Annotated in this window: 65 protein-coding genes, 1 tRNA gene, 1 pseudogene, 2 riboswitches and 2 other annotated features (2 of these 71 only partly in view); of the genes and pseudogenes, 31 read left to right on the forward strand and 36 right to left on the reverse strand. The window is 37.4% G+C overall.

Annotated features, from left to right (window positions below; all coding sequences use genetic code 11):
- The 3 genes from BV906_RS14820 to BV906_RS14830 form a co-directional block, all read left to right on the forward strand.
- A protein-coding gene (locus tag BV906_RS14820) for a squalene/phytoene synthase family protein (protein ID WP_087974413.1) crosses the window boundary here: on the forward strand, window positions 1–374 show its 3' portion. Its footprint begins 445 nt before the window's first position; the window shows 374 of its 819 coding nt (coding positions 446–819); its start codon lies beyond the left edge, outside the window; the stop codon is at window positions 372–374.
- Window positions 375–408: 34 nt separating this feature from the next.
- Entirely contained in the window at window positions 409–1209 is an 801-nt protein-coding gene (locus BV906_RS14825; RefSeq protein ID WP_087974414.1) for an STAS domain-containing protein, read from the forward strand.
- A gap of 237 nt (window positions 1210–1446) precedes the next feature.
- Window positions 1447–3003, forward strand: a complete 1557-nt coding sequence (locus BV906_RS14830; protein WP_087974415.1) for a BCCT family transporter — start codon at window positions 1447–1449, stop codon at window positions 3001–3003.
- Window positions 3004–3060: 57 nt separating this feature from the next.
- On the opposite strand, the gene BV906_RS14835 is transcribed toward BV906_RS14830, so the two are convergent.
- The 4 genes from BV906_RS14835 to BV906_RS19565 all read right to left on the reverse strand — a co-directional run bounded on the left by BV906_RS14835 (window position 3061) and on the right by BV906_RS19565 (window position 5464).
- Window positions 3061–3729 (reverse strand): DUF4956 domain-containing protein, encoded by a 669-nt coding sequence (locus tag BV906_RS14835; protein ID WP_087974416.1) that lies wholly within the window; start codon window positions 3727–3729, stop codon window positions 3061–3063.
- Window position 3730: 1 nt separating this feature from the next.
- Window positions 3731–4489, reverse strand: coding sequence for a polyphosphate polymerase domain-containing protein (locus BV906_RS14840; RefSeq protein WP_087974417.1), 759 nt, complete (start codon window positions 4487–4489; stop codon window positions 3731–3733).
- 209 nt (window positions 4490–4698) lie between these two features.
- The gene (locus tag BV906_RS14845; protein WP_087974418.1) at window positions 4699–4887 is read right to left on the reverse strand and encodes a hypothetical protein; all 189 of its coding nucleotides are present in this window, start codon (window positions 4885–4887) and stop codon (window positions 4699–4701) included.
- A 64-nt stretch (window positions 4888–4951) separates the two neighbouring features.
- Window positions 4952–5464, reverse strand: coding sequence for a hypothetical protein (locus BV906_RS19565; protein WP_087974419.1), 513 nt, complete (start codon window positions 5462–5464; stop codon window positions 4952–4954).
- Between the two features lie 519 nt (window positions 5465–5983).
- Between BV906_RS19565 and BV906_RS14855 the strand changes: the two genes are divergently transcribed.
- Window positions 5984–7465, forward strand: a complete 1482-nt coding sequence (locus tag BV906_RS14855) for an MDR family MFS transporter (RefSeq protein WP_087974420.1) — start codon at window positions 5984–5986, stop codon at window positions 7463–7465.
- Window positions 7466–7595: 130 nt separating this feature from the next.
- Here BV906_RS14855 and BV906_RS14860 read toward each other — a convergent pair whose 3' ends face one another.
- From BV906_RS14860 to BV906_RS14880, 5 genes are all read right to left on the reverse strand, one after another.
- Complete coding sequence (locus tag BV906_RS14860) at window positions 7596–8357, reverse strand: MerR family transcriptional regulator (protein ID WP_087974421.1); 762 nt, start codon at window positions 8355–8357, stop codon at window positions 7596–7598.
- A 206-nt stretch (window positions 8358–8563) separates the two neighbouring features.
- Window positions 8564–9187, reverse strand: coding sequence for a thiamine phosphate synthase (gene thiE, locus BV906_RS14865; protein ID WP_087974422.1), 624 nt, complete (start codon window positions 9185–9187; stop codon window positions 8564–8566).
- Between the two features lie 20 nt (window positions 9188–9207).
- Window positions 9208–10029 carry a bifunctional hydroxymethylpyrimidine kinase/phosphomethylpyrimidine kinase gene (gene thiD / locus BV906_RS14870; protein ID WP_087974550.1) on the reverse strand — a complete coding sequence of 274 codons (822 nt, stop codon included), beginning with the start codon at window positions 10027–10029 and terminating at the stop codon, window positions 9208–9210.
- A gap of 61 nt (window positions 10030–10090) precedes the next feature.
- The gene (thiW, locus tag BV906_RS14875; protein WP_087974423.1) at window positions 10091–10579 is read right to left on the reverse strand and encodes an energy coupling factor transporter S component ThiW; all 489 of its coding nucleotides are present in this window, start codon (window positions 10577–10579) and stop codon (window positions 10091–10093) included.
- Between the two features lie 94 nt (window positions 10580–10673).
- Window positions 10674–10789, reverse strand: a riboswitch (TPP riboswitch).
- 309 nt (window positions 10790–11098) lie between these two features.
- Window positions 11099–11171 (reverse strand) — tRNA-Ala (locus BV906_RS14880).
- Window positions 11172–11312: 141 nt separating this feature from the next.
- Here BV906_RS14880 and BV906_RS14885 point away from each other — a divergent pair.
- From BV906_RS14885 to panF, 3 genes are all read left to right on the forward strand, one after another.
- A complete protein-coding gene (locus tag BV906_RS14885) occupies window positions 11313–11645 on the forward strand; it encodes a DUF4870 domain-containing protein (protein WP_245844191.1) in 333 nt (110 codons plus the stop codon).
- A gap of 197 nt (window positions 11646–11842) precedes the next feature.
- Window positions 11843–12124: a YhdT family protein gene (locus BV906_RS14890; RefSeq protein WP_087974424.1), complete on the forward strand. Its 282-nt coding sequence runs from the start codon at window positions 11843–11845 to the stop codon at window positions 12122–12124.
- 5 nt (window positions 12125–12129) lie between these two features.
- Entirely contained in the window at window positions 12130–13569 is a 1440-nt protein-coding gene (gene panF, locus BV906_RS14895) for a sodium/pantothenate symporter (protein WP_087974552.1), read from the forward strand.
- A gap of 114 nt (window positions 13570–13683) precedes the next feature.
- On the opposite strand, the gene BV906_RS14900 is transcribed toward panF, so the two are convergent.
- The 6 genes from BV906_RS14900 to BV906_RS14925 all read right to left on the reverse strand — a co-directional run bounded on the left by BV906_RS14900 (window position 13684) and on the right by BV906_RS14925 (window position 17879).
- Complete coding sequence (locus BV906_RS14900) at window positions 13684–14829, reverse strand: conserved virulence factor C family protein (RefSeq protein WP_087974425.1); 1146 nt, start codon at window positions 14827–14829, stop codon at window positions 13684–13686.
- A 26-nt stretch (window positions 14830–14855) separates the two neighbouring features.
- Complete coding sequence (locus tag BV906_RS14905) at window positions 14856–15380, reverse strand: type 1 glutamine amidotransferase domain-containing protein (protein ID WP_087974426.1); 525 nt, start codon at window positions 15378–15380, stop codon at window positions 14856–14858.
- 79 nt (window positions 15381–15459) lie between these two features.
- Window positions 15460–15915: a YueI family protein gene (locus tag BV906_RS14910; protein ID WP_087974427.1), complete on the reverse strand. Its 456-nt coding sequence runs from the start codon at window positions 15913–15915 to the stop codon at window positions 15460–15462.
- Between the two features lie 194 nt (window positions 15916–16109).
- Entirely contained in the window at window positions 16110–16280 is a 171-nt protein-coding gene (locus BV906_RS14915; RefSeq protein WP_087974428.1) for a YfhD family protein, read from the reverse strand.
- 76 nt (window positions 16281–16356) lie between these two features.
- Window positions 16357–17151, reverse strand: a complete 795-nt coding sequence (locus tag BV906_RS14920; RefSeq protein WP_087974429.1) for a TIGR00266 family protein — start codon at window positions 17149–17151, stop codon at window positions 16357–16359.
- Window positions 17152–17264: 113 nt separating this feature from the next.
- The gene (locus tag BV906_RS14925; RefSeq protein WP_087974430.1) at window positions 17265–17879 is read right to left on the reverse strand and encodes a spore coat protein; all 615 of its coding nucleotides are present in this window, start codon (window positions 17877–17879) and stop codon (window positions 17265–17267) included.
- Window positions 17880–18048: 169 nt separating this feature from the next.
- Here BV906_RS14925 and BV906_RS14930 point away from each other — a divergent pair, with 169 nt between their 5' ends.
- The 3 genes from BV906_RS14930 (at window position 18049) to BV906_RS14940 (ending at window position 20749) form a co-directional block, all read left to right on the forward strand.
- A complete protein-coding gene (locus BV906_RS14930) occupies window positions 18049–18312 on the forward strand; it encodes a hypothetical protein (RefSeq protein WP_245844193.1) in 264 nt (87 codons plus the stop codon).
- 3 nt (window positions 18313–18315) lie between these two features.
- Complete coding sequence (locus BV906_RS14935; RefSeq protein WP_087974431.1) at window positions 18316–19671, forward strand: tripartite tricarboxylate transporter permease; 1356 nt, start codon at window positions 18316–18318, stop codon at window positions 19669–19671.
- Between the two features lie 130 nt (window positions 19672–19801).
- The gene (locus tag BV906_RS14940) at window positions 19802–20749 is read left to right on the forward strand and encodes an MBL fold metallo-hydrolase (RefSeq protein WP_087974432.1); all 948 of its coding nucleotides are present in this window, start codon (window positions 19802–19804) and stop codon (window positions 20747–20749) included.
- 85 nt (window positions 20750–20834) lie between these two features.
- Here the strand turns inward: BV906_RS14940 and BV906_RS14945 are convergent, their stop codons facing one another.
- Both BV906_RS14945 and BV906_RS14950 read right to left on the reverse strand, forming a co-directional pair.
- Complete coding sequence (locus BV906_RS14945) at window positions 20835–21230, reverse strand: VOC family protein (protein WP_087974433.1); 396 nt, start codon at window positions 21228–21230, stop codon at window positions 20835–20837.
- A 54-nt stretch (window positions 21231–21284) separates the two neighbouring features.
- Window positions 21285–22046 (reverse strand): exodeoxyribonuclease III, encoded by a 762-nt coding sequence (locus tag BV906_RS14950; RefSeq protein WP_087974434.1) that lies wholly within the window; start codon window positions 22044–22046, stop codon window positions 21285–21287.
- 666 nt (window positions 22047–22712) lie between these two features.
- Between BV906_RS14950 and BV906_RS14955 the strand changes: the two genes are divergently transcribed.
- Genes BV906_RS14955 through BV906_RS14970 form a run of 4 tightly spaced genes read left to right on the forward strand, consistent with a single transcriptional unit; the run spans window position 22713 to window position 25848 of the window.
- Entirely contained in the window at window positions 22713–23087 is a 375-nt protein-coding gene (locus tag BV906_RS14955; protein WP_087974435.1) for a GntR family transcriptional regulator, read from the forward strand.
- 12 nt (window positions 23088–23099) lie between these two features.
- Entirely contained in the window at window positions 23100–23789 is a 690-nt protein-coding gene (locus BV906_RS14960; RefSeq protein WP_087974436.1) for an ABC transporter ATP-binding protein, read from the forward strand.
- Window positions 23786–24619, forward strand: a complete 834-nt coding sequence (locus BV906_RS14965) for a hypothetical protein (protein WP_087974437.1) — start codon at window positions 23786–23788, stop codon at window positions 24617–24619. The genes BV906_RS14960 and BV906_RS14965 overlap by 4 nt, the downstream gene beginning before the upstream one ends.
- Before the next feature lie 14 nt (window positions 24620–24633).
- Complete coding sequence (locus BV906_RS14970) at window positions 24634–25848, forward strand: hypothetical protein (RefSeq protein WP_087974438.1); 1215 nt, start codon at window positions 24634–24636, stop codon at window positions 25846–25848.
- Between the two features lie 21 nt (window positions 25849–25869).
- Here the strand turns inward: BV906_RS14970 and BV906_RS14975 are convergent, their stop codons facing one another.
- Window positions 25870–26205: a thioredoxin family protein gene (locus BV906_RS14975; protein ID WP_087974439.1), complete on the reverse strand. Its 336-nt coding sequence runs from the start codon at window positions 26203–26205 to the stop codon at window positions 25870–25872.
- Window positions 26206–26333: 128 nt separating this feature from the next.
- Between BV906_RS14975 and BV906_RS14980 the strand changes: the two genes are divergently transcribed.
- Entirely contained in the window at window positions 26334–26552 is a 219-nt protein-coding gene (locus BV906_RS14980) for a hypothetical protein (RefSeq protein ID WP_087974440.1), read from the forward strand.
- 295 nt (window positions 26553–26847) lie between these two features.
- Here BV906_RS14980 and lipA read toward each other — a convergent pair whose 3' ends face one another.
- From lipA to trpE, 9 genes are all read right to left on the reverse strand, one after another.
- Window positions 26848–27792 (reverse strand): lipoyl synthase, encoded by a 945-nt coding sequence (gene lipA, locus BV906_RS14985; RefSeq protein WP_087974441.1) that lies wholly within the window; start codon window positions 27790–27792, stop codon window positions 26848–26850.
- Window positions 27764–28624 (reverse strand): lipoate--protein ligase family protein, encoded by an 861-nt coding sequence (locus BV906_RS14990; RefSeq protein ID WP_087974442.1) that lies wholly within the window; start codon window positions 28622–28624, stop codon window positions 27764–27766. Before BV906_RS14990 ends, lipA begins: the two co-directional genes overlap by 29 nt.
- 81 nt (window positions 28625–28705) lie before the next feature.
- A riboswitch (TPP riboswitch) is annotated at window positions 28706–28813 on the reverse strand.
- A gap of 113 nt (window positions 28814–28926) precedes the next feature.
- Window positions 28927–29718 carry a tryptophan synthase subunit alpha gene (trpA, locus tag BV906_RS14995; RefSeq protein ID WP_087974443.1) on the reverse strand — a complete coding sequence of 264 codons (792 nt, stop codon included), beginning with the start codon at window positions 29716–29718 and terminating at the stop codon, window positions 28927–28929.
- Window positions 29718–30917: a tryptophan synthase subunit beta gene (gene trpB / locus BV906_RS15000; protein ID WP_087974444.1), complete on the reverse strand. Its 1200-nt coding sequence runs from the start codon at window positions 30915–30917 to the stop codon at window positions 29718–29720. The genes trpA and trpB overlap by 1 nt, the downstream gene beginning before the upstream one ends.
- Entirely contained in the window at window positions 30914–31534 is a 621-nt protein-coding gene (locus BV906_RS15005; RefSeq protein WP_087974445.1) for a phosphoribosylanthranilate isomerase, read from the reverse strand. Before BV906_RS15005 ends, trpB begins: the two co-directional genes overlap by 4 nt.
- On the reverse strand, window positions 31524–32321 hold the full coding sequence (gene trpC / locus BV906_RS15010) for an indole-3-glycerol phosphate synthase TrpC (protein WP_087974446.1): 798 nt from the start codon (window positions 32319–32321) through the stop codon (window positions 31524–31526). Before trpC ends, BV906_RS15005 begins: the two co-directional genes overlap by 11 nt.
- Window positions 32322–33347, reverse strand: a complete 1026-nt coding sequence (gene trpD, locus BV906_RS15015; RefSeq protein WP_087974447.1) for an anthranilate phosphoribosyltransferase — start codon at window positions 33345–33347, stop codon at window positions 32322–32324.
- Window positions 33331–33933, reverse strand: a complete 603-nt coding sequence (locus tag BV906_RS15020; RefSeq protein WP_087974448.1) for an anthranilate synthase component II — start codon at window positions 33931–33933, stop codon at window positions 33331–33333. The genes trpD and BV906_RS15020 overlap by 17 nt, the downstream gene beginning before the upstream one ends.
- On the reverse strand, window positions 33917–35326 hold the full coding sequence (gene trpE, locus BV906_RS15025; RefSeq protein WP_087974449.1) for an anthranilate synthase component I: 1410 nt from the start codon (window positions 35324–35326) through the stop codon (window positions 33917–33919). Before trpE ends, BV906_RS15020 begins: the two co-directional genes overlap by 17 nt.
- Before the next feature lie 70 nt (window positions 35327–35396).
- Window positions 35397–35675: a binding site (T-box leader), on the reverse strand.
- Between the two features lie 52 nt (window positions 35676–35727).
- Window positions 35728–35980, reverse strand: a binding site (T-box leader).
- A 153-nt stretch (window positions 35981–36133) separates the two neighbouring features.
- Between trpE and BV906_RS15030 the strand changes: the two genes are divergently transcribed.
- Window positions 36134–36331: an SHOCT domain-containing protein gene (locus BV906_RS15030; protein WP_087974450.1), complete on the forward strand. Its 198-nt coding sequence runs from the start codon at window positions 36134–36136 to the stop codon at window positions 36329–36331.
- A gap of 50 nt (window positions 36332–36381) precedes the next feature.
- On the opposite strand, the gene BV906_RS15035 is transcribed toward BV906_RS15030, so the two are convergent.
- Entirely contained in the window at window positions 36382–36930 is a 549-nt protein-coding gene (locus tag BV906_RS15035) for a nitroreductase family protein (protein ID WP_087974451.1), read from the reverse strand.
- A gap of 196 nt (window positions 36931–37126) precedes the next feature.
- Here BV906_RS15035 and BV906_RS15040 point away from each other — a divergent pair, with 196 nt between their 5' ends.
- From BV906_RS15040 to BV906_RS15050, 3 genes and pseudogenes are all read left to right on the forward strand, one after another.
- Window positions 37127–37831, forward strand: coding sequence for a metallophosphoesterase (locus tag BV906_RS15040; protein WP_176330370.1), 705 nt, complete (start codon window positions 37127–37129; stop codon window positions 37829–37831).
- 124 nt (window positions 37832–37955) lie between these two features.
- A pseudogene (locus BV906_RS20285) lies at window positions 37956–38334 on the forward strand (DUF2269 family protein).
- 163 nt (window positions 38335–38497) lie between these two features.
- Window positions 38498–39037 carry an HD domain-containing protein gene (locus BV906_RS15050; RefSeq protein WP_087974453.1) on the forward strand — a complete coding sequence of 180 codons (540 nt, stop codon included), beginning with the start codon at window positions 38498–38500 and terminating at the stop codon, window positions 39035–39037.
- 47 nt (window positions 39038–39084) lie between these two features.
- Here BV906_RS15050 and BV906_RS15055 read toward each other — a convergent pair whose 3' ends face one another.
- From BV906_RS15055 to pepT, 3 genes are all read right to left on the reverse strand, one after another.
- Entirely contained in the window at window positions 39085–39612 is a 528-nt protein-coding gene (locus BV906_RS15055) for a hypothetical protein (RefSeq protein ID WP_176330371.1), read from the reverse strand.
- A 219-nt stretch (window positions 39613–39831) separates the two neighbouring features.
- A complete protein-coding gene (locus BV906_RS15060; RefSeq protein ID WP_087974454.1) occupies window positions 39832–40878 on the reverse strand; it encodes a D-alanyl-D-alanine carboxypeptidase family protein in 1047 nt (348 codons plus the stop codon).
- A 283-nt stretch (window positions 40879–41161) separates the two neighbouring features.
- The gene (gene pepT, locus BV906_RS15065) at window positions 41162–42391 is read right to left on the reverse strand and encodes a peptidase T (protein ID WP_087974455.1); all 1230 of its coding nucleotides are present in this window, start codon (window positions 42389–42391) and stop codon (window positions 41162–41164) included.
- Window positions 42392–42800: 409 nt separating this feature from the next.
- On the opposite strand from pepT, the gene BV906_RS20155 reads away from it, so the two are divergent.
- From BV906_RS20155 to BV906_RS15080, 4 genes are read left to right on the forward strand one after another with little or no spacing between them, the layout of a single operon-like run.
- On the forward strand, window positions 42801–42929 hold the full coding sequence (locus tag BV906_RS20155; protein WP_342744401.1) for a hypothetical protein: 129 nt from the start codon (window positions 42801–42803) through the stop codon (window positions 42927–42929).
- Window positions 42913–43251, forward strand: coding sequence for a GNAT family N-acetyltransferase (locus tag BV906_RS15070; protein ID WP_342744402.1), 339 nt, complete (start codon window positions 42913–42915; stop codon window positions 43249–43251). The genes BV906_RS20155 and BV906_RS15070 overlap by 17 nt, the downstream gene beginning before the upstream one ends.
- Before the next feature lie 51 nt (window positions 43252–43302).
- On the forward strand, window positions 43303–44145 hold the full coding sequence (locus tag BV906_RS15075; RefSeq protein ID WP_087974456.1) for a sulfurtransferase: 843 nt from the start codon (window positions 43303–43305) through the stop codon (window positions 44143–44145).
- Window position 44146: 1 nt separating this feature from the next.
- Entirely contained in the window at window positions 44147–44716 is a 570-nt protein-coding gene (locus BV906_RS15080; RefSeq protein ID WP_087974457.1) for a DNA-3-methyladenine glycosylase I, read from the forward strand.
- Between the two features lie 113 nt (window positions 44717–44829).
- Here BV906_RS15080 and BV906_RS15085 read toward each other — a convergent pair whose 3' ends face one another.
- On the reverse strand, window positions 44830–45375 hold the full coding sequence (locus BV906_RS15085; protein ID WP_245844196.1) for an HD domain-containing protein: 546 nt from the start codon (window positions 45373–45375) through the stop codon (window positions 44830–44832).
- A gap of 136 nt (window positions 45376–45511) precedes the next feature.
- On the opposite strand from BV906_RS15085, the gene fni reads away from it, so the two are divergent.
- The 8 genes from fni (at window position 45512) to BV906_RS15125 (ending at window position 53989) form a co-directional block, all read left to right on the forward strand.
- Window positions 45512–46567 carry a type 2 isopentenyl-diphosphate Delta-isomerase gene (fni, locus tag BV906_RS15090; RefSeq protein WP_087974459.1) on the forward strand — a complete coding sequence of 352 codons (1056 nt, stop codon included), beginning with the start codon at window positions 45512–45514 and terminating at the stop codon, window positions 46565–46567.
- A gap of 608 nt (window positions 46568–47175) precedes the next feature.
- Window positions 47176–47637, forward strand: a complete 462-nt coding sequence (locus tag BV906_RS15095) for a DUF2188 domain-containing protein (protein WP_087974460.1) — start codon at window positions 47176–47178, stop codon at window positions 47635–47637.
- A 372-nt stretch (window positions 47638–48009) separates the two neighbouring features.
- Window positions 48010–48735, forward strand: coding sequence for a DsbA family oxidoreductase (locus BV906_RS15100; RefSeq protein WP_087974461.1), 726 nt, complete (start codon window positions 48010–48012; stop codon window positions 48733–48735).
- A gap of 333 nt (window positions 48736–49068) precedes the next feature.
- A complete protein-coding gene (locus BV906_RS15105) occupies window positions 49069–50022 on the forward strand; it encodes an ABC transporter permease (protein WP_087974462.1) in 954 nt (317 codons plus the stop codon).
- On the forward strand, window positions 50012–50962 hold the full coding sequence (locus BV906_RS15110) for an iron chelate uptake ABC transporter family permease subunit (protein ID WP_087974463.1): 951 nt from the start codon (window positions 50012–50014) through the stop codon (window positions 50960–50962). Before BV906_RS15105 ends, BV906_RS15110 begins: the two co-directional genes overlap by 11 nt.
- On the forward strand, window positions 50956–51711 hold the full coding sequence (locus BV906_RS15115) for an iron ABC transporter ATP-binding protein (RefSeq protein ID WP_087974464.1): 756 nt from the start codon (window positions 50956–50958) through the stop codon (window positions 51709–51711). Before BV906_RS15110 ends, BV906_RS15115 begins: the two co-directional genes overlap by 7 nt.
- A 354-nt stretch (window positions 51712–52065) precedes the next feature.
- Window positions 52066–53022, forward strand: coding sequence for a siderophore ABC transporter substrate-binding protein (locus BV906_RS15120; protein ID WP_087974465.1), 957 nt, complete (start codon window positions 52066–52068; stop codon window positions 53020–53022).
- A gap of 253 nt (window positions 53023–53275) precedes the next feature.
- On the forward strand, window positions 53276–53989 hold the full coding sequence (locus BV906_RS15125; RefSeq protein ID WP_087974466.1) for a SurA N-terminal domain-containing protein: 714 nt from the start codon (window positions 53276–53278) through the stop codon (window positions 53987–53989).
- A gap of 336 nt (window positions 53990–54325) precedes the next feature.
- On the opposite strand, the gene hisC is transcribed toward BV906_RS15125, so the two are convergent.
- The 4 genes in view from hisC to hisA are tightly spaced (each overlapping or abutting the next) and all read right to left on the reverse strand, a layout consistent with a single transcriptional unit that may run on beyond the window.
- Window positions 54326–55381 (reverse strand): histidinol-phosphate transaminase, encoded by a 1056-nt coding sequence (gene hisC, locus BV906_RS15130; RefSeq protein WP_087974467.1) that lies wholly within the window; start codon window positions 55379–55381, stop codon window positions 54326–54328.
- Window positions 55374–56015, reverse strand: a complete 642-nt coding sequence (hisIE, locus tag BV906_RS15135; RefSeq protein WP_087974468.1) for a bifunctional phosphoribosyl-AMP cyclohydrolase/phosphoribosyl-ATP diphosphatase HisIE — start codon at window positions 56013–56015, stop codon at window positions 55374–55376. The genes hisC and hisIE overlap by 8 nt, the downstream gene beginning before the upstream one ends.
- On the reverse strand, window positions 56015–56776 hold the full coding sequence (gene hisF / locus BV906_RS15140) for an imidazole glycerol phosphate synthase subunit HisF (protein ID WP_087974554.1): 762 nt from the start codon (window positions 56774–56776) through the stop codon (window positions 56015–56017). Before hisF ends, hisIE begins: the two co-directional genes overlap by 1 nt.
- Window positions 56766–56877 carry the 3' end of a 1-(5-phosphoribosyl)-5-[(5-phosphoribosylamino)methylideneamino]imidazole-4-carboxamide isomerase gene (hisA, locus tag BV906_RS15145; RefSeq protein WP_087974469.1) on the reverse strand. The gene runs 611 nt beyond the window's last position, so the window shows 112 of its 723 coding nt (coding positions 612–723); its start codon lies off the right edge, out of view; it ends in the stop codon at window positions 56766–56768. The genes hisF and hisA overlap by 11 nt, the downstream gene beginning before the upstream one ends.

Raw genomic sequence — 56877 nt, forward strand, 5'->3', positions numbered from 1 at the left:
CTGGTCTGGTTGGCGTCATGCTGTCGGATATTTGGAATTGGTATGATGGAACAGAAACAGATCGTGAACTGGCAATTGGTTACGGAAGAGGTTTACAAGCAGTCAATATCCTCAGGAACAAGGAGGAAGATGCAGAACGTGGAGTACGCTTTTTTCCGGATGGCTGGACACGTACAGATATGTTTGCATATGCAGAAGACAATCTTAATAAAGCAGATCGATATATGAAACAGATTAATACGAAGAACATTGTCATATTTTGTAAAATACCGTTAGCATTAGCAAATAGAACGCTAAAAGCTCTAAAAAGTGGGAAAGAAAAGATGTCTCGAGCAGAAGTTGAGACAACAGTTGATCAGATCATAAATGAGTAAGAAACACGTCTAAGAATAGGCGTGTTTCTTTTTTTTGTCAATATTTTTTAAGTTAAATAAATGTAATCGTAGAAAAATTAAAAGAAGAAAAGGGATATTTGTAAGGAAAGTTGCTACAGAATACCGAAACTCCGAGAATGTTAATGATTATATAAATGAATATTTGGAATTAACGATTGAAGCGTTAGAAGAGAAGAAGTATACGGGAGATCATGCTGCGAGTTTTGGGGAAAAGATTGGGCAAATTTGGATAGAAGCTAAAGGCCTGGATAGTGGTATTAGTCAAATTTACGAAGTAAGAAGGATATTTTGGAATGGATTAAAAGCCATCATGCTCGAGCAGGCTGTTCTACTTGAAACCTCGCTTACGGTTGTAGATATATTTGACTCCATCAATAACAAAATTATTCAGTCATACAGCACTGCTTCGATTGCTTCTATCCAAGAAAGCTTGAATAGGAAAGAAGAGGAATTCCTATCACATTCTGCACCGATTGTCCCTATAATGGGTGGAATCGCTATTCTCCCCATTATAGGAGGGATAGACGAAAAACGTGCAGAGCGTCTCATGCGAAAATCTCTTTATGAAGTAAGTAAGAGGGAATTGGATTACCTTCTAATTGATTTGTCTGGAATTTTAATTATTGATACGCTGATTGCGTATCACATATTTAAGATCGTTGATTCATTGGAACTTATTGGTGTTAAAACCGTCTTAGTAGGTATCCGCCCTGAAGTCTCTCATACAATGGTCAGCTTAGGGATTGATTTTTCTAAAGTCAAAACATATAGCAACCTCCAACAAGCTTTCTCAACTTACATAATAAAAAAATAGGCTTGTGATATATGTGCTCTGTATTAAATTTTATAAGATGGGGATATTATTTGTAAGATTAATAAAATATACCTATAATAGAAACTTGTGTTACAAAACTAGAGCAAGTTGGTGGAACACCGTCATTAAATAATTGATTTCAACTACTCAATTATCTAAGTTTCATCCAACGGTCTTTAATGACTAAGGAAAACTATGTTATGGGCACTTGTTCCTAGAAAAATTAGGAGGTAAAGCGTGGATTCAAAAAAGAGGAAGAAGGGTCTTGATTGGCCTGTATTCATCGTAAGTGGAGGGTTTTTACTTGCGTTTATAATATTTTCATTAGTGAATAATGAGATGGTTGGCGGTGTAGTAAATACTTTATTTGCCTATTCATCTGATTTATTTGGTGCCTATTGGCAAATACTGTTGCTTGCAAACTTTTTCATCGGTCTTGGTTTAGCTATTTCAAAATATGGCAAGGTCAAATTAGGGAAGCAAGATAAACCTAAATATAGTTATTTTGGTTGGGTTTCTATGATTTTAGTTACCTTACTTGCAAGTGGGGGCGTATTTTGGGCTGCTGCTGAACCGATGTATCACTATATGGATTCACCGCCATTATTCGGTGGTGGTCAATTTAATAATTTCGATGCAGCATTCGCTCAGGCCTTTATGCACTGGGGCTTTACTGCCTGGGCTATTTTAGGAACTCTTGCGGTTGTTGTGATGATGTACGTTCACTATAATAAAGGTTTACCCTTAAAACCAAGGGGATTGTTATATCCAATGTTTGGCGAAAAAATATATCATAATAGTATAGTTGGTTCGACCGCTGATATTTTTTCAATTATTGCGACTGTTGCTGGTACCTTGGGACCGCTCGGTTTCTTAGGATTACAAATATCGTACGGGCTTAATCACTTATTTGGTGTTCCAAATACGTTAACAGTGAGTATTATTGTTGTCATGGTACTCGTATTAATTGCAGCAATTTCTGCTGCTACAGGAGTGGACCGTGGCATTTACCATCTTAGTAACTGGAACGTAAAATTCACGATATTGTTAGCTATTATTGTACTCATTATCGGACCTACAATGTTTATTATTGATGCATTTATAGGTGGTACAGGATTTCATTTGCAAAACTTCTTTACGATGAGCATGTATCGTGGGGATGAGGGTTGGCTTTCAGGTTGGACTATCTTTTTCTGGGGATGGTTTATTGGTTACGCCCCAATGCTAATTGTATTTATTAGTAGAATTTCACGTGGAAGGACGATTCGCGAGTTAATCATTGCGGTGTCAATTGTAGCCCCAATTGTTAACAATTTTTGGTTCTCCATTGTTGGTGGTACAGGCGTATTCTTTGAAAGGGAAAATCCTGGATCCATTTCAAATGCCCTGAGTGAAGGCGGAATGCCGGCAGCAGTTATGGCAATTACAGATCAACTTCCAATGGGTACCTTAATGGGCTTAGGTTTTCTACTTGTATCGATTGTGTTTGTTGCTACAACAACAGATACAATGTCATATACAGTAGCAGCTACAATAGAGGGAAATGATCATCCCAAACGCTGGCTCCGTGTTATTTGGGCATTGATTTTTGGTGCGACAACGATGGTTATTCTAACAATTGGTGAGAACAGTATTGCTTCCATTCAGAATTCTATTATCATAACCGCAGTTCCGGTATCATTGTTATTGTTACCACCTTTGTGGAATGCGCCAAGGATTGCGAAGAAAATGGCGTTGGAACAAGGTCTCATTTGGCAACGTGAAATGAGGAAAAAAGAGGATAAAAAATATTAATAAATAAACCTGTAGTGCCATCCAAATTTTCGTTTGTGAATTTGGATGGCCTTTTTTTTATTCTTGATGTTCCATATACGTAATGGAGACTTTTAAGTTTGCATTTTTTTCTCGAATACGATCAAGCAATTCTTTATCATTCGTTTCACTTTTGTTCCGTATTGCATAAGTGTACATAATCATTGTTCCAAGATTGGTAGTTTCCACCTGGCGAAGGGAATGATTAATGGTGAATTGACTGAAAACATCGTCCAGTAGGTTCTCATGGTTTAGATTCTCTGGAACTGTTACTTTTAAAATTTGTGTATCTTTACCCTTCCCATAATTAAATTTATACAGTAAATAAAATAGCATACTTGCAAAGATAGTCAGGATAATTGCTAAGTCAAATTGGTAAAGACCACTTGTCATCCCTACGGAAAGTCCAAAAAATATGTAGGCAATATCCTTTGCGTCTGTCACAGCGCTCCTGAAACGGATTAAAGAAAAGACAGCAAATAATCCAAATGCGACACCGGCATTTCCGCTGACTACATTCATAACAACAGATACAACGACACTCATAATAATAATTGTATGGACAAAGTTTTGAGAATACCTTTCTCCAGTAAAGGTAAGTTGATATACTTTCGTAATAATAATACTCAGAATTGTCGCGATTGCCATTGCCAGTAAACTCATAAATATAGTAGATTCGTTTCCATTAATCTGAAATAACTCATTCATCTTATATTCCTCCAATTAGTACGTTTTCATTTGCAGAATCATTTGTTAGTGTACTTTTCTTTAATAGTTCCAAACTAGTACAGAACTTTGATGCACTTCTTTGCTCACAGTCTAAATCCTGTAAGATCCGTGTTAACCAAAGCGGAACACTTTCGTTTACTTTTACTTCTAAGACTACTAGATTTGGATCAATGAAGTAATTCCCATATGCTCCATTTTCCAATGAAAGATCATTGTTTCTACATTTTAGATTAAAATCAAAGGTAATTCTTAAGTCAGAATCGCTTAAACAGTGAAGGGCATGTCGATCATAACTTACAATCATTTCTGGCTCTAATTGATATAGATTACGAAAATAATCAATTTCACGGAGTACTTGTGTATTTGATGTTTTATAATTATCGATACAATCCTCCTCCATTTCAATGTAACGATAGGCTTCATACAGTGGAAGGAGCATTCTTCTTTTGTTTACAACTTTCTTGTGCTTTTGTTTTATTTCAAAAAAAGCTGTCCCTGAAATGTCTGTGTCATTGTAAACCCGTAAACGCAACTTTTGGCGATATTTAAGTTTGTTTTTCGTCTCAAAGTAAATTTTGCGGTCATTACTTTCAAAATATAAGCTTGTAACGGTATACTTACCGTTTTGACCGAACTTATCGGGTCGCATATAAGATGAAATTTTGTCAATTAATTTTTCATACTGGTCCATAGTAATAAGATACTTTTGTTCTTTTCTTCTAAAAATCTCTAGTGCCATATAAATCATCCTCCTAATAACCATATTAGCCACTATCTATAAGACCATAATGTGAGAAAGATTAGACTTTCATGAGAAATTGATGTGGATTTATTAATGTTGATTAAATTCCACCAAAAACAAAAAAACTTAGAGCCTTGAGCTCTAAGTTCCTATGCTTGATAAGCTAAAATAAAAAGTACTTAGCTCTTATTTCCTTTAAACAGCTATTAAATAGTGTATATGCAGAATGGACAAAGCATTGCTAAAGCGAACAATATAATGACAATCGCTCCAACGAAAATGGAGACACGAATCATGGTCGGTGATAAAAATGTCCCTACCGTATTTGTAGCTACAGCAATGAGAGCAAATCCTGCAAGAATTGCCGCTAAAAAGATTAATGCCAATTGGTGCATTATCACCTTTCCTCAATATATAAAATAAAAATCTTTGTTCATTATATGAGTATGTTTTCTATTACTAGTAGCATTGGAAGGATTCGATTCTATTTAAATCAATGCCGAAATATACCCATCTGAATCCCGTCCATCTAAAACCAGCAATGGAATTTCTACCTACAAAGGTTGGATAATACCAAAAAGAATCCCTTCTTAGCCATACATAGGTAAATCTGAATAAGCAGCCGCGGATTCCACCAGGGTCTACGGCGAATGTTTGAAATTGTGACTGGGTAGGTGTGAAGTTTGGTGGTGCAGTTGTCGGTGCACCTGTTTGCTGTCCACCACCTCCACCAGGCCCACCACCAGGGAATCCAGGTCCACCAGGAAACCCGCCAGGCCCTCCACCAGGGAAACCGGGTCCACCAGGAAACCCACCAGGCCCGCCGCCAGGGAATCCGGGTCCACCAGGAAACCCACCAGGTCCTCCACCAGGACCACCTGACCCGCCAGGGCCAAAAAACTGTCCTAATAAATAACCAGGCAGATTAAATTGTCTTTCTTCCTCATCATACGGTGGTTGGTTATAATTCATCTATATTTCCTCCCTTATATGTTAACAAAAATCGTTCTCTTTACTATATGGGAGATTAGTCTAGTTTGGGATTAATTTTTGCAGAATGGGCTAAGAAATCATGTTGAAAGTCAGTTTCACATGTGCTTTATAACTTAATGAGGATGGCCCTGAAAAATGTTCTTGTAAGTATACAGATAGCGTGGTAAGATTATCCTGCCAATTTTGCAGAATATGAATTAAATAAGGTATAGAGGTTTTTATAGATTGTATTTACTCGAAGGCCTGTTTTCTAAAAAGTTGCCTACACACTGCTCGTCCAATCGAAAGATATGTAGCACGATTCTGTAAATAAACTTAAAGTTCCTTCGTAGCTTATCTCAACTCAGCAATACTTAAAAAGCAACAACTCTTTTCGGTGAAGAAAGTAACCACCCGTCCCAAACATTGTGAAAATAACATATGCGAAAAACTTTTTCCTACTTTGTGAATATATGTTTGACGTTTTGTCTTAAATAGTTAAGTGAAGGGGTTTTTTGTATGAATGATAATAATCAACCAAAAAAGTATGAATATCTGATAGATGATCCAAATGTAAAAGTTATGCCAATTATGCTATCCCTAATAATTGGTGCTTTTTTTGCTATATTAAATGAAACTTTATTAAATATTGCTTTAACTACGCTAATGGATGAGTTTAATATTTCCCTTACCACTGTACAATGGATGGCTACTGGTTTCATGTTAGTGATGGGAATTGTTATCCCTGCTTCAGCTCTAATACTACAATGGTTCACAACGCGCCAATTATTTTTGAGTACGATGATTATATTTACGATTGGAACTACGATAAGTGCACTTGCTCCAACTTTCCCTGTTTTATTAACAGGAAGGTTGATACAGGCAGTTGGTACAGGGCTTTTAATGCCGATTTTGTTTAATGTATTTTTATTAATATATCCACCACACAGACGTGGGAAAATCATGGGGATAATTGGACTCGTTATTATGTTTGCTCCGGCTATTGGGCCAACTTTATCTGGAGTCATTGTTGAATATTTAGGCTGGCGGTATTTATTTATAATCGTTATCCCATTTGCATTATTTTCCATCGCATTTGCTTATAAATATTTAGTGAATGTTTCTGAAGTTACGAAGCCGAAAATAGATGTCCTATCGATTATTTTATCAACAATTGGGTTTGGTGCCATTGTGTATGGATTTAGCTCGGCAGGGGAAAGTGAAGCTGGGTTTTTGGATCCTAAAGTTTATTCTATCATTTTGGTAGGATTTATTGCTGTACTGTTCTTTTCATTAAGGCAGTTCAAGCTTAAAGAACCACTCATCGATTTAAGGGTATTTCGTTACCCGATGTATACGCATGGGGTTATCCTGTTTTTGATTATCATTATGGCGATGTTTGCATCTGAAATTATTTTACCGATTTATATGCAAGGACCTTTAGCTTTAACGGCTGCTACAGCAGGCTTAATCCTATTACCGGGTAGTATTTTAAATGGTGCCTTGTCACCGGTAATGGGGAGCCTATTTGATAAGTTCGGGCCTCGTGTATTGATGGTACCTGCAACCCTTGTATTATGCGCAACTATGTTTATGTTGAGCAGGTTAGACTTAAATACACCGCTATGGGTAATTATTGTTGGGTATATATTATTAATGATATCCGTTTCTGCAACGATGATGCCTGCCGAAACAAATGGATTAAACCAACTTCCGAAAGAACTTTACCCACATGGAACGGCAGTTATGACAACATTACAGCCAGTTGCAGGGGCAATAGGTGTCTCCGTCTTTATTGGTATCATGAATGCAAGGCAAAAAAGTGTTTTGCAACATTCAAATGATCCAACAGACTTAATGGTTGTAAATGAGGCGATGGTAGCAGGTGTAGAGCTGGTTTACTTTATTGCATTTGCCATGTCAATCATTGCTGTAATTATGGCTTTCTTTGTTTACCGTGCTGCACCAATTGAAACCGAACAATTGTCTAAGAAGGAATGATTTGGTAAGGTGAAACACCATTCAGTGGGGAACATACTCATTGGTGTAGCAGGATAAAAAGTATTTCATGCAAATGATCCCCTTTTAGATGATCGGTCTGAAAGGGGATTTGTTTTTTCTTGCATTATACTTACTTCATATCTAAAAAAATTAATAGCGCATCTCGTAAGAATTCTGTGCCGCCCTTGATAGCCTTGTCATAGTAAGCAGTGAAACGTTCATCTGAAACATACATTTCTGCAAGACCTGCATGTGCTTCTTTTGAGTAGTTAGGCCAAGCATACATTAGCCACTGTTTGTGTTTTGCAGCAACTTCTTGTGCCAAGTCTGAGGCTGGATTTCCAGTTTTATATGCTCTTTCAAGCAATAGCATTATTTCTTCCCCTAGGTCGTTCATGGATTTGAAATCCTCTTCAGACATTCCTCTCAACTTTGCGTTGCTGGCATTAACCGTCTCATCGCCATACTTTTCGCGAATTTCCTTACCAAACTTTTGTTCATTTTCCTCGATGATTTTATCCTTAAATCCTGCAAATTTTTCCTTATCTTGCATAGGTATTCCTCCTTTTTTGCTTGCAATCGTCTTCTCGACAGTTGCCATTAGTTTGTCAAGGTGGGAACGTTTTTGCATCAGTTTTTTATAATGATTTTCGAGCGCTTTTGTCTGATTGTAGGTGGGCTCATTCATAATGTCCATAATTTCTTCCAGACTTACTTCCAATTCACGGTAGAATAAGATCTGTTGAAGCAGATCAACTTCTTTCTGTCCGTATATGCGATAGCCCGAAGAATTTATTCTTGCTGGCTTAAGCAGTCCGATTTGGTCGTAATACCTGAGTGTGCGGCCGCTAACGCCTGAAATTTTAGCTAATTTATTAACCGTGTATTCCATCTGTATTCCTCCTGACAATTGTTATCATAAACCTTTACGTTGGGTAAAGGTCAAGCGGAATTATGAACTTATTTGTGGAAGTCAAAAAGTCCTTCCTAACACAACAATAATCGAAGTAAATAATCAAAAGGGTGAAAAAGTTATTTTTCCACCCCTTTTGAAATTCCTATTTCGATTATTCTTGTCAAGAAAGAAGTTTCTATAACCTATAAGCGTTGTACGGCAAGTTTAATATCGTTTGCAGCTGTAATTGCTGATATAAAAGATACACCATCAGCACCCGCTTCAATTACAGACAACGCATTTTCAGTGTTGATGCCTCCAATCCCAACAATAGGCAGGTCGGGAAACTGATTTCTTAATGTTATTATCCATTCTACTCCAACAGCTGCTTTAGCATCTGTTTTTGTATTTGTAGCAAAAATTGGACCTGCACCGATATAGTCAACCAACTGTAGAGGACTTTTTTCAACTTCGTAGGGATTTGATACAGAAAGCCCAATTATCTTAGTTGGAAACATTTTACGTAATTCTTCTACTGATACATCATCTTGTCCAACATGAATCCCGTCTGCATCTAGAGGGGTTACCAAATCAATATCATCATTAACGATAAATGGAATATGATGCTTTCGGCATATATCTCTTAATTGTTTGCCTAATTCTAACTTCGCATTGCCAGTAAGTGATTTGGGTCCCTTTTCGCGAAATTGAAATGCTGTAACTCCAGCTTCAGCTGCTGATTCTAAAATCTCTGTAGGATTACGGGAACAGTTTTGGCTGCCCATAATAAAATATTTACGCAAGCTTTGCTTTATTTGATATGTCATCAATCTCTCCCCTTACCTTCTTAATGATAGCTGGATTCATTTTTCATTTCCTCCCCACGTGTAGCCCAGTGGTTTGTTGGGCCACTTCCAGATCCAAGTGGGAAGGAATGTTGAATTGCTTCCGTAACGAAATGCTTAGCTTTTTTAACGGCTTCAACTAACGGCAGGCCTTGGCTTAAATAGGCTGTAATAGCTGCAGAATATGTACAACCTGTTCCATGTGTATTTTTGGTATTGATTCGTTTGGAAGTAAAGGTATGTATGCTTGAACCATCATATAAGAAGTCAATTGCTTCACCTTTCATATGACCACCTTTCACAAGTGCAGCTCCCGCACCAAAATTCACAACAATATGCTCTGCAGCTTGTTTCATATCATCAACCGTTTTAATACTTTCGCCAGTCAGATATTCAGCTTCCGGGATATTTGGTGTCACTACAGTAGTTAATGGCAAAAGTTGCTCACGTAAAAAATCACGTGCATTTTCTTCAATTAATGGGTCTCCACTTGTTGCAACCATAACAGGATCCATAACATACGGAGCATTTAACTTTGAAATCTTATTAACGACTATTTTCATCATATCTATATTGGCAATCATTCCAGTCTTAAATGCATGAACAGGCATATCCGTAATAACGGAATCCAACTGCTGTTTTATCATATCAAGCGGGACATGATGAATGTCCTGAACACCAGTAGTATTCTGGGCAACTACTGAAGTAATCACAGACATACCATAGCTTTTTAACTCTTGAAATGTCTTTAAGTCAGCATGAATTCCTGCCCCACCACTGGGATCTGTCCCGGCAATGGTAAGGGCGCATGGTATTTGTTTCATAGATTTGACACCGTCCTTTTTGATGGATATTCTTTGCATGTAAATGCCATTTAATATCCTCCTAATTAATACGTACTAGATTTTTAGTTTTAACCCGTGAAACGATAAACCAGCCAATGAAAGCACCGGTAATGCTGCTAACAAGAAACCCTGGCAAAAAGGCAAGTGCACCAACTGAGGTACCCATTAAAATTCGGGCAAAAGGCACTGCGAAAAGTGCCCCGATGATTCCGGAGCCAACCGACTCTCCAATCACTGCCCACCCTTTTTTACCGACTTTTCTATAGAGGTAGCCAGCTAGAAAAGCACCGACCATGCCTCCAGGAAAAGCAAGTAATGTCCCGAGGCCGAGTAGATTCCTGAGCAAACCAATCATAAAGGCAATGGCAACTGCAGGACCTGGCCCAAGCATGACAGCTGCCATGACATTGACTGCATGCTGAACAGGGTACGCACGTGCGACACCTGTTGGGAACCACAGTAACTGAGCACCTATCGTTCCAATTGCTACAAAAACGGCCATCGTCGTTAACAGAAGCGTTCGGTTCATAACTTTCTCCCTTCATTTTACATAAAGAACTACACAAAAAAGCCAGATCCATAATGGACCTGGCTTGATAGGCTGAAAATAGAGTAGACGATATACTGACGTCTGACTACTTCCCTCCGCTGGTATTAACCAGATCAGGTCCATAAGAGTCGGAAAGATTATATGCTTTCCTCTCAGCCCACATATTTTTGGGCACCCCTAGTAGTTCTTACATATGAAATTAATTTGAATATTATATTAAGTATATCAAATGAAAATGCTTTTGTCATTGGTGATTTCAACGTACGAAATAAATTAACCGTAGAGATAATTTGAAAGTGGATAGAATACAAATATTATCAAAGAGGTAAAATAAAAAGCGACCACTCGACTATTCTTCAATTAGTTTATTAAGTACCATTGCTTAAGCAGATTCTACCACGCAGTCTAACTTCTTAGTAAAATTATTTTTATTATACAATAAAAAGGTTAGATAGGATGTTTTCTACAAGTCCCATCTAACCTTTTAATTTTTAAGAATGGAGCATAGGGGGCTCGAACCCCTGACCTCTTGCATGCCATGCAAGCACTCTCCCAGCTGAGCTAATGCCCCGAAGATCATAATTAAGATTATAGCTGTTTTTTATAGATCTTTCAAGCGGAACTTTAGTAATGACTTTTAACCCTAGAAGATATACTATATATAACAGTAAATATTGTTACTGTTAATGATTACAAAGTGAGGGGAGATTCTTTGCCAACCAATGATGAACGATTATTTTCTATGCTGATCTATGTGCTTAGCTTTCCTTTTCCCATTTTAGGCCCATTACTTATCTGGTTGCTAAAACGGGATGAATCCGAATTTGTTGATTACCATGGAAAGGAATATTTTAATTTTTTTATGTCTTATTTTATTTATGGAGTGATTGGTTCTATATTAATACTATTATTAGTAGGGATTGTTATCGTTATTATATTAGGTATTATGGCAATTATTTTTACGATCATTGCAGCGGTGAAATCATATCAGGGGGAGCAGTATAAGTTTCCTTTAATTATCCACTTCATTAAATTAGGGAACTAATATTTATGCTCAAGTTCTATAACAAGGATACCTAATCAAATATGCTCTCATATAAAAAAGAAGGATTTAACCAACATTGGTTGAGTCCTTCTATTTTATATTACTTGTTTACATACCTGTCCAACTTACATTATATTGATATTATGCAAAAATATAATCACATCAGAACTACTTGAACAATTAGGGAGTGCTTTTTAATGAATAAACCAGATATTAATCAGGATGATTTCCGATATAAAATAGCGAATAAAGAGGCAATTATTGGAATAGGTTTAGTCCTTTTTAACTTTGCTTGGTGGTACGGTTTTGCGTATGGGTTAGGAAGTAAAGATCCATCGGAATATTCATATGTTCTTGGGCTGCCGGCATGGTTTTTTTACAGTTGTGTTCTAGGATTTATTGTAATGGTTATTCTCGTATGGATTGTTTTAAAGTTATTCTTTACAGACATTCCATTAGATGATGATGAGGAGATTTAGGAATGATGAATTGGCAGGCTATTTTACCATTATTATTAATTATCATGATTATTTTTGTTATTGGAATGTGGGCAGGGAAATATGTTAAAACAACAGATTCATTTTTACAGGAGTACTTTCTAGGAGGGCGCAGCTTAGGAGGGTTTGTACTGGCCATGACAATGGTCACTACTTATGGAAGTGCAAGTAGTTTCTTGAGTGGACCGGGTACTGCGTATAATGAAGGTCTTGCTTGGGTCTTGCTGTCCATGACTCAATTATCTACAGGGTATTTTGTCTTAATGATTTTAGGGAAAAAGTTTGCAATTGTAACGAGGAAGTACAAAGCGATTACAATTGTCGATTTCTTGAGAGATCGTTATCAATCCAAATGGGTTGTAATCCTCTCTGCTATGAGTATATTAATCTTTCTCTTTTCTGCCATGTCTGCGCAATGGATCGGCGGGGGTCGTTTAATCCAATCATTAACAGGCTTTTCCTATATGACAGCATTATTTATTTTTTCAATATCTGTACTCGTATATGTTGTCATCGGCGGATTTCGTGCGGTAGCTATAACTGATGCACTACAGGGTATCATTATGTTAATTGGTACTTTAATCTTATTAATTGCTATTATTATTGCTGGTGGAGGTGTACCTAACATTATTTCCAATCTTGCAGCGGAGAATCCAAATCTAATTACACCATTTGGTGCGAATGCTGATTTGACACCAGCATATGTATCATCTTTTTGGGTATTGGTTGGTGTTGGTGTTGTAGCATTACCGCAAATTGCAGTACGTACGATGTCCTATAAAAACTCTAAATCCATGCACCTGGGAATTATGATCAGTACAATCGTAGTCGGTTTCATCATGCTGAATATGCATTTAATTGGCGTTTTTGCAAGACCAATTATGCCAGGGGTGGAAATAGGTGATACCGTCATGCCACTTGTTGCACAGCAAGTATTGCCGAGCTGGCTTGCAGGAATAATCTTGGCTGCACCAATGGCAGCCATTATGACTACTGTGAATTCATTATTATTATTAGTCAGTTCAACAATTGTAAAAGACATTTATTTAAATTATATTGAACCTGATGCAAAGGAGACCAAAGTGAAGGGACTGAGTATGTCGGTTACTGCAGTAATTGGAATAATCGTCATTACAATGTCGTTAAATCCTCCAGACTTAATTATATGGCTAAATCTATTTTCAATGGGTGGACTGGAAGCCGCATTTATTTGGCCGATTGTAATGGGCCTCTATTGGAAAAAGGGTAATAAATACGGTGCCATTGCATCGATGATTACTGGTGTTGGCAGCTATATTATGTTTGAATCATTTTACCCACAGCCATTTGGCATGCATTCTGTTGTAACTGCAATTGTATTAGCATTTATCGCATATGTTAGTTTCAGTCTTGTTACTGGGAAAAATAGGGTTGCATTGGAAAATTAATAACTGAATATCATAAAATGAAAAAACCTCTTTCTACATGAAAGAGGTTTTTTTAGATATTGCTTTTTGTACTGTATGTTGCTCTATAATTCACGGCAGCCCGAGATGCTCACATCAGTTTTTCGTTGTAGCCTGTGTCATTTGATGCCAGACAGATCCTTTTGCTTCTTCTCCACCTTTAATACGCTCAAGAGCCAATTGAATCTGCATGCGAACTTCAAATTCAGAATCTTCAGCAGCAGCTTCTAGTGCCGGAATTGCAGATTCGTCTCCAAGTTCAAATAAAAACATTGCTGCCCGCCAGCGTACAATGCGGCTGAAATCAGAAAGCGATTCAATCATTTCAGGCATTGCCTCCTTAAAACCTAGATCGGAAATACAATCACCAGCAGTGCGCCTGACATTTATTGCTTTGTCTTTTAATGCTTTATATAAGAACGGGAGCACTTCCAGCTCTTCAATCATACCTAAGTAGGCAGTAGCTAACCTTCTAATCGAAGACTTCTCATCATCCAACGCCTTATTAAGCAATGGTAAATCCTCCAAAGTTGGGTCAAGGCGATCAAGTGCTGCATAGCGTACTTTCCAATCTGGATGATCCAACGTTTCTGGAGAAATAGTTTTCTTTGTTCTATTTATTTTTGCATCAGTTGGTTCATTTCCCTCAAAAGCTATTTTAACCAATGCATCTAAACGCTCATTATCGTAACTTGCTGATAGTTCCTCAACGACATCAATACCAATTTCCTCCATGGAACCATATCGTGGATGGTGTTCAACCCATTTTCTGTCCATGATTACATTTGGCGAGGAAGGGGAAGCTTCGATAACTGCCTCCGTGAAACGCTCCGGGAGTCCGAGGCGTTTTTCTTCGTTACCATCTTCCAATTTAACCTGCATCGGAATGCCGCAGAACATCTGGATAAAGACTTTAACCTCACCAAATGCCTCATCATTTACTTGTTTAGGAGGAGCAGCGGCGGGTTGTTCTATGTCTTCTCCCGTACCAAGCACGTCCCTTACTTTTGGTAGTAGCTCTTCCCATGGTGTTTTTGGATTTCGTGCTAGCGCAATAAAATCAACAACCCGATATATATTTTTGACTCCTTCTATAGCAAATAGCTGTTTGATATAATTTGGAGCCTTTTCCAAATTATCTTTTTCATTAAAATTATAGTTTTCACCGGAAGGCAATTCCACATTCACATTTATTTTCATGGAATGTGGGCTTGGTGTTGGTTCAATTGATACAATTTTCATTGTTCATACCTCCTAGAGGGCCTTATTTACTCATTTGCTAACTTATCAGCAAAAGCTTTCACATAAGGCGGAAGATCTGGTGGGCGTCTGCTGGAAATAATATGTCCATCAACGACAACTGCCTCATCGCTCCAAGTAGCACCTGCGTTAGTCATATCATCTTTAATACCAGGTGTACTTGTTACTTGTTTCCCTTGTAGAATATTAGCGGATATCAGTACCCAGCCAGCGTGACAGATTTGTCCAATTGGTTTTTTAGATTCATCCATGGAACGGATAAAATCAAGTACTTCTGGATAACGCCTTAATTTGTCTGGTGCCCATCCACCGGGAACGAGGATGGCATCATAATCATCAACTCTTATATCTATAAAAGCATATGCTGATTCTGCAGGGACGCCATATTTTCCAATGTATGTCTTTTTTGCTTCCTTACCAACTAAATCAACCTGCGCACCTTCTTCTTGAAGACGCAAAATCGGATACCAAAGCTCTAGGTCTTCAAAGTCGTTATCAACTAATGCTATAATCTTTTTATCTTGCAGTCGCATGTGAATTCCTCCATCTCTTATAGTATGTTCAGTGTAACAGAGGGTAGGATAGATTTCGATTAAGATGCTAATAAGGAGATTATAGTCCGAACCATTGTTTCATCTTTGCTAAAAATGGCTTTTGTTCATCTGAGTTGGATGTAGCTTTACTTTTTTCGTTGGGCTCTTCCTCTTCAATGAATATATTCTCTTTATCAATTGCGTGGTCATATGTTAGGACAGCTCCAATATCTGTATCCTTTTCATTATTCGTAATCGTTGTATAAGGAATTTTATATTTATTGGCCAAGGCTTTTTCTGCTTGTAAAAAGCGATAGGAGACATGACCATTAATAAGTAATTTTGCTTTGGGATTTTCCTTGATTGCATCTTCCAGTTTTTTAATGCCGGAATCTGTCATGACTTGACCTATTGTTAGAGCGATTACAATACGTTCTCTTAGCGTACCAAGAAACTCGATTCGTTCGTTCTCCTTCGGTAGGCGAGTTCCATATAAACCATCTGTTAAATAATCGTCAACACTTTTCTTACTCATTGATTCGTCACCTTCTTCATATTGGGTTATTCCTAATGTACAACATTCTATTTCAGGATATCAATCTAAACGGGCAAGAAGCGACTCATTCATAGAATGAATCGCTTCTTGAAAAAAACATTTTCTAGAAGTGTGGAAAGGGTTGTACGTCCCACCGAATCGCTAAGGTTTCTTAGAGATTAAAAGCTCACTTTTTACTTTTTAGCTCGTTTATCTGCAGCGCGGCTTCTTGCTTGTGCTTCTTTGTCATCCGCGTCAGCAAATTCATTAGAGAATTCGACATCGATTCCATCGGTTGTTTTTAAATTCTTAGGAGTTTGTGCTAAATAATTATTTTTCTTACTTTTGTGTTCGTCTCTACCCATGTTAATCACCTCGTTTTAAAGAGTGTGTTACATAGGATAGTATGTGCGAAAATCTTTTATTATTGCCTGGTAAGTATTACTTTCTGTCGCCACCCAATAGATCAAATAATCCTCCAGCAACACTGCCTTCTCCTTTAGAACCACCACGTTCAGGTGCTGCAGCGAAGATTCTGCTTGCTAATCTGCTGAATGGAAGTGATTGAACCCATACTGTTCCTGGACCGCTTAATGTGGCGAAGAATAGTCCTTCACCACCGAAAAGAGCTGTTTTGATACCACCGATATATTCAATATCATAATCGACGCTTCCTGTCATCGCTACGAGACAGCCTGTATCCACCTTTAGCTTCTCACCTGGTTCCAATACCTTTTTGTGAATCGTACCACCAGCATGTACAAAGGCCATACCATCGCCTTCCAGTTTTTGCATGATGAATCCTTCACCACCAAAGAAACCTGCACCAACTTTTCTTTGAAATTCAACTCCAACAGCAACACCTTTAGCTGCTGCAAGGAATGCATCTTTCTGACAAATTAATTTCCCTTCGATTTCACTTAAATCCATTGGAATAATTTTCCCTGGGTACGGGGAAGCAAAAGAGACATGTTTTTTACCTGATCCTTGATTCGTAAATGTTGTCATAAATAAACTTTCGCCAGTAATAACGCGTTTCCCAGCCCCGAGTAATTTACCCATGATCCCACCTTGGCTTGCCGTGCCATCACCAAAGATAGTTTCCATTTCAATTTGATCATCCATCATCATTAAACTGCCTGCTTCTGCGATGACTGTTTCCTGTGGATCAAGTTCAACCTCCACGAACTGCATATCATCGCCATAGAGCTTATAATCAATCTCATGATTATTCATATTTCACACTTCCCTTCATCGTTTCTAACTAATCATACGTTTAAGGGTCGATAAAGATTCAGGAGGTTTTGAAAAAAGAGCTCTCATTAGAAAATGAGAGCTCTTCTGATAACTTAATGTTGCATTGTATTCTGAACAGGGGCGAAACTGTTCATATAGATTTGCATGTCTTCTGGTTTTAATTGTGGTACCTGGTAGTACTGTTTTTTATTTTGATATAAAAATACCTCATATGCCATTTCGATGATATTCGGAATGCTATCAGCAAACACTCTTCTTAAAACAGGATTGGTTGTTTCTAATGCGGTCATTGTAAAGGCGGAAGCAGATGATTTTAAATTTCCCATCATAAATCCGGAAATGCTTTGGTCGTTAAGTTCTGCAGCAGATTGTGCAGGTGCTTTTGGTTGTGATGGCTTCATTCCATAGATTACATTATTGTTTTGTGCCATATTGTAAGTTTGCGTTTTAACGGTAGGTTCTTGCCCTGTCTTTAGTGTTTCGACAATTGTATTATACGTTTGAGCGACAAATGTCTTGTGCTTTTGAAGCATTGTCTTCAATTCTGGATCTTGGATATGTTGTTCGTAGAGCATTGATTTTTCCATACAACCTACAAGACCTGATATTGCCTCATGGGCATCAAACATTTCATGACCACCGTGACTCTGATGATCAGACATTTGTGTGGAACTTTGCAGATTCTGGTTTTGTTGTTGATTAAACAATATGAAAACCTCCTTTAATTAGTCGAAGATATTTTTAACTAAAATGGATAAGATATTCCTTGTAAAAAATGTTAAATACCTACTATTTTTTGCTCTTCGTATTAAAAAACGATATAATTTTACCATCCGTTAGAAAGTGATTTGCCATTTTAAAGGAGACTAGCAATTTATGGATAAAAGCGCTGAAATGGAGAAAGAAGATAGACAGCAGGCTAATAATATAGAGGTTTGGGAAGATGTGGTCAATATAAAGGATTTGATACTAAGTATATTTCTTTGTACTGCAACCGCGATGGGAGGTTATTTAATTGCTCCAGACAATCCACAAAAGTCATTAATATATGGGTTGATTGGGGTTGTAGTTGGTTTTGTGATTTGCAGCATCATCATTAAACCAAAAAGAACACTTCGTTTTGAGGATGAGGAGAAGTAGAAAATGGATATAACTTTACTAATGGAGCTTATCGCAGTTTCTATTTTTGGTGCGGTATTATACACGATTATTGGTATAGCGCCTGGAACAGATGAGACCGCAGTGTTGATGCCGGTTACATTGATTCTCGTGTTATCTGGTATGCAGCCTATTTCTGTCTTGGCTTTCTTTATATCGTCCATTGTTGCCAAGAAGCTAACCGATTCAATTCCAGTTGCTATAGCAGGTATTCCTGGAGGGGTAATGTCAGCACCGATGGTTGAACATGCTATGGTATTGAAGAGCCATGGGATGCCCGATGTAAGCATCCGGAAAATGGCATCCGGATCTGTAATAGGAACGATTATCGCTGTTCCGCTAAGCTTAATTCTTGCTAACTTGCTTATCCCTTTTGGAGATACGATTGCAGGATATTCCAACCAAATATTTTTTGGGGGTGCAGTATTTCTTGCCCTTATGACGAAGAATAGATGGCTTGCACTTATTTCTATCGTACCTTTTGCCTTACTTATTCAAGGATTACGTCATTTATATTGGGGAGTAGGAGCGGTTCCGGAAGATACGACAGTATTTACTTCGTTTTTCCTAGGGATTACTGTTGGACCAATTATTTTAAAGTTACTCGAGTTATTAAATAAAGAAATTCGTAGTAATCTTCCAAGAAAAGAATCAAATAATATCATCTTAAAGAAGCAAAAAAAGATGAAGGGGTTTCCAAACCCATTTAAAATTTTGGATAAAAAAGAAACAATTTCTTCCGCTTTTGCATCTGTACTTGGGGTATTTACATTTTTCATGAGTCCAGCAGGAATGACTATATTTCTTGGAGAGGTTTTGTCAAGCAGAATTAAGGATCCAATAAAAAGAGCGACGAGAGCAATTTCCAGTATGGATGGGGTTACGAATGCAGGCTATATTTCAGGTATACTAATTCCTATAATCGCTATTGGAGTTCCATTATCTCCAACAGCACTGGGGCCGGGTATGGCATTGTTTAATGCACCACCTGTATTTACGGAAGATCATAATCTTCATCATATTTTATCGATGAGCGACTTTGTTATTGCCACAGTAATTGGGGCGGTTATCGCAATTAGTTTAACCTATTTTGTTACTGTGAAATATTCACAGGAGATTTGCACATTTGTCTTTAAATATATACCACACGAAGCTTTACTTGGTGTTTTTTTAGCGCTTGTTATCATGTTGGCCTATATGGATGCAGGATTAATTAATATCGGGGGCGTTCTACTGATTGGTTTAGTAGCAGGGATATTACATAGGTGGGGAATTAATTATGGCGTACAGTTCATGGTTTTATATGCAGCGCCGTGGATTGTAGGTAATCTTGTATTATAGGGTTTGCCACATATCTATAATACAAGGTTTATCAGAAGTGCTGTTGCAAAAATTATTATTCGAAATTTCGAAATATGATATGATAAATTTAACGATAAAAAATATATCAATTTAAATAGGAGGATGAATCATGCGTGAAAAAGACCCGATTAGATTAGATGACCGAATACATCTAATCGATGGCTTTGACTTGGATGTATCCAATCGAACCGGAACTTACGTAATTAATGAAGAAAATTTGACATTGGTTGAAACTGGCCCCAGTCCATCCGTGAAATATATTAAGGCAGGACTGTCGGCTTTGGGTCATTCATTGGATAAGGTTAAGTATATTATTGTGACGCATATTCATTTGGATCATGCAGGTGGAGCGGGATTATTGATAAGGGAATGTCCAAATGCAAAAATTGTTGTTCATCCAAGAGGGGAGAGGCATCTGATTGACCCCAAAAAGCTTGCTTCAGGGGCAAGAGCTATTTATGGTGATAGCTTCTCGGAATTATTTGATCCTATTACATCTGTTCCAGCAGATCGGTTACTCGTAAAAGGGGAGGGCGATGTATTGGAAATCGGACCAGAATGTACATTGGAATTCTGGGATACTCCTGGTCATGCAAAGCACCATTTTAGTATTTATGACCCCGTAAGTAATGGAATGTTTACCGGTGATACGGTTGGTGTCCGCTATGAACAATTAGTGCCAAGTGGTGTTGATCTGTTTTTACCTTCTACTTCTCCAAATCATTTTAATCCGAATGATATGGAAGCATCAATCCAACGTATTCAGAATAAAAAACTCCACAGGATATATTATGGCCATTTTGGCATGACAGAGAAAACAGAGGAAGCATTGAATCAGGTTTCTGAATGGCTTGAAGTATATATGGAAGTTGGGGAACAGGCCATTGTTGAGGGGAGGGGCTATGATACAATATCACAAAGACTACTTGAAAGGATCAGGACATATCTCAGGGAAAAAGGAATAGATGACGAGCATGAAGTTTATATTCTTATTAACCTGGATTTACAAGTAGGTGCGTTAGGTATCGTTGATTATTTTAAAACATTGAAGCAGTAGAGTTGTGGGTTTTTAACCCATAAAGCCAAGGAACTAGCCCAGGCTTTATGGGTTTCTTGGCAGATATGAAGATCTGAAATAATCACTATTTCGTGAAGTTAAGTTCCCAAGCTATTCCATTCTTATCATTTACAATTGCATGTTTAGCACCCCAAAAAGTATCCTGCAACTCCATTTGTATCTCGCCCGCTTCAGCCAAATTAGAATAAATACGTTTAATTTCTTCTTCGCTTTCTAGTTCCAGAAGCAATAAAATGCTGTTACCCTTAACAATAGTTGTGTCAAAAACATCTGAGAAGTGTATTTGGCAGCTTTTATTAATATGCAATTCAGCATGGATGCATTTACCTTCATGACCTTTGAACATTTTTATTCCGTCAGCCATTTGTGTATTTTTAATTTCCCCGCCAAAAGCCTTTTGATAGTAATCCAACTCTTCATTACAGTGTTCGATCCGAATGTATGGTGCAATGTATTTCATTTACAATACCTCCATTATGTTGTTTTGTGAACACGCTTATTACTAAAATTGGTATTAACAAAGATCTTCCATCTCAAGCACAATCGGACAATGATCACTTCCCATAACAAGTGAATGCACTTGGGAATCCCCTAAGATAGGTACTAATTTTTCTGAGACGATAAAATAATCAATTCTCCAACCGATATTTCTCTCACGGACTGTTTTCATATAGGACCACCAGGAATAGATATCTTCTTTATCAGGATAGAAATGTCTGAGACTATCCACGAATCCTGATTGTAGTAAATGGGTCATTTTACCACGTTCTTCGGTCGTAAACCCAGAGTTGCCATGGTTTGTCTTGTAGTTTTTCAGGTCAATTTCTTTGTGTGCAACATTCAAATCACCGCAGTAAATCACAGGCTTAATTGCATCTAATTCATTTAAATAGCGAAATAGTTCATCTTCCCATTCGAGCCGATAATCCAATCGGCTTAAATCTCTTTTTGAATTTGGTGTATAGACATTTACCAAGAAGAATTCTTCATATTCAAGTGTGATGATTCGACCTTCATCTTGCGAATCCTCCTGACCTAGTCCATACCTTACATTTATTGGCTTTTTCTTAGTGAAAACAGCTGTACCCGAATACCCTTTTCTAATCGCATAATTCCAGTACTGATAGTAGTCTTCCAAGTCTAATTTTATTTGTCCTTCCTGTAGTTTTGACTCTTGAATACAGAATATATCTGCATTGATTTCATTAAAATAATCAATAAATCCTTTCTTTACACAAGCACGAATGCCATTTACATTCCAAGATACAAGTTTCATTTATGATTATTTCCCCTCTATTTATAATTCTGTTTTCTATTTTAACATATGTAAAAACTAGGGCCCTGTGGGAATGCTACTATATCCTGCCCCTTATCAGTGAAATTTCCATCGATTTTTGTAGGAATATAATTTCCCGGGAAATACCTTGTCGAATAATGATAGTAAAAGGCTCTCATCGCCATGATAGTTGCCTTTTTGTCATCGCAGTTGAGATAAAATGCGACATAAGATAAGTCTCTTCGGCGACCACTCTGGGCGGTGACTCCTACGGGAAAAGCACGTGTCTAAAGACCCAGCAGAGTGGGTTTCTCTTCGGAAACTTAGGCCGTGCCGTGGAAAGCATCCGCCCAGAGTGATCCCGGACAGTAGCAATAGCACATCTTCTAAAGAATGGGAGGAATTCAGGTTAAAGTTATTTCGCAGCAGTTTATAGACTTTGTGACAATAATAACATCTTTTTCGGTGGTAGTACGGGTAACCTCAGTTCCAATCTAGAAAACAGTCTATTAAAAATGGTCGTTGACATTTGAAGTGTATTAACCGTATAATACAATCAAACACCGTATTACATGTTTAATACACCCTTTTTACTTACTGTGTATTAAGTGCGTAATACACAAATAATAATACAACCATCTCAGAAAGAATATAGGAGCGTGCGCCATGAAGGTGAGTTTTAATAAAAGGGAGCCTGTGTACGTACAGGTGGTTCAGCATTTTAAAGAACAAATTGCTACTGGCAATTTTGAACCTGGTCAGGAAATTCCATCACGTCGTGAATTAGCAAATCAGTTAAAAATTAATCCTAACACAGCACAACGTTCATACAAAGAAATGGAGGAAGAGGGTTTGATCTATACCGAGGGAAATAGTCCAAGTAAAATTACAAGCGATGAAAAGGTTATAAAAGCAGTACGAGAGGAGCTTATTTCCCAGGCTGTCGATTCTTTTGTAACATCGATTCGGAAAGTTAATGTGCCAATAGATGAACTGATCGGATTAATTAAAGAAAAATATACAGAGAATGCCAACGAATAGGGGGATCTAGCGATGATTGAAGTAAAGGATTTAACGAAAAGGTTTGGCCGAAAAAAAGTATTGAATGGTGTTAGCTTTACAGCAGAGAAAGGCCAGATTACTTGTATTATTGGAATCAATGGGGTAGGGAAAACAACGATACTAAATGGAATTATGAATCTTACACCAATGAATAGTGGTCTAATTTTAATTGACGGTAAAAAAGTAAGTAAAGAAAGCTATGAAAAAATTACCTTTATTCCAGATGCGATTACCATGTTGCCGCAAATGACAATACGTGAAGCAATGCAATTCATGCAGGACTTTTATAATAGTTGGAACGAGGAACGTGCTAATGAATTACTCGGATTTTTCAAACTAAAACAGGAAGAAAGAATCTCTAATTTATCCAAAGGAAATACGGCAAAGGTGAATTTATTGCTGGGACTTGCGTTAGACGTGGATTATTTACTTATGGATGAACCATTCTCCGGGATTGATATTTTTAGCAGGGAACAAATTGCGGATGTATTTACAAGTCATCTAGTGGAGGATCGCGGAGTTATCATAACTACCCATGAAATAAATGATATCGAGCATCTAATTGATAAAGTAGTTCTCTTAGATAATGGAGTTGTTTTAAAAGAGTTCAATGCAGAAGAAATGCGTGCAAGCGAAGGGAAGTCAGTCATTGATGTGATGCGGGAGGTTTATAAAGGATGAGAAGCTATTTTAAATTAGTAAACTTTGAATTAGGACGTTTTATGAAGATTTATCTTGTGCTTATCGGAATAACGATTATCTCACAAATTGCAGGGGTTATTGTAAAATCAAGGGGGTATCTGTCAGAAGCAAATCAAGCTATCATTGTTAATTCAATGCCGAAAGAACAGTTTTTAGAGCAATTTGGTCAAATGAGTATGGGCACGTTCACGCAAAGTATATGGTTTATGGGACCAATTGCATTATGCATTGCTGCATTAATTTTCTATTGTTTCTTTATATGGTATCGTGATTGGTTTGGCAAAAATACGTTTATCTATCGATTATTAATGCTGCCAACTGCAAGGCTTCATGTCTTTCTAGCAAAGGTTACTACTATATTCCTGCTGGTAATTGGGTTGGTATCCATTCAACTAATATTGTTACCGATTGAGAGTATGATTCTTAAATTTATTGTACCAATTGATCTTAGAGCGGATTTGGGAATAATGGAGATTATTAGCAACTCTAGATATTTGTTTGTTTTAGTTCCAGATTCCTTTATACAATTCATTATAAATTATGGTATTGGTTTTATGGTTGTATTTATTATATTTACTGCGATTTTATTTGAAAGAAGTTTTCGTTTAAAGGGAATTCTACTAGGCATTGTTTATAGTGTTTTGTCTATCATTGTATTTATATTTCCTTTACTATTGGAAATCTTCTTTGGAGTCAATTACTTGTATCCAACAGAATTATTTGTAACCGAAGTAATTTTAGCTATTATAGTAATCTGTGCAGCCATTTGGACGAGTAATTATTTGATTAATAAAAAAGTAACGGTGTAAAGGGAGTTGAGGAAATGATACGTTATTGGAAAATAATCTCCATCACGTTAATTATTGTTTTAACTATTGGAACATTTTATATTCGATCCGCAATGGCTGGTAATGACTATCCAGAGTTTGTTTTTGATAAACAGAGTGGTAATGAGAATGAAGTTGTAAATCTAACACTCCTCGGAGATTTTAGAGTAGGGGTACAAGGCAACCCGCTAGAGATTTCTTCAGAAGAAACTGTTTATGCAAATGAGTTATCCTTTTTTGAACGTCTTCGTGGAATTTATATGAGTGCTGAGTTGGAGCGGTTGCAAAATAGTTACCGTAATTTTATGAGAGGCAAGGATAATATTTCGGGTATATTTGAGGACGAGAAACGATTAGTTTATGTCGATACCAATGGTAATTATGTTAGGGATCGACCTAGAGAATATACATTTGATATTGAGATACTTGAGAAGGATTCCAAAGACAAACTAGATTTTACAGTAACGATTCCTGAAAAAAATAAATACAATTATGTTTATATGGAGGATGTTCAAGTTTTAGATAATGTAATGAAAGTCACAACAGTTAATCATTCCGTTAATGGGAATGGATATGGCTCGGAAGAAATACATGTTTATAGCCTCGATATCGCAAATCAGAAGTTAGTGAATGATGAGGTTATACAATTGAGCCCAGAGCAATCCAGTGGTCAAAATTCTTATATGTATCTTGTTCAAGACGAATCTGATATTGGACTGACAACATATCTTGTTTTTAAAAAGGAATATATGGAGGAAGTAGAACAAGCGGATGGAAATTACTATAATGAATCTATAGGAAGTGAATTAATCACCTATCATTTAGCATCAGGTGAACAGCGACCTATCCCCTTACCTGAAGAAATTAACACTCTGAATAGCTCTGTTTATTTAGATGACTCCATCATTTATATAGATAAAACAACGGATCAAGGAATAAAGGTCTCTATGTTTAACTTGGAGAGCCAAGAGATTGAGACAAGTAAAACCATCAAGTTGCCAGCTAATTTAACGGAACCATTAAATACAAAGATAATGGATGGGAAACTATATGTAGTTGGTTATGAAGTAAGTAAAAATACAAAAGCACCATTACTAGTTATCGATGTAGAAACTGGAAAAACATTATTTGAAGGAATAATCGAAACGAAGAATCTAGAAGAAAATCATTTGGAATATGAGATGAATATTTATGATATGGATTTAAAATAAATAAATGTGATTGGATAATTTTTATCCAATCACATTTTTATATATTTTATCCAGTTTTTCCTCAAAGAGATCCATATGCACGATTCTTGCTTCACGTACATATTCTTTGCCTTCTAAAAAGAGTATTAATACAGGAACGGTGAAAATGGAAAAGCGCCCAGCTACTTCTTCCACAGCTTCGGCATTGATGTGACCCAGCTTGATCTCTGGGTACTTTTCCATTAATTTCTGCACTTGTGGCAGCAATCCATGACAGACGCTGCAATTTGGTCTAGAAATATAGAGAAAAGATAATTCATTTACGTTTATAAAGTTGTTGATTGATTGAATGGATGCCAGTTCTGTAAATTCTCTCATTTCGTACCTCCATTATGGTAAAGCATATTCCAAGTATAACAAGAAAAGAAATTGCAATCATAAATGATGTTTATAGTATGACTTTAAAGGTTATAGAAAATAAAACAAGAAAAATGAGGTGAACGTAAATGAGTAATCAGGATAAACAATCACCAAATAAAGAAAGTACAAAATGGAATGAAGAAGACAGAACAGAGCTAGATAAGTTTGAAAATCAGAAATTTGCGGATGATATCCCTATGGAAGATTTAAAAATTGAGTTAAAAGATGAAAAGAAGAAGACAAAAACAAAAGAAGACTCTCAAAGTGAACGGAAGTATGAAAAAAATAAAGATGAACATAATTAATTTAGGATTCTTAAGTGCAATATGCTGAAGGATTTATTACTAATTATTAAAAATGTACGTTTACTGTAGTTCAAGTGACGAGACAAGGCTTCTGATTGTTACATATAAATAAAGTATAAATCTAGACAATAAAGTCAAAGATTTATTCCAACAACCCATAATTTGGAGAAGTCGATGACTATTGGCTTCTCTTTTTTTTATTGTTGAGGCAGCTGAATTTCATGATATTTTGAATAGCCTCATTTATTGGACCCCAAGCAATTTTCTGGGGTCCAATAAATGAGTAAAGCATCCGTTAAAATTTGAAATTAACCTCTTTATCTTCTTGAGACTCGACAGCTTTCATATAGTCAATCCTTCTTTGTGCGGAGGATTGACTTACTTGTTCATCTGCATGATAGGAGGAACGTACAAGTGGACCAGCTTCACAATGTGAAAAGCCCTTTTCGATAGCAATCTTTTTTAATTCCTCAAATTCGTCTGGATGGTAGTAACGTTCTACATTCAAATGCTTTTTCGTTGGCTGTAGATATTGCCCAATTGTGATGATATCGACGTTATGTGCTAATAAATCATCCATCGCTTCCAGGATTTCTTCTTTCGTTTCCCCGAGGCCTACCATAATGCTGGATTTCGTAGGGATTTTTGGTGCAACTTCCTTTACACGCTTAAGGAGCTCAAGTGATCGATCATATTTAGCGACTGCTCGCACACGTTTAGTTAAACGCCTGACCGTTTCAATATTGTGATTAAAAATATCAGGCTCACTGTCCATGAGTGTATGTAAACTTTCATAATCACCTTTCATATCTGATGGAAGTACTTCAATTGTGCAAGCAGGACGTTGCGCGCGGATAGCTCGAACTGTATTAGCGAAAACAGCTGCACCACCGTCAGCTAAATCATCACGGGCTACTGCTGTAACAACAACGTGTTTCAGTTCCATAATTTCAACTGAGTCAGCAACACGTTTTGGCTCGCCCCAGTCAAGTTCGTTAGGTAGTCCTGTTTTAACCGCACAGAATCGGCAACCACGTGTACATGTATCACCTAAGATCATAAATGTAGCTGTTTTACGCTCACTCCAGCATTCATAGATATTAGGGCATTTTGCTTCTTCACAAACTGTATTTAGTCGCTTATCACGCATTAAGTTTTTTAATTTTTTGTATGAATCATTTGTATTAATTTTCGTTTTTAACCATTCGGGTTTACGAATGTACTCTGCCTGTTTTGCCAATGTTTGCACGCTCCTTATCTAAGTTACCCCGTATGTCCAATTCATATTTTGTCTTGGCTAGTTCTTTCACTTCATTCCAATCATCTTCTGACAGTTTTAGCGGATGGAAATCAATATTTAATCCGTTCTTGAAGCCCTCTTTAAAAGCCCTTTTTAATATTTCATCATCCACTTTTTTATCTGTTAACTGATTAATTGTAATCGCCTTCTTAGAGAAGCCATTTCGCTGTCTTTCGCGTAATTTCTCGGTAGAAAACTGAAATAAATCAAATAGCATTGTCGTGTTAATGCTAATTGGTAGGGAACCATGTTGCAGCAGTACACCCTTTTTTCTTGTTTGTGCATTACCAGATAACTTTTTCCCATTCACTACCATTTCGTAGATTGCTGGTTTTTCGAAGCATATAGCTGTTCTTTCTGTTTCTGATTGTTTCTTTTCCAATTCATATTCAGCAGGAATACCTAAATTTTTATATCCTTCCAACACACCCTTTGACAAGGTGTAATAAGCTTCCTGTACGGACTTTGGAATGCCAGGTTCGCTTTCAGAAATAACCAAACTGTATGTTAGTTCGTCGTCATGAAGTACCGCGCTGCCACCGGTCAATCGACGAACAAACTGGCAATTATGGCGTTTGATTGCTTCGAAGTCAATTTTATTTTCCACCTTTTGGAAGTGCCCAACGGATAAACTTGGAGCCGACCATCCATAGAACCGGAGTGTTGGAGGGATTTTCCCTTCGCTATGCCAATTGATTAAACATTCATCAAACGCCATATTTATTGCCGCATCATTTAGACCGGTATCAATAAATGCCCATTGCTTGATCAATATTTTCACCTCCTATCCAAAATTCTCCGCTAAAAAGGACTGCAGGAATAAACTGCAGTCCTTTTAGTGAAGGTTAAAAAATACACATCGACTGCACATTCCCCACGATAGTATTATCCATATCGGGTACAAAGGGTCAATACCAATAGAAAGTATTTCTCAGCCTTAAAAGCTCCCCTAGTGCGTATTTATTTAATTAACTAAGTGTTTACAATTAAAGTTTACTTGTAATTATTGGAAATGTAAAGATAAGTTTGATAATTCTTGTGATCCAAAATTAATATGAAATGAAAGCCGCATATCTAACTTTTCACTTCTGCAAGGATACTTTCTTGAATCAGGCGGTTAACTTCCTTAAATTGTTTTTCGTGTAAAAGCTGAACAATTTTACTTCCTACGATTACCCCATCACAATGCTTGCTAAGTGCATGTGCCTGTTCCGAATTGGATACCCCAAAACCGGCTAATACAGGTACATCACTATATTTCTTTAAGTCATCCAGGTAGGAAGTTACATTCGTATCATGTTTTGTCCGGGCACCTGTCGTTCCATTGACGGCAACTGCATATAGGAATCCTTCCGAACGCTTTGCTAGTTCAACTAAACGCTCCTTTGGACTTGTCATTGCAGCAAGCCTGACAAATGCAATATCATGATCACTTAAAGAGGGGGAAATAATGTGTTCTTCCTCCATTGGCAGGTCAGGGATAATAATACCATCAACCCCTGCGTTCGCTGCGTCTTTAGCAAATTTTTCTATCCCATAAACTAAAATGGGATTTAAATAAGTCATGATGACAATTGGAATGGAGCGATTTTCTTTCGTAGATTGCAGAGTCTCTAATACATTTGTTAAGGTTGTTCCATTGTCTAATGCACGTATGCCAGCCTCTTGAATAGTTGGACCATCTGCAACTGGATCTGAGAAGGGGATACCAAGTTCAATTGCTGATGCCCCACAATCCTGTATGAAATTTATTCTCTCTTCCAAAATGTCGAGTCCGCCATCACCAGCCATAATATATGGAGCAAATATATTTTGATTGGATTTGATTTTTTCATGTAACGCTTTTTCTAATTTTGCTTTACCCATTATAATTCTCCTCCAATCCGGTCCTTTACTTGTTCTACATCTTTATCACCGCGCCCTGAAAGACAGATGACGATTGTCTCATCTGGTGACATTTCAGGCGCGAGCTTCATGGCATATGCCACTGCATGGGAACTCTCTAAGGCAGGGATAATTCCTTCTGTTTTTGATAAATATTGAAATGCATCAAGTGCTTCTTCATCAGTGATTGATGTGTATGTGACACGATTTGTCTCGTGTAAATGACTGTGTTCCGGTCCCACTCCAGGATAGTCCAAACCTGCAGAAATGGAGGAGGCTTCTTCAATTTGGCCATGCTCATCCTGCAAGAGATATGTCATTGTCCCGTGTAATACACCGATATCTCCACCTGATAATGTTGCTGCATGCTTATTTGTTTCGATGCCTGCTCCACCAGCTTCTACTCCAAATAATGCTACATCCTTATCTTCAATAAATGGATAAAACATACCCATTGCATTACTTCCACCACCGACGCAGGCTACTACAGCTTCAGGAAGCTTGCCATTCTGTTCCATGATTTGTTTTTTTGTTTCGGAACCAATAACAGATTGCAGATCACGAACGATTTTTGGGAATGGATGTGGTCCGACAACAGATCCGATAATATAATGTGTGTCTTCCACATGATTGACCCAGTATCGTAATGCTTCATTGACCGCATCTTTCAAGGTGCCACTCCCTTGAGAGACACTTCTTACTTCTGCACCTAGTAATTCCATTCGGAACACGTTCAGTTTTTGGCGGCGAATATCCTCTTCACCCATAAACACGATGCATTCAAGGTCGAGCAGGGCACAAACTGTTGCAGTAGCAACACCGTGTTGACCTGCACCAGTTTCTGCAACAACTTTTTTCTTGCCCATCCGAGCTGTTAAGAGTGCTTGGCCGATGGTGTTATTAATCTTATGTGCTCCAGTATGATTAAGGTCTTCGCGTTTTAAATAAACCTTCGCACCACCTAAATTTTTCGTTAGTTGTTCTGCGAAATATAATGGGGTTTCCCGGCCGATATATTGTTTTAAATAGTAGTTTAATTTACTTGTGAAATCTGGGTCTTTCATAGCTGTTTCATATTCTTCTTCTAATTCAAGTACTGCAGGCATTAATAATTCTGGAACAAATCTTCCTCCAAAATCTCCATATTTTCCAGTTTTATCTGGCATCGTGTATGCTGTCATGTGACTTCATCCTTTCGTGTTTGTTTAGCATTGGTAATAAACTGTTTGATTTTATTGACATCCTTTTGTCCGCCTGTTTCCACACCACTTGAAACATCGACAGCTACAGGATTCACTTTTTCAATTCCGTCTTTTACATTTTCCGGTGTCAGTCCCCCGGCGAGAATAACTTTACTGTAATCCAATTGCAGACTATCAAGTAAATTCCAATCAAATACAGTGCCGTTACCACCGCGGCTTTTTTTGCTCGGGGTATCCAATAGGCAGTAATCACAGGGATATTGTTTCAGATTTTCAATTGCTTCTTTTTCTGCTGGGCATGCTTTGATAATTTCATAGGGAAGTTGCTCAGCAACTTCAGCCGGTTCATCTCCATGTAATTGAATAACATCCAGCCCAACAACCTCAGCAATTTGCATCATGTTTTCTATCGTTTCGTTTACAAATACACCGACTTTCTTAACGGATGCTGGGATGTATTGGGATATTGAAGCAGCATCAGCAGGTGAGATTTCTCGCTTACTATGGGCAAAAACAAACCCGATGAAATCAGCCCCGCTTTTTACTGCCGCATGGGCTGCTTCCTTAGATGTTATCCCGCAAATCTTAACGAGCATTGATTTTTTCTCCTTTTATAGGTAAGGGGATCTGCAACTGCCCGAAGGTTTCTTCCACGTTAGCTGATCGCATAAGTGTTTCACCTACAAGGATTGCTGCTGCACCAACATCGGCTACACGCTTTACATCATGATTTGTTTTCATTCCACTTTCACTGATTAGAATGGTTTCAGGATTTGTTACCATGTGTGCAAGTTCCTCCGTTATTTTTAAATCCACTTCAAACGTTTTTAAGTTCCGATTATTGATTCCGATGATTTCTGGATTTACTTCAAGAGCACGCTTCATTTCCTCTTCATTATGAACTTCAACTAGAATTTCCAATTCCAGTGTTCTTGCGTAATTATAGAGCTTCTTAAATTGTTCATCTGATAATGCAGCAACAATAAGCAATATAATGTTGGCCCCAGCAGCCTTAGCATGATCAATTTGAATGGTGTCGATCATAAAATCTTTACATAGAACAGGGATATCCACCGCACAACGGACTGCTTGGAGGTCTTTCATAGAACCGTTAAAAAAAGTTTCGTCTGTAAGTACAGAAATTGCTGCCGCGCCAGATTTTTCATATTGCTTTGCTTGTTCGATCGGGTCGACTTCCATATCGATTGCTCCTTTGGAAGGGGAGGAGCGTTTGATTTCCGCAATAATATTCATATTGGGAGATGAAGCTACCTTGCTTTTAAAAGTGGGAACGGATTTTTGGGACCCCTCTAATAATGGAATGTTGATTAGTCCGATAATTTCTTTTGCCTTTTCTGTTAAAATCTTATCTAGGATTGTCATTTAATACACCTCACTTGGAATTTTACTGCTAAAGTCTACAAGACGTTCTAATCTTTCTAATGCTGCACCTGAAAGAATACTTTCTCGAGCTAGATTGATTCCATCCTTTATGGTAGCTGCTTTGCCATTGGTATATATTCCGAGTCCTGCATTTAATAACACAGTATCAAAATAAGCTCCTTGTTTTCCTTTTAAGACGGACATCAGAATCTCTGCATTTTCCTTTGAATCGCCACCGCGAATCGAATCATTCGAATACACTGGTAAACCAACTTCTTCAGGGTGGAGACTTATGGATTTAAGCTCACCATTTTCAAGAATAATTAAATCGTTAGAGCCTGCTAGGGATGCCTCATCCATGGAACCAGCACCTGTAACAACGACAGCACGACGTCTGTTCAGCTTTTTCAAGGATGCAGCAATCACAGGGAGCAAGTCTTTTCGGTAAACACCTATTAATTGTGTATCAAGTTCAATTGGATTTGTTAGTGGACCAATGGGATTAAAAATCGTAGGCAATCCCAAGTTTTTGCGTACGATTGAAAATGGTTTAAGTGCTTCATGAACATGTGGTGCGAATAGAAAAGCAATCTTATTTTCAATCAACATTTCCTCGACATGTTCTTTTGAAAATGAAAGGGAGACACCTAAATGTTCTAGCACATCGGCACTACCAGTTTTACTTGAAATACTTCGGTTACCATGCTTTGCAACCGTGATTCCAGCACCAGCCATTACAAATGCAGAGGTTGTGCTAATATTGAAACTGTTTGATTGGTCACCACCTGTACCACAGTTATCGATGGCACCCGGTATTGGAATCGTTTGGAATGATGATTTCTCTCGAATGACTTCAACAAGTCCGGTAATCTCATCTGCTGTTTCACCTTTTGCCTGAAGAGCCGTCAGTAATGCGGCAATTTGGGACTCTGTTACTTCATCCGTAAAGCAATAATTTGTTGCAGCCTTCATTTCTTCCACTGTTAAATTTTCACCATTGATTACTTTTTTAAGATACTGTTTCATTTGTAACTATCTCCTTTCCTATCCCGTTTAAGAAATTTTTGATCATTTGTTTTCCAGAGGGGCTACCAATTGATTCTGGGTGAAACTGCATGCCGTAAATTGGATATTCATCATGTTTGATAGCCATGATCTCGTTATCATCAATCGAAACTGCAGCAATTTCCAAATCATTTGGAAACCCTTCATGATCGATTACATATGAATGGTAGCGCATGACTTCTGCAGGAGTTTGCAGATTTTTGAATATCTCAGTTTCGTTATGCGATACAAGTGAAGTTTTGCCATGTTTGATTTGTCTTGCTGGTCTTACTCTACCGCCAAGAGCTACCCCAATTACCTGATGTCCAAGACATACTCCCAATATTGGTATGGATTTATAGAATCTCTGGACAGCTTCGACACAAATGCCAGCTTTGTCTGGTAATCCAGGACCCGGTGAGATAATGATTGCTTCAGGATTTAGTTGTTCGACTTCGGTTATAGTAATTTTGTCGTTTCTGACAACCATCACGTCAACATTGTGTTCGGAAACATATTGAAAGAGGTTATAGGTGAAAGAATCATAGTTATCAATTAATAGGATCAAGTTGCTGCACCTCCATTAAAGATCTGGCCTTATTCAATGTTTCTTGATATTCATTTTCAGGAACCGAATCAAAAACAATTCCAGCACCTGCTTGTATATGGGCAATATTATTTTTTATAATAAGTGAACGTATTGTAAGTGCAATATTTAAATCATGATTAAAATTAATGTAGCCAATCCCTCCACCATATGCACCACGCTTCTTTTCTTCCAGATTATTGATAATCTGCATGGCCCTTATCTTAGGTGCACCAGAGACAGTTCCCGCTGGAAGACAGGTGATCAATGCATCGATACCTGATAAATCGTCCTTCAATTTTCCTTTAACTTCAGAAACGATATGCATCACATGTTGGTATCTCTCCACTTTCATATAGGTTGGAACGGTAATACTATTAATCTCGCATACACGCCCAATATCATTTCTGCTAAGATCAACGAGCATGCGATGTTCAGCGATTTCCTTTTCATCGGAAAGCAGTTCATTCTTAAACTTTTCGTCTTCTGCTGCAGTTCTACCGCGGGGCCGTGTTCCTGCAATCGGATTCGTAACAATTTCTCTCCCAGTAGTCTGAACTAAACTTTCTGGAGATGCCCCAAGAATCAAATAATCCTCAAAGTCAATGTAAAACATATATGGAGAAGGATTCGCCTTTCTTAGCTTTTGATAAAAAGAAAAAGGAAAACTTGGATGTTCATGGATTTTGGCGGTCATCCGCTGGGATAGTACCACCTGAAAAATATCACCCTGTTTGATATATTCCTTAGCAATATTAACTTTCTCTTTAAAGCTTTCTTCTGTTGTTTCCGATTCAAAGTGGATGCTTTTAAAATCAATATCACTCGGATTTTCATTGCTAGTTAGTGATTCTTTCAGCTTCTCTACTCTTGCCTCTAGCATATTTTCAGCTTGATTGTCCGTATTCACAGCAATTAGATAAATGTCGTTATTGGTATGATCAAAAACAATGACATCTTTATAAACCATGAAATGAAGATCAGGCATATCCAATACATCTGGCAATGGGTTACCAATATTCTCAAATTGTTGGATGGAATCATAACCGATATATCCAACCGCACCACCAAAAAAAGGTAATGGTAAATCGATATCTCTCATTGGTAAGTGACTTTTAAGATAAATGAGAGCATTCTCTTTTATTGATTCCGTTTTCTCTGTTTCCAGATTAATAATGGTTGTTTGATCACCATGCCCGATAATTTCCTCATAAGGATTCATTCCTAAAAATGAGAATTTCCCTTTTTGCTCATGTTGAAAGGTACTTTCCAGCAAGAATTTTTTTCTGCCCGAGAAATTTTTAAGAACCTGTATAGGGGTTAAATCGTTTGCAGCCATTTTTGAATAATGGAAGGCTTTATCTGTCTTAGGCATCTTTCACACTCCTCTGTATGTTTTTGAAGAAATAAAAAAAGCCCCCTATAAACACAAAACGTATGTGCTTATAGAGGACGTATGTAACGCGGTGCCACCTCACTTGAAAAGAGTAATCTTTTCATCTTGTTCAGATACGGATTCACTGCATTTAACTTGCATGTAAATCGATATCCTATCCGTATAACGGCGGAAACCCGTATTTTCCTACTAAAGCCAGTAGTGATGGCTAATTAAGAAAACCTCTCGTAAGTCCATTCAACAATTACCCGCGTGCTGGAATTCCACCATCACCAGCTCTCTGCAACGCGTTTAGATATTGTTTACTAATCTTACTTAACGATTTTTGTTATTAAATTTTTATATGATAGCTCTGAGAATACAAAAAGGCCCCTCTATCCGAAAAGGACGAGGGACCGTGGTACCACCTTTATTAGCTGAAAACAGCTCACTTTAGCAATATCAAGCATAATTGCTTGATATTCGTCTCGTATAACGATGAGACCTGTTCGCCAAAGCCTACTGCAAATAATTGATTGGTTCGGTTTGGAAGCTCAGAAGTCCATTCATCTATTGGAATCACACTGGTTTGCACCAATCCACCAGTTCTCTATGGTGTCCCAATAAATTACTACTCTTCATCAACGCTTGAATAATTAATTTATTAAAACTAATATTAAGATAATTGAATTAGAATGTCAAGCGTATTTTATAAAATAATTCAGACTAATTTTTGTGTTTCTTAAAAAAACAGATTAAATAGGTTTCCAATGGGGAAGATAATTTGTAAGGTGAGGTGATAAAATAATGCCTATCGAATTTAATGTAAGATTGGTTATTTCCGCGATTATTTTTATCGTTATTATCATTATTTTAATCAAGTTTCGAGCAGGCACAACGAAATCCAATGCAAAAGATTCATTAGCTATTATGAAGGAAAAGTTGGATCGAGGAGAAATTTCAGAAAAGGATTATGAGGAAGCGAAAAGAAGACGAGGAAAATAAAAATGGTGGCATGGAAAAGGTTTTATCGATCCATGCCATCTAACTATACACTAAGATTTAAAAGTCGTGAATTTATCTTTTACAGAGATTCTTTCATTTGTTGCTGGTTGCTCATCAAAATAGCCAAGATGAAGGAAACCAATGATTTTTTCGTCTTCCTGTATATGAAGTAATTCCTTCACCTTTGGATCGTAATTATGGGGATTTGTTTTCCAGACAACACCAAGTTTTTCCTCCCAGGCAAGCAGCCAGAAGTTCTGGATTAAGGATGCGGTTGCACCATAATTATCTTCCCATTGCTTTGGAACTTCGGGTTCGTCCATAATAACAACAAGTATTGCGTTCGGCTCATTTAAATAATCTTCTCGGTTTTTTTGTCTTTCCTCCGGATACGTAGATGCTATTGTTTTAGCAAAGTCAGCTAGTTGGTCTTCATCAACAAAAAGAAATCTCCATGGCTGCCTCAATCCATGGGTCGGTGCCCAAATTGCATCTTCTAATAATTCAAGAACCTTTTCTTCTGTAACTTTTTTATTATTATATCCCTTTTTGATTGCTCTTCTTTCACGAATGACTCTTGCCAGTTCTGATTTCTGCATGATACACCCCTAGATTATTTATTTTTAACTGAAAATTATTCTCAATTAGATTGTATCGGATTAAACATTTGAATGCAATCACTTGCTATAAATTGTCTGAGATATAAAAACAACTTTACAAGTTTTTTCTTCAGGGATAAAATAAGTACACGACTACGAAGAAAAAGAACCGATGGTACAAAAAGGAGAAAAGAATATGAGAACGTATTATATTTGTGACATTCATGGTGATTACAAATCATTTTTATCATTAATTAATTATGTTCATTTCAACCCGGAAGAGGATCAGCTGATTATTGGTGGAGATATGATTAACCGTGGGCCAGAAAGTGCAGAGATGTTGCAATGGGCCAAAAAGCACCATGATGCATATCCGGATAAAATCCATATACTCATTGGAAATCATGAGGAAATGATGATTTGGTTTATGAATGAGCTTTCCCCAATGTGGATGGAATTCGGTGGAGATGATACGATAAATAGCTTTAAGAAAGTGTTTGGAACTGAAAAGGGATGGGATGCTGCTGAAGAATATGCTTCTTGGCTGGAAAAGTTACCCCTTATTTTTGAGGATGAACATGCCATTTATACGCATGCAGGTGTGAATATTGGAGCAAATCAAGAAAGCCAGCCAAGAGATATTGTTTGGGTTAACCAAAAAGAACTGTTGGAAATTGATGAAAAGCTTCTCAAGACCTGGGCAGGTGGGAAATACATATATCGTGGACATAACCCTTATACAACCGTACATGTTGATGGTCAGTTTATCCAAAGTGATTTAGGTAATGGAACATTTGATGATGATGTAGCTGCACTGGCATTGGTCGATGTTGAAGAGAATCGTTATTATCGATGTACAAAAGATGAAAAAATAACAGAGCATTTAATCAAAGGTTTATAAATTACTTAAAAGCGCAGAAGAAGTATTTCTGTGCTTTTTTTGTTCGAAAATTTCACGTTTTTGTGATGAATATCACAACCAAATAGTTCAAAATGTATATGATTATATATGAGGAGGGTACTTGATGACGTTTTATGAACTACTTGTATTTATTCATATATTGTCAGCAATACTAGGAATGGGTCCTGGTTTTGTAATGATTATAACTGTAAAAAAGGCCAATAATATGACAGAGCTTAGACATGCATACCAAATTCGAAACCGGCTTCATATTTTCACGATGGTATTGGATGAGTCTTGCTTAATTTCTAGGCGCTTTGGCATTCGGTCCATTGGTGTTATCACCACGGTTCAAGCCAATTAAAAGGCTTTTAAAAGAGTATAAAGGTGAAGAAATTCCAGAAAATTATCATATACTATCTCATAAGCTTTTCTTTTTTGAACGAATTGAAAATATAATTTTTCTTATTGTTATTGCGCTTATGATTTTAAAGCCGTTCTAGTTTGCGATTTAGTGTTTGAACTAATTCCATAAAGGTAACTATTGTATATGAGTACGATTTATGCTATATTCATTAAAATTTAGATTAGGAAGAGAGGAATAATTTCGGATATCATTGCAAGAGTTTATTAATGAAATATAATTGACAGGAGAGGAGAGATTTGATGAGAAGAGTGACACTTGAGCAGGTTTTTACACATCCTATTACACAGAAATATTTAGAAAGATCAGGTGTTGCCCATGCAATTGCTGTTGCAGAATATGCTTATTTATTTTCCAAACGGTATGAGGTAAATCCTGACCATGCTGTCAAGGCTGCACTGCTTCATGATATCGGACATTATACATGGTATCGGGATGGTGAATGGGATTATGATCTTTATAAAGAAAATGATATTCATGCAATAAAAGGTGCAAGCAGGGCCCATAAACTGCTTATCCGTATTGGAGAGGACCGTCATGCTGCCAAGGAAATAGCAGTTGCCATTTTGCTCCATACAGACTCCTATCTGCCAAAAGGTGAGTTGAAGTTAAAACCTTTACAGCAAGTTGTAGCACTGGCAGATGAAGCGGATGAGGAAAATGGTGGAAATCATCATTATAAAAAGATAGAGGACCATGTTGCCCTCGAACGTATCCAGGCATTGGATAAACAAATTGATGCAACCTTAACTGAGAAGGCAAGTCAATCGGAGAATATTTAAAGCATGATTCCTTCTTTTACCTCCATTCTTCAGGGAATAGGTTGCATTCATTCTTCCTCATCCGATTTAGACGGTACATCCATTTGGGGGTCTTCCCGACTGAAGTCACTGCGTTTCCCATAGCGTATTAAATCATAGATCACTCTCCCATTGCTTGGCTGCCCATCCGGATAATACATGGGAATTGCGTCAAATAACATAAAGTAAAAGGCGTAAAAAATAAATTGATTCCAGAAAGTTTCATATTCCAGTAAGTCATTTGCCAAAAGTGCATTAATTCCGAGTGCTATAAACAAATTGGAAAGGATAGGAGAAGCATAAATAAATATATGAGCAATTTTTGAATCTCTTTCCAGCGAATCATAATGACACCAGCTGTACATGAAATAAAAACGCCGTACTTCAAACATTCCAAATCGCAGCAGTTTAGGACCTGAGCCAATTGTAATGGTTGCCTTTTTAACACCGAATATTTTTCCGGCAATCAAATACCCCAGTTCCCTAAAAAGCGATACAATAGGCAAAATAATAAACACAGACATTGCTAAAATTAAAAAGTCTACAAAGCCGAACATGGTACCACCACCCTCTATTTTAAGAAATGCACCGGACGTATTATTTCCCCCTCATGTGCATACAGAGTGAATTCCCATTTCCTGAGTAAATTAATCATTAGACAATTTAGCTAATACCCAAATTCTAAAAGGGGAAAGGTTTAGTGACACTTAGAATGATCTTTCAAAAAGCTATAGAATGTAGAAAATCCTGCTCTATATGAACAGGATAATTGTTTGCTATTCGGATACTTTCAGATATTCTTCCAATGTAATGTCTTGGGACATGATTTCACTTGCTGCTTTTTTACCTACAAAGCGAAGATGCCATGGTTCATATTGATATTTAGTAATCTCTTCTTTTCCTTCTGGGAAGCGGATAATAAATCCATATTCCGCAGCATTTCCCTGTATCCATTTTCCTTCTTCCGTCTCACCAAATTCAGTAATCAACTCAAAATTCACTTTCGGACTGGTGACATCCATTGTAAGGCCTGTTTGATGCTCGCTTTCTCCAGGACGGGCACTGAATATATTTGCCTCTTCTTCGCCGTGTTCAAGGGAATTGGAGGCGAAAATCGCATCTTGTCTTTCGTAGGAGCGGAAGCCAGATTGAGCAAATAATTCAAGCCCCGCTCCATCTGCTGCGATAAATAGCTCTTCCAATGCCGTCGCTGCTTCTTTACGCATTTGTTTCTTTGGTAAATCTTCTGTAAATGGGAAACGTACATCTGGAATAACAAGATCCCGAGGCATATAATCAGCCGGAAGGGCATGTTGTTTATTAACGAGTACAAGTTGATCATAAGGATTCGCAATAACTGGTGTACCGGAATCAGTAATGGCGGGTTCCACTTCCTGTGGTAGGCCAGATCCAGCAACGATTTCTATGTTATTCTCAACTGCATCTTTTAATGCTGTTTTTGTTGACTCGTTATAAATACCGGAAGCTAATAGTGAATCTTGCTGTAATTGAAAGTCGGTTACAGCCCATGTGGTTGCATCATCAAATTCCCCATTCTCGGTCAAATCATAGCCAATCTGATTTAAGGTGCTTTGCAATTGCAATACTTGGTCACCTTTATCTTTCTTTTGCAATGATTCTTCCGGAATTGAAATATCCTGCTGGGAGTCGTTTTCTGATACCTGTCCATCTTTTTCGGATTCGGAATTTGCGTTTGAAGGGGGTTCATTGGATTGATCAAACGTTTGATCAAAGGCCGAACATGCTGACATGACAAACAATATCGATATGGTTATACATGCAACTATAGCTTTTTTAAACATAATCATTATCTCCTTGGAAATCTGCTTTATTACAATTTATGATTTTAAAATAATAAAAGAAGTGTATCTACATATCATTTTCTCATATATGAGTATAATCGAACAGTAGTCTGGTAAAATAAAATTCATTCGGAAAGTTGAAAAACTTCTCAAAGAAAGGTTTCTTTGAGAATGATAGAGTAATTTTTTTATATATTATATTGAAACGCGAGAGGGGGAATCTTTTTGTCGTGCAAAATAGGAAGTCAGATCCAACAGAGTTGGATCTGACTTTTGGAAAAGATTATTTTGCCTCAAACAATTTGCAGATTTCAACAATTACATTTGTTGCCTTTTCCATGTTGCTGGCAGATATATATTCATATTTCCCGTGGAAGTTTTCTCCACCTGTAAAAATATTTGGTGTCGGTAACCCCATATAGGAAAGCTGTGAACCGTCCGTTCCCCCACGAATTGGTTCAATTATTGGTTTAATATTTAAGTTCTTCATCGCTTGACTTGTAATGTCTACGATTTCTTTAACAGGCTCGATTTTTTCCCGCATGTTGTAATATTGGTCGGTCATATTTAATTCAACCGCAGAATCACCGTGCTTCTCTTTCATTTCCTGTACGAATTTTTCCATTATAGTTTTTCTTTCTTCAAATTTATTTCTATCATGATCACGGATAATATAGTAAACCATTGTGTTTTCTACATCGCCGTTGATCGAAATAAGATGATAGAAGCCCTCATAGCCCTCTGTTTGTTCTGGTGATTCATCATGTGGGAACTTGTTAATGAATTCAGCTGCTAAAACGCTAGAGTTTACCATTTTGTTTTTGGCTGTACCGGGATGCACGCTATTTCCTTTAAAGGTTACTTTTGCTGCAGCTGCATTAAAACTTTCATATTGTAATTCACCAAGTGGCCCGCCGTCAATTGTATATGCGTATGCAGCATCAAAGCGATCGACGTCAAACTTATGTGGTCCACGCCCAATTTCCTCATCTGGTGTAAAGGCAATCCGGACTTTCCCGTGTTTGATTTCGGGATGTTGAATCAGATAGTTCATGGCAGTCATAATTTCGGCGATTCCTGCTTTGTTATCTGCACCCAGCAATGTTGTTCCATCTGTCGTGATTAATGTATGCCCTTTATAGTTTGGAAGCTCAGGGAAGTCATTTGCAGATAAGACGATATTAAGTTCTTGATTAAGTATTAAATCAAATCCATCGTAATCTTTTACAATTTGTGGGTTAACATTCTTTCCAGTAAAGTCTGTCGCAGTATCTACATGTGCGAGGAATCCAATTGTCGGGACTTCCTTATCCGTATTGGAAGGAAGTGTAGCCATCAAATATCCATTGGCATCAGCCTCTACCTCTTCCATTCCGATATGCTTTAACTCATCTGTTAAAACGTTAATAAGATCCCACTGACCTGGAGTTGAAGGTGTTACATTAGAATCTTCATTTGATTGTGTATCAATTTTAATGTATCTGATAAAACGTTCAATAATTTCTTCTTTCATTATCTGTCACCCTTTTTATCGGTTTTATTTTATTTTACCATAGTATATAACGGAACCCGAAATAATTGGGAAGAGGATTCAGATAATTTTTGTCGAAATTATATTATTAGGAAGGTCCTTTTCGTAAGTTTTATTACTTTTAATTTTCGTTGATATAAACTGTGACGTAACTACTGATTGATATCTCTAAGTATGTGCTTTTCCCGCAGGAGTCACCGCCCAGTGTATTTCTCAAAGCAGATCGCCGAAATTGCTTATCCTACGTCGCAGCAAGTTTATATTCTGTGAAAAAGGCAACAATTTGTTTCGATGGAACGAGCAGTGTGTAGTCCCAAAACTTTTCAGTGGCATATGTAACAGCAGTTCCAATATTTTAAAAACAGCCAAAGGTAAAGACAGGGGTGGGGGAATGATTAGGCAGGCAGTACTTGATGATGCAGGAGAACTTGCTATGCTTATCAAGCAAGTTGAGTCTGAAAGTCCTTATATGCTTTATGAAGTAGGGGAAAGAATAATTTCAGTTGAAAAAAAAATATGAAATAATAAAATCACTTTCAAAATCAGATAATTCCACCATTCTAATTGCAATAAAGGGTGGACGAATGGTTGGTTATCTTTTTGCTGTTGGAGGGAATACAAAGAAAAATAAACATTGTGCATATATAGTGATTGGGATACTACAGGAATATCAAGGGATTGGCATTGGAACATTATTATTTAAAGCATTGGATAATTGGGCTTCTAATCAAAGGATTCGTCGACTAGAATTAACTGTAATGAAGGAAAATCTAGCAGGTGTAAAATTGTATGAGAAGTCAGGGTTTGAAATAGAAGGTGTGAAAAAAAATCGTTATACATGAATGGTAGATTTGTAGATGAATATTATATAAGCAAATTACTGGAGGGTTATAATGACGAATCTAATTAGTGTTAACCGGTTAAAAAATCGGATGGAAAATAATCAAAACAATACTGTGATTATTGATGTAAGATTTCAACTGGACGACCAGGATGCTGGAAGAAAGTTATACCTGAAAGACCATTTGCCTGGAGCTGTTTATATGGACCTTAATAAAGATTTATCAGGCAGAGTAGAGAAGCATGGAGGCGGACATCCACTTCCAGATTTGAAACTGTTTACAGCAAAGATTGGAAATATAGGAATCGATAATCATACAACTGTCGTTATCTATGATCAGGGAAACGAAATGTTTGCTGCCCGGTTATGGTGGCTACTTGAGACGATTGGTCATGAAAAAGTGTATATTCTAGAAGGTGGGTATAATGGTTGGGTGCAGGCAGGAAATGGAGTAACAGATGAACTTACGAGATTGGAAGCAAAGGAATACCATGCTAAAGTCCAAAGTAAAAGAATCGTAGGAATGCTGGAAGTAAAGGAGAAATTGAAAACAAATGCTGCCGTACTAATTGATTCGCGGGCAAGAGAAAGGTACTTAGGAGAATGGGAGCCAATGTACAGCAAGGCAGGCCACATTCCAGGGGCAAGAAATTATTATTGGAAAGATGTGATTTCCGATGGTGGCATATGGAGAAAAGGAGAAGCATTACAAGAGCATTTCTCAAATTTATCCAAAGATGATGAAATCATTGTTTCCTGTGGGTCGGGTGTGTCTGCATGCCCGAATATCCTTGCATTAAAAGCAGCGGGATTTTCTAATGTTAAACTATACCCAGGGAGCTTCAGTGACTGGATCTCATATGAAGAAAATGATGTGGAATTAGAGGAGAATTAAATTGAACAAAGAACGCTGTGATTGGGTTACGTCTGATGAAATATATATAGATTATCATGATAACGAGTGGGGAGTTCCTGTCCATGATGAAAGAGTATTATTCGAAATGCTTTCATTGGAAGGTGCTCAGGCAGGATTGAGCTGGATTACGGTATTAAAACGAAGAGATGGTTATAGAGAAGCATTCGATTATTTCGATCCATATCAGATAATCCATTATAATGAGGATAAAGTAGCAGGTTTACTGCAGAATCCGGGTATTATTAGAAACAAAAGTAAAATAAATTCTGTTATTACGAATGCATTGGCCTTTTTGCGAATCCAGGACGAGTATGGATCCTTTGACAAGTATATATGGGGATTTGTTGGCGGGTCTCCAATTAAAAATGATTGGGATTTGCATGCAGATGTACCAGCAATTACAAAGGAATCGGAGCAAATGAGCAAAGATTTAAAAAAGCGTGGCTTTAAATTTGTTGGTCCAACGATTTGCTATGCATTTATGCAGGCAACAGGTATGGTAAATGATCATACGAAGAAGTGTTATTTATATCATGGAAAAGTACTATAGCTGTCCTTCCTAAGTGTACCGTCTGAAAAAAATAAAAGAGTAAATAGTAAACCAGGAATAATACTACATCTGGTTTACTATTTTTAATTAGTAAATTGAAAAATTGGTATAGTTTAAATTCGTCCAAACACTCGATTTACAACTTCTTCATATTCTTTAAAATAGTTTGGAGCATCAGCAGCATCCAGCCCAACATACATATTTTTAACAACGGATTCGTTATACCATTGCTGCCTGCTTGCCCCCGCATTGAAATTATTCCAAATAGCATCACCATGCTCCTTCAATTCTATTTCAAGACCAAGTAAGTTATCCAGTTTATCAGCTATAATGAGATATTTGATTTCTTTACGGGCAACTTTTATTATATCTATTGTATGTTGCTTACGTTCTAACCAGGATTTTGATTTATCTTCTGTGTGTGCTGCAACGATACGAGCAACTTCCAGGCCAAACTCCTTTTGAATATCTTCTATCTCTACTGGAGTATCTTCTACTACATCGTGCAGATACCCAGCACATACTAATTCATCGCTGAATCCCTCACTTTCCAGTTTTTCAGCAACACGAATTGGATGTGTTATATAAGGCATATTTGAATTTTTCCTTGTTTGTCCTTTATGTGCCTTTGATGCATATTCCTTTGCTTTTTCCTTCAATATTTCTCCCCCTTGTATTCTGACTAGATAACCTAAATATACCATAATGATTATGGAGAGCTCTTTCTTTCATTTCAGTAGCTAAACAAGTAAACTATAAGGTAACGAAATTTTTAATATAGTGGAGGTACCACCTATGGAAAAAGGAATTAACCAACGGAAAACCGAGCATATCCGTCTTTGCTTAACTGGAAATGTGGAAGGTGTAAATAAATCAACTGGTCTTGAAGGAATTAATTTCATACATAATGCATTACCGGAAATCAATTTTGCTGATATTTCACTTGAAACAAGCTTTTTAGATAAGAAACTGAAGGCGCCTTTTCTAGTCAGTTCGATGACTGGTGGTTCAGAACTTGCAACAACGATTAATCAAAACCTTGCCTTAGCTGCTGAAGAAAGAGGCTGGGCACTTGCAATTGGATCGACCCGTGCTTTTCTGGAAAGTGACAAACATAAAGAATCGTTTTTAATTCGTAATCAGGCACCGACTGCTCCATTAATCGTCAATATCGGAGCGGTACAATTCAATTATGGTTATGGACCAGAAGAATGCCAACGGATTATTGAAAAAACAGGTGCAGATTCGATTGTGCTTCATTTAAATAGCTTGCAGGAAGCGGTTCAGGATGGTGGAGACTTAAATTTTGAAAATCTGCTGCCAAAAATAGAAAAAGTCTGTAAAACATTGGATGTCCCCGTTGGAGTTAAAGAGGTTGGCTTTGGTATCGATGGGAAAGTTGCTGAAAAGCTATACAATGCTGGAATTGCCTATATTGACGTTGCTGGAGCGGGTGGAACTTCCTGGAGTCAAGTGGAGAAACTCCGTTCACGTGACCCACTGAAAAAAGCAGCAGCAGAAGCATTTAATAATTGGGGGAACCCTACGAAGGACTGTATTGTTTCCGTTCGCAGCAAACTTCCGGAAGTACCTTTAGTTGCAAGTGGTGGAATGAAAACAGGTGTGGACGCAGCAAAAGCAATTACAATTGGTGCGGACATCATTGGTTATGCTCGTCAGTTACTCAAGTCTGCTACAGAATCAGAGGATTCAGTTGTGCAAATGATGGAACAAATTGAACTTGAAATGAAGATGGCGATGTTTGGTATTGGTGTAAAAAATCTGGAAGAGTTAAGAAGTACAAATCGAGTTAGTGTAATGGGACAGTCTTTAATGGAAGAAAACAGCTAAAGCCAAGAATAGGCTTTAGCTGATTTTTTGTTGTTTTCTAAGAAATATGACTCCAAACTGCTCGCTCCATAAAAAGAACTGTAGTTATTTTCGCAATATATATAATCCCCGAAGTAACTGCTTGTGCTTTTCCCGCCGTCCGGGATTGCTGCGGGCGGATGCGCACCTTAGGGCACGGCCTCAGCCCTCTGAAGAGAAACCCACTCTGCGGGGTCTTCGGACACGTGCATTCCCGCAGGAGTCACCGCCCTCCGTTCACCCGGACTGGTGATGTAGTGTGACGAGGTTTTTTACAATCACTAATGCAGTTAATAGTTTGTAAACATCTAACCAGCTCTTGGAAATACACGGAGACTCCTACGGGACTCACCAGTCGCCTTAGGATGCGCGAATTGTATTTCCCAGAGCGGTCGCCGAAGAATTTTAATTAGTTTGCAGTTTATCTCAACTGTGATGCTAGAAAAAAACAATTCTATTCGATGGGACGAGTAACTGCAGTAACAATAATTACTTGCAGAGTCCTTTTCCTTGATGGAAGTAATTTTCTAAATAGGTTTTTACAACTACTATTAAGGGTACTAATAAACAAAAACAAGGAGCGTAATAAAATGCCGTGGACGCTTGATGATTATCCATCTTCAATGAAAAATTTAAATGAAGTTACGAAAAAGAAAGCTATTGATATTGCAAATGCGATGGTGGATGAAGGTTATAAAGAAGGCCAGGCAATCCCAATAGCTATTGAACAGGCGAAGGAATGGCGGGGAAATGCTGGCAAAGATGAGATTGAGGACTACAGAAGGCATGGTAAACCAACACAGCGGTCAAAGAAAGGAAAGAAGTATGACAGTAACCCAGAGCGTATGGAAGAAGGGGAAGAAGTTGTAACTCATGATGATGGTTGGGCTGTTAAATCAAGTGGGTCAGATCGGGCCAGTGAGGTTTTTGATAATAAAAAGGATGCAATTAACCGTGCCAAGGAAATTGCCAAGAACAAAGGCACTTCATTAACGATATACAAGCAGGATGGATCAGTGGAGGATGAGCAATCATTAGATAATAATAATTAAAGTTATGGCTACTCTAAGGGGTAGTCATTTTTATGTCGCTCCGCTTTTGCTTCATCTAGCTGTGGCTCCTAGAAGCTGCCGTCATAAGCAATGGACACTCCAAGCGCGGAAAATCATGAGCTTTACGGTCCCTTGCTTATGCGTCCGCCCCTAACCAGTCGCCTCCGCTTTTGCTTCATCTATCTGCGCGTGGGCTAGGGACTATGGGCATAGATAAGGGAAATTCCGAGCACGAAAACCATGTGATCTAGGGTCCTTATCTATGCCCTTCATCCCTGGCAAGCCCGCTCCGCTTTTAATTTTGTAGGCAGATAATTTTTAGGAGTTCTTTTCTTGTGCTACAATATTTTCAAGAAATGAGGGGTGTTTTTGATGAAGATTGAAGTTTGGTCGGATTTTGTATGTCCGTTCTGTTATATTGGAAAACGCAGGTTGGAGAATGCTATCGAGCAGTTTCCACATCGTGAAAACATTGAAGTTGTTTATAAAAGTTACCAACTTGATCCGACTGCAAAGCATATACCTGGAAAAGACTTTTATGAAACATTTTCCCAGTTAAAGGGGATGCCTCTTGAACAGGTTAAAGAAATGAATCAGCAGGTTGGCCAACAGGCAGCCGGTGTGGGACTGACATATAATTTCGATGATATGAAATATGCGAATACCTTTGATGCTCACCGAGTAGCAAAGTATGCTGAAAACCAAGATAAAGGAAAAGAAATCACAGAACGATTTCTATATGCCTATTTTACCGAATCTGAACTTATGAGTGACGATGATACATTAATCCGACTCGCTGGAGAAGTAGGTTTAGATAAAGAAGAAGTTGGAAAAGTAGTACATTCCGATAAATATAGAAATCGAGTAAATGAAGATATTGATACTGCGCGTCAGATTGGAGTACAGGGAGTACCTTTCTTTGTATTTAATGAAAAATATGCTGTATCTGGAGCTCAACCACCTGAAGTGTTCTCAGAAGTACTGCTAAAAGTATGGGAAGAAGAAGCAGAAAAACCAGTTTTGCAGTCACTGAATCCAAAGAAATCAGAAACATCCTATTGTACGGATGATGGCTGCGACGTTAATAATGACAAATAAAAAGACATATCGCGAAGAAAAAATTCTCGCGATATGTCTTTTTCATATAAAAAATGCCAGTAAGTTTACTAAATATGTGAATTTTCACTTTATAAATAAATAATATTGAAAAATACGTTTGTTCTTATTGACGATAACTATAATTCTGTTATACTAATAATTAGAAGGCTAATTGATAATGAATATCATTCTTATTTAGAACTATTTAAAGATAATAATGATTATTAATTACGCTGTATTATTCAATTATATAAATTCTTGGGATACAGGAAGGACGCTGATTTTCTTTTTGTTAAGCAACAACTCAGCGCTTATTGTAGAGAAGGGCAGTCTATGAAGATAAGGTATTTAGTTATAGCATTAGTGGTTTTTTCATTTGCATCTGTTTTTATAGGTGTTTCTAATGTATCACCACTGGACTTATTTAATTTAACTGAAGCACAACAACAAGTATTACTCGTAAGTAGAATTCCACGTCTGTTCAGCATCATTATTGCAGGTATGAGTATGAGTATTGTAGGTTTGATTATGCAGCAATTAACTCGGAATAAGTTTGTATCCCCAACTACTGCAGGTACTTTGGATGCTGCAAGGCTTGGAATTCTTGTTTCCATGATGGTTTTCACTGCAGCCAGCCCGTTACAAAAAATGCTTGTATCATTTGTTTTTGCATTGTTGGGTACATTTATCTTTATGAAAATCCTTGAGAAAATTAAATTTAAGGATGCCATATTTATTCCTTTAATTGGTTTGATGTTCGGGAATATTATCGGTTCGATTTCTACTTTTTTTGCATATCAGAATGACCTTATCCAGAATATGTCATCTTGGATGCAAGGTGATTTCTCGATGATTATGAGTGGAAATTATGAATTAATGTTTGTAAGTGTTCCCATCCTGATTTTGGCATATATTTATGCCGATAAATTTACAATTGCGGGTATGGGAGAAGATTTCTCGAAAAACCTTGGTCTTAATTATCGCCAAGTAGTCAATCTTGGATTGATTATCAGTGCATTGGTTACTGCATCAGTAGTGCTATCTGTTGGTGTTATTCCATTTCTTGGGCTGATCATACCAAACATTGTGACGATCTATCAGGGAGACCACTTGAAGAAGTCATTGTTACATACGGCATTGCTAGGTGCAGTATTTGTACTGTTTTGCGATATTATCGGCAGAGTTATTATTTATCCTTATGAAATTCCAATCAGCTTGACCGTTGGGGTTATAGGTAGTGGAATCTTCATCTATCTATTATTAAGGAGAAAAAAATATGGGTTATAAAAAGAAAACAATTATCCTTGCCGTAATCGCATTATTACTAGCATTGTTATACATCTTTTATGATTTAAGCGGAAATATTGACTATATCTTACCAAGAAGAATAATTAAGGTAGTAGCCATTGTCATCACAGGTGGGGCTATCGCGTTTGCAACAGTTGTTTTTATGACAATTACCAATAATAGGATTTTGACACCAAGTGTGCTTGGGTTAGATTCCCTTTATATGCTGATTCAAACCTTTATTATCTTTATTTTCGGTGCTAATTCGCTTGTCATGATGATTAGTGAAATTAATTATCTTATATCAATTGGGGCTATGATCATATTTTCATTATTTTTATATCGTTTTCTATTCAAAGGTGAAAAGAACAATATCTATTTCCTGCTTCTCATTGGGATGATACTTGGTACATTCTTCGGAAGTTTTACAGATTTCATGCAGGTACTTATTGACCCTAACGAATTTATGGTTGCACAGGATCAGATGTTTGCCAGTATCAACAATGTAAATACAGATTTGGTTTATCTATCGATTATTATTATCGCAGCAGTCAAGATCTATTTCTTTCGGTTTTATAAATATTTGGATGTCATAGCGTTGGGGAAAGATGAGGCAATAAACCTAGGTGTTCCATATGATTATGTTGTTAAACGGTTATTGATTATCGTTGCAATATTAATCTCTGTATCAACAGCCCTGATCGGTCCTATTACTTTCCTTGGTCTGTTGGTTGTAAACCTTGCTTATGAATTTATGAAGACCTATCGTCATTTTTATATTATACTTAGCTCTATTTTTATAGGCTTGATTGCTCTGCTGGGTGGTCAATTCATTGTAGAGAAAGTTTTCACATTTGATACAACAATCAGCGTTATTATTAACTTTGTCGGTGGCGTGTACTTTATATATCTTTTGTTAAAGGAGAATAAAAAATGGTAGATTTGAAAAATGTGTTTAAATCATATAATAAAAAGAACGTAATTGAAGATGTCTCCCTTGAAATTACAAAAGGAACTATTACTTCTTTTATCGGTCCAAATGGTGCAGGTAAAAGTACGTTAATCTCCATGATTAGCCGTCTAATAGCAAAAGATAATGGTGCCATTACAATTGATGGCCAGGATATTATGCATACTAAAAATAATGAACTAGCTAAGAAAATTTCTATTTTGAAACAATCCAATGCAATCAATCTGAAATTAACGATCCGTGAACTGGTATCGTTTGGACGTTTTCCTTATTCTCAAGGTAAGTTAAAGAAAGAGGATAACGAGAAAATTGATGAAGCAATTGATTATATGGAACTTCGTGACATACAGGATAAATATTTGGATGAATTAAGTGGCGGCCAACGTCAGCGTGCACATATTGCAATGGTTATCGCTCAGGACACCGAGTATATTTTACTTGATGAGCCGTTGAATAACCTTGATATGCGCCATTCTGTACAGATTATGAAAACATTGCGTAAGCTGGTTAATGAAATGGGTAAAACCATTCTACTTGTTATTCATGATATTAACTTTGCTTCATGCTACTCAGACCAAATCGTAGCCCTGAAAGATGGAAAGATTGTCAAACAGGGACGCACATGTGATGTCATTGATAAATGTGTGCTTAAAGATATCTATGATATGGACATTGACATCAAGGAAATTGATAACAGACGTATTTGCGTTTATTTCTAGTAACGATGTTGTGTGATTATGTAGATAAAAGAATGCTAAGGTTCAACAAAATGAAAGCAAAAAAAAGCCCCTTATAATGGACTGGTTATTTGACCAGCCATTATAGGAGCGATACACAACCCTAGTTTACCTTATTCAAATGATTTGGTAAATGATTATGCTTAAAAAAAACAAATATAAAATCCTGCATGTTTTGAGCGCTCAACATGTGACGGGAAAAAATAAATAGAACAGCCCATTTGCTGAAAATATTGCTGCTCATTTGTTTGAAGAATAGTAGTTCGGAATTTGATGCATAATTATACAACATTCGTTATTTTTAATAATAAATTTTAACAAAAGGGAGTAATCACTATGAAAAAACTTTGGCTAATGCTCACCATGAGTCTATTGGTTTTATTTATTGCTGCTTGTGGATCAGATGATAACAGCGATGAGGGTACAAACGCAGGAGAAGATACAGAGTCAAATGAAACTGTTACAGTGTCCCATGATCTTGGAGAAACAGAAGTTCCTAAGAATCCTGAAAATGTTGTTGTCTTTGATTTTGGTATTTTGGATACATTGGATAAAATCGGTGTTGAAGTTGCAGGGGTTGCCCAATCAGGAACCATTCCGGCTTATTTGGAAAAATATGCAAGTGATGAGTATGAAAATATTGGAAGTCTAAAAGAACCTGACTTTGAAAAAATTTCAGAAATTAACCCGGATGTCATTATCATTTCTGATCGCCAGGCACCTTTATATGATCAGCTTTCAGAAATTGCACCAACTATCCATCTTGGTGTAGATCCTGCCAATTATATGGAAACATTTGAAGAAAATATGTCAGTTGTTGGGGAAATTTACGATGCTCAGGATGAGATTGATGCAGAATTGGCAGCAATTGAAGAATCCATTGCAGCAGTTAACGAAAAGGCAACTACTACAGAGGGAAACGCACTTATTATTTTGGCAAATGATGACAAAATCAGTGCATATGGACCAAGTTCACGTTTTGGGTTAATTCATGATGTGTTCGGTGTCCCGGCAGTTGATGATTCGATTGAAGCGTCAACACATGGGATGAATGTAACATTCGAATATGTGATGGAGCAGGATCCTGACCTACTATATGTAGTAGATAGAAGTGCAGCTGTTGGTGGAGATACTTCTGCAAAACAATTAGTAGAAAATGAACTAGTTGAAAACACAAAAGCATATAAAAATGATAATATTATTTATTTGGATCCGGATTTCTGGTATCTTTCTGGCGGTGGACTAATATCTGTTTCAGAAATGATCAATGAAATTGACGAAAGTTTAGAATAAAGCCAAAAGCAGAAGCGATCGGTTATTACCAAAAGGCAATCAGCACATAAGCTGATTGCCTTTTGCGTTATTATATAAATTATCGGCAAAAGTTAGTAAAAAACCTTTACATTTGTTATTCAATTGTAAATATACTCTCTAAACGTCTACATGACAGTGTGTCGACCTGGAAAGTGGATTCGCTGTTAGGCTTGCTATCGAATGTGAGTTTATGGTTGAATGAAGGAAGACTTAATAGAAATGAGGGAGATGCATGAACAAGCTTTTAATGCTATTAATAACAATTACCGTGGCGATCACATTGGCTGCTTGCGGTAACGATGACACTGATACAGAGGAAAGTGAAAAAAAATCTGAAGCTACTACATCCGAACAAGCGCAACAGGAACTAGAGATAACCGAAGAGGAAAAGCTTGCAGAAGACACTTCCGTAGCAATTGTTAATGGAGAAGAAATTAATGGAACTGACTATAACCCAATTTACAGTCAAGTAAAATCAACAATGTATCAATATGGGCAAGATGTAAGTGATTTGAATATGATAAAAAACCAAACTGTTGATATTCTAATTGACCAAGCACTAGTTAAACAGGATGCAGAAGCGAAGGGCATCGAAGTTACGGAAGAGGAAGCTCAAGAAGAATTGAATACGATTAAAGAGTCTGGTAATGAAGAGGACTTTGCTGCATTACTTGAGCAGTATAATATGACAGAAGAAGATTTCAAAAAGCAGCTTATGGATGATTTGCTCACGATTCAGTATGTAGAAGAATTTGATGCTACAGTCTCTGATGAAGAGATACAGGAATACTATGATCAATTGAAAGAGCAAAATGAGGAAATCGGTGAATTAGAAGAAGTGGAAGAACAAATCAGAGAAATACTTGTAAACGAAAAACAAAGCGAGCAGTTACGTGCCAAAGTGGAAGAATTGAAAGAAGGCGCCGAGATAGAAACTGTCTTATAATCCAAAAGAGCATCGCCTATACCAGGGCGATGCTCTTTTCAAATGGTACTTTGATTTATGATTTTGACTTTTAGCATCGCAGAGTTTAAAAAACTGCATATAAGGTAAGAAACTTCGGCGACCGCTCTGGGTGGTGACTCCTGCGGCCTCAGCCAGAAGACCCCCACAGAGTGGTTTTCTCTTCGGGCTGAGGCCCTAAGGTGCGCATCCGCCCGGAGCGATCCCGGACGACAGCAATAGCACACATCTAGTAAATAAGACTAAGTCTTCGCGGTTTATAGTTTTTGTGATAATAGCAATAAATCTTTTAGTAAACAGCCTTTTATATAATAGGACTTATATGATAACATCCAGGACTTTAAAGAATTCCTTCATTTGTTCATCCGTGCCAATCGTAATACGAATATAGTCCTCTACGGATTTTTGCTTGAAATGCCTTACCAAAATACCTTTTTCTTTTAAAGTGGTATACAATTGGCTGGCATTTTGTTCAGGGTGTGTTGTAAAGATGAAATTTGCTTGTGAAGGCAATACAGAAAATCCTCTTCTTTTCATTTCTGTTATCGTCCATTCTCTCGTTTGGATGATTTTTTCTCTTGTCTCATTAAAGTAAGTCACATCTTTTACGGCAGCAATTGCTCCTGTAATTGCCAACCTATCAAGTGTATAGGAGTTAAAAGAATCTTTGATACGTGTCAGTCCTTCAATAAGCTCTGGTTGGCCTAAAGCAAATCCTACTCGAAGCCCTGCTAGTGATCTTGATTTGGACATGGTCTGGATAACAAGTAAATTTTCATAAGAGTCTACTAAGGAAACAGCTGAATCGGATGCAAAGTCAATATATGCTTCATCAACAATGACAACTTGATTTGGGTTATTTTCTAAGATTTCCTTTACAGCTTCAATTCCTAAATAGATGCTTGTAGGTGCGTTCGGATTTGGAAAGATAACTCCACCCTCAGAATGGAAGAAGTTTTCAATAGGGATGGTGAAATCATCGTTAAGCGGTACCAGTTCTGCCTGGATATTGAAAAGTTTGGCATATACAGGATAAAAACTGTAAGATATGTTTGGATATTTTATCTTCCTGTTTGTATCAAAAAATGCCATAAAGGCAAGAGCCAATATTTCGTCAGAGCCGTTCCCGACGAAAATATTGTCTTTTGACAAATCATTAAATGCAGCAATTTCTTCCTTCAGCTGATCAGCAGTTGGTGAAGGGTAGAGATTCAAACCTCGATTTGTTCCCTCTACAATTGCCTTTGTTACCATTTGGGAAGGTGGATACGGATTTTCATTCGTATTCAACTTGATAATATCTGTTCTGTTTATTTGTTCCCCCGGCACATAAGGTTCGCACCGCTTTGCAGCCTCACTCCAAAACTTACTCACGGTTTTGACCTTCCTTTTTTATATGTCTTTTCATTAATTCATTTTTAACATCTGTTAGGGAAATTCCCATAATCTCCATTAATACAAGTGTGTGATAAGTAAGGTCGGAAATTTCACTAGTCGTTTCTTGTTTATCGTTATTTTTCGCACCAATGACTACCTCCGTTGTTTCTTCCCCAACCTTTTTCAGAATTTTATCGATTCCTTTTTCAAAAAGATAAGAAGTATATGCACCATCAACCGGATTAAGGTGGCGATCTTTGATTCTTGTCATAACTTGGTAGACGATATCATGGGATGGTACTTCATTTGTATATAGTTCGTTATGGAAGCAGGTTTCTTCGCCTGTGTGGCAAGCTGGGCCTACTGGCTCAACTTGTACTAAGAGTGCATCTGCATCACAGTCGAAGGTTACTTTTTTAACTTTTTGCTTATTCCCAGATGTTTCGCCTTTGTTCCAAAGTTCCTGCCGCTTTCTTGAGAAGAACCATGTTTCATTTGTTTGGATTGTTTTTAGTAAAGCGTCCTGATTCATATATGCTAAAGTTAAGACGTTTCCTGTGTTAGCATCTTGTACAATTGCAGGGATTAGTCCATCTTCATTAAATTGTAGATTTTCGATATTTATTTCCATTAGTTGTCCCTCCTGACAATGATGTCTTCTTCCTGTAGATATTTCTTTAATTCTGGTATTTTTATCTCATTGTAATGAAAGACAGAAGCTGCAAGTGCTGCGTCGGCGCCTTCCTTTAATACCGAGCTGAAATGTTCTTTATTCCCCGCTCCACCGCTTGCAACAACGGGAATATTCACTGTTTCAGCTATTAATTTAGTCAATGCAAGATTATATCCATCTTTTTCACCATCTGAATCCATTGCATTAATAACAAGTTCACCGGCGCCAAGTTGTTCACCGCGTTTAGCCCATTCAACGGCGTCAATTCCAGTATCGTTACGTCCACCGTTCGTAAAAACATTCCATTTGTTTGGTGCTACTTCTTTTGCATCAATAGATAATACAATGCATTGACTGCCAAACTTGAGAGCAGCATCTTTGATAAGCTGGGGATTGGCTACTGCTGCACTATTAATCGATACTTTATCTGCGCCAGACCGGAGTACCTTATGAATATCTTCCACCGTGCGGATTCCTCCACCAACTGTAAAGGGGATAGCGATTTCCTTTGCAACTTTCTCTACAACATCGAGGAAAATATCTCGTTCTTCATTTGATGCAGTAATGTCATAGAATACAAGTTCATCTGCACCTGCTTCATTGTATCGTTTTGCTAAATCAACAGGATCAGCAACATCCTGGATATTCTGAAACTTCTTCCCTTTTACTACACGGCCTTTATCAACATCTAAACAAGGGACAATTCGCTTAGCCAACATATTGATCACCATCTATTAACTCTTCAAATTTCAATGTTCCATCATACAAGGCTTTGCCGATAATTGCTCCGTACATTTGAAGAGCAGTAAGTTTACTAATG

It is taken from the genome of Oceanobacillus rekensis (assembly GCF_002153375.1).
GTDB lineage: Bacteria > Bacillota > Bacilli > Bacillales > Amphibacillaceae > Oceanobacillus > Oceanobacillus rekensis.

Excerpts from the sequence above, each read along its gene's own strand:
- BV906_RS14835 (WP_087974416.1), bottom strand. The coding sequence starts at position 3,729 with ATGAATGAGTTATTTCAGATTAATGGAAACGAATCTACTATATTTATG.
- BV906_RS14840 (WP_087974417.1), bottom strand. The coding sequence starts at position 4,489 with ATGGCACTAGAGATTTTTAGAAGAAAAGAACAAAAGTATCTTATTACT.
- BV906_RS14845 (WP_087974418.1), bottom strand. The coding sequence starts at position 4,887 with ATGCACCAATTGGCATTAATCTTTTTAGCGGCAATTCTTGCAGGATTT.
- BV906_RS19565 (WP_087974419.1), bottom strand. The coding sequence starts at position 5,464 with ATGAATTATAACCAACCACCGTATGATGAGGAAGAAAGACAATTTAAT.
- BV906_RS14855 (WP_087974420.1), top strand. The coding sequence starts at position 5,984 with ATGAATGATAATAATCAACCAAAAAAGTATGAATATCTGATAGATGAT.
- BV906_RS14860 (WP_087974421.1), bottom strand. The coding sequence starts at position 8,357 with ATGGAATACACGGTTAATAAATTAGCTAAAATTTCAGGCGTTAGCGGC.
- thiE (WP_087974422.1), bottom strand. The coding sequence starts at position 9,187 with ATGACATATCAAATAAAGCAAAGCTTGCGTAAATATTTTATTATGGGC.
- thiD (WP_087974550.1), bottom strand. The coding sequence starts at position 10,029 with ATGAAACAAATACCATGCGCCCTTACCATTGCCGGGACAGATCCCAGT.
- thiW (WP_087974423.1), bottom strand. The coding sequence starts at position 10,579 with ATGAACCGAACGCTTCTGTTAACGACGATGGCCGTTTTTGTAGCAATT.
- BV906_RS14890 (WP_087974424.1), top strand. The coding sequence starts at position 11,843 with ATGAATAAACCAGATATTAATCAGGATGATTTCCGATATAAAATAGCG.
- panF (WP_087974552.1), top strand. The coding sequence starts at position 12,130 with ATGAATTGGCAGGCTATTTTACCATTATTATTAATTATCATGATTATT.
- BV906_RS14900 (WP_087974425.1), bottom strand. The coding sequence starts at position 14,829 with ATGAAAATTGTATCAATTGAACCAACACCAAGCCCACATTCCATGAAA.
- BV906_RS14905 (WP_087974426.1), bottom strand. The coding sequence starts at position 15,380 with ATGCGACTGCAAGATAAAAAGATTATAGCATTAGTTGATAACGACTTT.
- BV906_RS14910 (WP_087974427.1), bottom strand. The coding sequence starts at position 15,915 with ATGAGTAAGAAAAGTGTTGACGATTATTTAACAGATGGTTTATATGGA.
- BV906_RS14915 (WP_087974428.1), bottom strand. The coding sequence starts at position 16,280 with ATGGGTAGAGACGAACACAAAAGTAAGAAAAATAATTATTTAGCACAA.
- BV906_RS14920 (WP_087974429.1), bottom strand. The coding sequence starts at position 17,151 with ATGAATAATCATGAGATTGATTATAAGCTCTATGGCGATGATATGCAG.
- BV906_RS14930 (WP_245844193.1), top strand. The coding sequence starts at position 18,049 with ATGGATAAAAGCGCTGAAATGGAGAAAGAAGATAGACAGCAGGCTAAT.
- BV906_RS14935 (WP_087974431.1), top strand. The coding sequence starts at position 18,316 with ATGGATATAACTTTACTAATGGAGCTTATCGCAGTTTCTATTTTTGGT.
- BV906_RS14940 (WP_087974432.1), top strand. The coding sequence starts at position 19,802 with ATGCGTGAAAAAGACCCGATTAGATTAGATGACCGAATACATCTAATC.
- BV906_RS14945 (WP_087974433.1), bottom strand. The coding sequence starts at position 21,230 with ATGAAATACATTGCACCATACATTCGGATCGAACACTGTAATGAAGAG.
- BV906_RS14950 (WP_087974434.1), bottom strand. The coding sequence starts at position 22,046 with ATGAAACTTGTATCTTGGAATGTAAATGGCATTCGTGCTTGTGTAAAG.
- BV906_RS14955 (WP_087974435.1), top strand. The coding sequence starts at position 22,713 with ATGAAGGTGAGTTTTAATAAAAGGGAGCCTGTGTACGTACAGGTGGTT.
- BV906_RS14960 (WP_087974436.1), top strand. The coding sequence starts at position 23,100 with ATGATTGAAGTAAAGGATTTAACGAAAAGGTTTGGCCGAAAAAAAGTA.
- BV906_RS14965 (WP_087974437.1), top strand. The coding sequence starts at position 23,786 with ATGAGAAGCTATTTTAAATTAGTAAACTTTGAATTAGGACGTTTTATG.
- BV906_RS14970 (WP_087974438.1), top strand. The coding sequence starts at position 24,634 with ATGATACGTTATTGGAAAATAATCTCCATCACGTTAATTATTGTTTTA.
- BV906_RS14975 (WP_087974439.1), bottom strand. The coding sequence starts at position 26,205 with ATGAGAGAATTTACAGAACTGGCATCCATTCAATCAATCAACAACTTT.
- BV906_RS14980 (WP_087974440.1), top strand. The coding sequence starts at position 26,334 with ATGAGTAATCAGGATAAACAATCACCAAATAAAGAAAGTACAAAATGG.
- trpA (WP_087974443.1), bottom strand. The coding sequence starts at position 29,718 with ATGGGTAAAGCAAAATTAGAAAAAGCGTTACATGAAAAAATCAAATCC.
- trpB (WP_087974444.1), bottom strand. The coding sequence starts at position 30,917 with ATGACAGCATACACGATGCCAGATAAAACTGGAAAATATGGAGATTTT.
- BV906_RS15005 (WP_087974445.1), bottom strand. The coding sequence starts at position 31,534 with ATGCTCGTTAAGATTTGCGGGATAACATCTAAGGAAGCAGCCCATGCG.
- trpC (WP_087974446.1), bottom strand. The coding sequence starts at position 32,321 with ATGACAATCCTAGATAAGATTTTAACAGAAAAGGCAAAAGAAATTATC.
- trpD (WP_087974447.1), bottom strand. The coding sequence starts at position 33,347 with ATGAAACAGTATCTTAAAAAAGTAATCAATGGTGAAAATTTAACAGTG.
- trpE (WP_087974449.1), bottom strand. The coding sequence starts at position 35,326 with ATGCCTAAGACAGATAAAGCCTTCCATTATTCAAAAATGGCTGCAAAC.
- BV906_RS15030 (WP_087974450.1), top strand. The coding sequence starts at position 36,134 with ATGCCTATCGAATTTAATGTAAGATTGGTTATTTCCGCGATTATTTTT.
- BV906_RS15035 (WP_087974451.1), bottom strand. The coding sequence starts at position 36,930 with ATGCAGAAATCAGAACTGGCAAGAGTCATTCGTGAAAGAAGAGCAATC.
- BV906_RS15040 (WP_176330370.1), top strand. The coding sequence starts at position 37,127 with ATGAGAACGTATTATATTTGTGACATTCATGGTGATTACAAATCATTT.
- BV906_RS15050 (WP_087974453.1), top strand. The coding sequence starts at position 38,498 with ATGAGAAGAGTGACACTTGAGCAGGTTTTTACACATCCTATTACACAG.
- BV906_RS15055 (WP_176330371.1), bottom strand. The coding sequence starts at position 39,612 with ATGTTCGGCTTTGTAGACTTTTTAATTTTAGCAATGTCTGTGTTTATT.
- BV906_RS15060 (WP_087974454.1), bottom strand. The coding sequence starts at position 40,878 with ATGTTTAAAAAAGCTATAGTTGCATGTATAACCATATCGATATTGTTT.
- pepT (WP_087974455.1), bottom strand. The coding sequence starts at position 42,391 with ATGAAAGAAGAAATTATTGAACGTTTTATCAGATACATTAAAATTGAT.
- BV906_RS20155 (WP_342744401.1), top strand. The coding sequence starts at position 42,801 with ATGATTAGGCAGGCAGTACTTGATGATGCAGGAGAACTTGCTATGCTT.
- BV906_RS15075 (WP_087974456.1), top strand. The coding sequence starts at position 43,303 with ATGACGAATCTAATTAGTGTTAACCGGTTAAAAAATCGGATGGAAAAT.
- fni (WP_087974459.1), top strand. The coding sequence starts at position 45,512 with ATGGAAAAAGGAATTAACCAACGGAAAACCGAGCATATCCGTCTTTGC.
- BV906_RS15095 (WP_087974460.1), top strand. The coding sequence starts at position 47,176 with ATGCCGTGGACGCTTGATGATTATCCATCTTCAATGAAAAATTTAAAT.
- BV906_RS15100 (WP_087974461.1), top strand. The coding sequence starts at position 48,010 with ATGAAGATTGAAGTTTGGTCGGATTTTGTATGTCCGTTCTGTTATATT.
- BV906_RS15105 (WP_087974462.1), top strand. The coding sequence starts at position 49,069 with ATGAAGATAAGGTATTTAGTTATAGCATTAGTGGTTTTTTCATTTGCA.
- BV906_RS15110 (WP_087974463.1), top strand. The coding sequence starts at position 50,012 with ATGGGTTATAAAAAGAAAACAATTATCCTTGCCGTAATCGCATTATTA.
- BV906_RS15115 (WP_087974464.1), top strand. The coding sequence starts at position 50,956 with ATGGTAGATTTGAAAAATGTGTTTAAATCATATAATAAAAAGAACGTA.
- BV906_RS15120 (WP_087974465.1), top strand. The coding sequence starts at position 52,066 with ATGAAAAAACTTTGGCTAATGCTCACCATGAGTCTATTGGTTTTATTT.
- BV906_RS15125 (WP_087974466.1), top strand. The coding sequence starts at position 53,276 with ATGAACAAGCTTTTAATGCTATTAATAACAATTACCGTGGCGATCACA.
- hisIE (WP_087974468.1), bottom strand. The coding sequence starts at position 56,015 with ATGGAAATAAATATCGAAAATCTACAATTTAATGAAGATGGACTAATC.
- hisF (WP_087974554.1), bottom strand. The coding sequence starts at position 56,776 with ATGTTGGCTAAGCGAATTGTCCCTTGTTTAGATGTTGATAAAGGCCGT.